Below are 57,671 nucleotides of genomic sequence, written 5' to 3' on the forward strand. Positions count from 1 at the left end.
CTCACCATCTCCGGTCTGCGCCGCTTCAAGGACGACGTCACCGAGATCCGCGAGGGCTTCGAGGGTGGTATCAACCTCGGTTCCTTCAACGACATCAAGATCGACGACGTCATCGCGACGTACGAGATGCGCGAGAAGCCGCGCGCGTAAGCGCGAGGCACATCGCACCGTGTCGTAGCTCGTAACACCGGGGCCGGTCGGCGGAATATCCGTCGATCGGCCCCGGCCGTTGCGTGTACGGTTTGGTGACCCTGCCGAGCGACGGCCGGCAGGCCACCGAACCCGCACCGGCGGGATATCCGGAACTGCATGTACGTGGGGACTCTGTCCTTCGATCTGCTCCTCGGCGACGTTCACTCGCTGAAGGAGAAACGCTCCGTGGTCCGGCCCATCGTGGCCGAGCTCCAACGCAAGTTCTCCGTGAGCGCGGCTGAAGTGGGCGACCAGGACCTGCACCGCAGGGCCCGTATAGGGGTCGCTCTGGTGAGTGGGGACGCGGGGTTCCTCTCGGACGTACTCGACCGCTGCGAGCGGCTGGTCGCGGCGCGTCCGGAAGTGGAGCTGCTGTCCGTACGACGGCGCCTCCACGGTGATGAAGACTGATAGCAAGACATAAGAAGGAGACGGACCAGTGGCCGACAATGCGCGGGCGAAGAAGCTGGCGGACCTCATCCGGGAGGTGGTGGCGGAGAAGCTGCAGCGCGGAGTCAAGGACCCCCGCCTCGGTACGCACGTGACCATCACGGACACCCGGGTCACCGGCGACCTGCGGGAGGCCACGGTCTTCTACACGGTCTACGGTGACGACGAGGACCGCGCCAGCGCGGCAGCGGGCCTGGAGAGCGCCAAGGGCGTACTGCGCTCCGCGGTCGGCCGGGCGGCGGGCACCAAGTTCACGCCCACCCTGACCTTCGTCGCGGACGCCCTCCCGGAGAACGCCAAGACCATCGAGGACCTCCTCGAAAAGGCGCGGACCTCCGACGCCCAGGTGCGCGAGGTGTCCTCCGGCGCCCAGTACGCCGGCGACGCCGACCCGTACAAGAAGCCGGGCGACGACGAGGACGCAGCCGCCGAATGAGCAATGCAGGGAAGACGCCGGACGGCCTTGTCATCGTCGACAAGCCGTCCGGCTTCACTTCGCACGACGTGGTCGCCAAGATGCGCGGGATGGCCAAGACCCGCCGCGTCGGCCACGCGGGAACACTGGACCCGATGGCGACGGGCGTCCTCGTCCTCGGCGTGGAGAAGGCCACCAAGCTCCTCGGCCACCTCGCGCTCACGGAGAAGGAGTACCTCGGCACGATCCGCCTGGGCCAGGACACCCTGACGGACGACGCCGAAGGCGAGATCACCTCGTCCGCGGACGCCTCCGGGGTCACCCGGGAAGCCGTGGACGCGGGTATCGCCAAGCTGTCCGGCGAGATCATGCAGGTCCCGTCCAAGGTCAGCGCCATCAAGATCAAGGGCGTGCGCTCCTACAAGCGCGCCCGCGACGGCGAGGACTTCGAGATCCCGGCCCGCCCGGTCACGATCTCCTCCTTCCAGGTGTACGACATGCGCGAGGCGGAGGCCGAGGACGGCACGAAGGTCGTCGACCTCGTCGTCTCCGTCGTCTGCTCCAGCGGTACGTACATCCGCGCCCTCGCCCGTGACCTGGGCGCCGACCTCGGCGTCGGCGGGCACCTGACCGCGCTGCGCCGCACGCGGGTGGGCCCGTACAAGCTCGACAAGGCACGGACCCTGGACCAGCTCCAGGAGGAGCTGACCGTCATGCCCATCGGCGAGGCGGCCGCCGCGGCCTTCCCGCGCTGGGACCTGGACGCCCGGCGGGCATCCCTGCTCGCCAACGGCGTGCGGATCGACATGCCGCAGGAGTACGAGGCGGGCCGCACGGTCGCGGTCTTCGGACCGCAGGGGCAGCTGCTCGGGCTCGTCGAGAACAAGAACGGAAAGGCGAAGTCCCTCGCGGTCTTCGTCTGACGATCGGGTGTCGACGTGGAGCGGTGAGCGCACATGGACTGCCGCTCACCGCTCCACGACCCCCCTCGGGTAGGTCTCTATCCACCCTGGCCCCTGTATTCACCCGTCCGAGCAGGCGCTCGGAGTGAATGGCGGGAGCGTAAGGGGCGCTTTCGCCTCGCGTGCTTTTCGCGCTGATCTTCACCTGCCTACCGTCGTGAGCACGGGGTGTTGCGGGGGAGCGGTGCGGGGAGTGGTGCGGCCATGGCGGAGCTCATCAAGATCTGCGATCCCGCCGGGCGGACGCGCGGCAGTGGATTCGTCGCCGACGACCGCGGGACGGTGGTCACCAGTCACGAGGCCGTCGACGGACTGACCCGGGTGGTGCTTCGCGCGCCGGGCCCCGCCTGGCGGACCTGGCTGGCCGAGGCGGCGGACGTGACCGCCCTGCCGGAGCTGGCGCTGGCGCTGGTACGGACCGACGGACTCGGGACGCGGCCGCTTCCGGTGGCGCTGCGCGAGGCGATCGATCCCGGGACCTACGTACGGCTGCCCGCGCGGGGATGGCGGCAGGCGCGGGTGCTGGGGGGCGCGGAGGTCAGCTATCCGGCGGCGGACCGGTCCCACGTGGTGCCCGCAGGCGTGGCCGTGGAGCTGGCGATCGGCACCGACGGCCGGGACGCGCTGCTGCTGGGCGGGGAGGCCTGCGGGGGCCCGGTGCTCGACGCCGGGACCGGAGCGGTGCTCGCGGTGGTGGGCACCGCACTGCGGGCGGAGCACCGCACCGGAGGCTTCGCGGTGGCCCTGCGGGCGGCGGCCGACGCGGATCCGGGCGGCCCGCTGGCCGCACTGCTGGAGCGCAATGCCGCCACCGTGCCCGGCCACGGCGCCGACCTCAACCTCGCCGGGGCGCTGGAACTGACCGCGACCACGCTCGGCGCCTCCTTCCCCCCGGACGAACCGGAACCCGTGGAGCGTCCCGGCATCGCCGCCGAACTGGCCGCCTTCACCACCGGGGACCGCCCGGTCCTGGGACTCGTCGGAGACCCGGGCACGGGCCGCACCACGGCGCTGGCCGCCCTGGCCGTACGCCGCGCACGGGGTGCCCGCCCGGCGCCGACCCTGTGGCTGCGCGGCGCCGACCTGCGCGCCACCGACACCTCCCTGGCCGACGCGGCAACCCGCGCCCTGACCGAGGCAGCCCGCATCGTCGCGGCCGCGCGCGGTGACGACGGAACCGTGGGTGTGCCGGGCCACTCCCCGCGCCCCGCTTCCGACGGGGCCGGGTGTGTGTCGGGGCGCTCCCCGCAGGGCGTCGAACGCACTGCCGCCGCGCTTTCCGACCCCTCACCACGTTCGGCGCCCGAGGAGACGTCCAGGCGCGCGCCCGGCCCCGGCGGAACCCCGCCGGCCAGGACCGGCGTCGGCGGAACCGCCCCCGCCGGGCGGCTCGGCCGACCGACCTCGGGCCCGGGCGAAGCCGCACCGGTGGACCGGTGCAGCCAACCGGCACCCGGCCCCGCCGGAACGGTCCCGGCCGAGGGGTGCAGTCAGCCGGCGTCCGGCCCCGGCGAGCGGCGCAGTCAGCCGGCGTCCGGCCCCGGCGGAGTCGCAGCGGCCGAGGGGTGCAGCCAGTCGGCGTCCGGCCCCGGCGGAGTCGCAGCGGCCGAGCGGCGCGGCCGACCGGCGGGAGCCGCAGCCCACCTCGCGCACGTCGTCGCCCGCGCCGGCCGCCGCCTGCTCGTCGTGCTCGACGCCCCGGAGGAGATGCCGCCGGAGCTCGCGCACCGCCTCGGCCCCTGGACCACCGCCACCGCCGGGTGGCTGGACGACACCGGGGCCCGGCTGGTCGTCGCCGCCCGGCCCGAGTACTGGGAAGGGGCCGGCGCCCTCTACCCGCCCGAGGCGCTGCACACCCCGGCCCGCGCCGCCCGGCGGCTGCCGCCCGCCCTCCCGATCGCGGACCTCGACGCCGCCGAGGCCGAGTCCGCCCGGGCCCGCCTCGGCATCCCCGCCGACGCCGTCCGGGAGGCCGACGCCCGGCACCCGCTCACCCTGCACCTGCTCGCCGGGATCCGGGCCGCCGAGGTCACCGCCGGCCGGCCCGGCCGCGACGAGGTCTTCGCCGCGCACCTGGACCTGCTGTGCCTGCGCACCGCCGTCCGCATCGCCGCGGCCTGCGCCGACGCCGGCGGCGCCAAGGTGCACGGGCCCGGGGTCAGGCGGCTCGCGGCGCGCGTGGCCGGCCGGGTCCACGAGGCCGCGCGGCGCGCTCTGGGACCGGGGCAGGGACAGCTGGACCGGGCCTCCTTCGAGGAACTGTTCCCCTGGCGCACCGGCTGGGCCTCCGCCGTGCTCACCGAGGGACTGCTGGTGCCCGCCGGGCCCGGCTACCGCTTCACCCACGAGGAGCTGTCGGACTGGATCCAGGCCGGCCACCTGGACGTTCCGACCGCCCTCGGCCTGCTCGTCCACGGCCCCGCCGAGCCCGGGCTGCCCGTGCCCCGGCACCGGATCGGGCCCGTCCTGGAGGCCCTGCGCAGGCTCGCCCCCGACCGGCTGCGCGGCGAGCTCACCGGGCTGGTCCACCGGCTCAACCGCTGCACCGAGGAACCGGAGCGGGCCACCCCGGACAGCGCCTGGTGGGCCGCCCGGCTGCTGCGCGAAACCCTGCTCCGGGCCCCCGACGCCCGGCCCCACCTCCCCGTCCTGCACGCCCTGGCCGAGCACGTGGCCCGCGCCGGCCCGGGGGAGTTCGGCGGCTGGTTCTGGAACCGGCTCCGGCTGCCCGAGCCCGACCGCCTCGACCTGCTGCGCCGGCTGCTGCCCGCCGACCCCGCCGAGGCGGTCCCCGGCGACCGCTACCTCGACGCCGCGGCCCGCCGCCTCGCCCGGGACCCGCAGCGCGCGCAGCCGCTGCTCTGCGCCTGGTTCACCGACGGGCGCCGGCTGCGCGGCCGCCCCGGGGCCACCGTCGCCACCGCCGCGCAGGCCCTGCTGCACACCCACCGAAGCCTCGCCGTGGACGATCTCACCGAGGCGCTCGTCGCCGCGGCGCACCCGCGCGCAGACGAGCTGCTCGCCGTACTCGCCGAGGAGGAGCCCTCCGCCCTGTGCCGGGCCGTCGACCGCTGGGCGCACGACGAACGGCCCGGTCGGCGGGTCGCGGCCGCCGCCTACGGACTCGCCACCGCCCCGCACGTGCGCACCCCCGCCGACCGCGAGCTGCTGCGCCACGCCGCCCAGGCGCTCCTCGCCCGCCCCGCCGACGCCACCCTGCACGGCAGCGCCCTCGCGATCCTGCTCCGCGACCCGCAGGCGCGCGGCCGCTACCTGTCCGACGCCCTCGCCTGCTTCCGCCGTCCCGAGTCCGGCTCCAGGCTGCCCGCGGCGGCGCTGGTCGCGGCCCTGCCCGTGCTGCCCGATCCGGACGAGGTGTTCGCCGCCCTGCGCGCCCGGGCCGACGGGGAGGTCGTGCGGGCCCTGGCCGCGCTGACCACGCCGGGCCTGGCCCGGCGCGCGGGTGACCTCGTACGGGAGCACCTCGCGCGCAACCCCGGGGACGCGCCGCACGCCGCCCTCTTCGTGGACCGGCGGCTCGACCAGGGCCCGGCCGCCGCTTCGGTGGTGCGGCCCCTGGTCCTGGACCTGCTCCTCGGCGCCCCGGCCGTGGTGCGGGCCGCCCTGGCCGTCGTACTGGCCGCGCCGGGCGGCGGGGCCTCGCACCCGCTGCGCGGGGAGCTGGCCGACACCCTGCTGCGCGAGGAGACCGATCCACAGGTGCTCGACGTGTTCCTCGGAGCCGTGGCGGCCGGGGCCTCCGGGCGCGCGGAGGACCGTACGCGGGAGCTGCTGAGGCGCACCGGACGGCAGTTGCTGCGGGCCCCGGGCGGGGCGGCGGTCTTCGAACGGCGGACGGTGGAGCTGGCCCGGGCCGAACCGGCCTTCGGGGCGCTGGTGGCCCGCTGGCAGGCGACGGCGGGAGCGGAGGCCGCGGCACTCCTCGGGCCGAGCGCCCGGCGGACGGTGGAGACCCTGAGCAGGGCGGCCGCGGATGTGACGTGACGACAGACACGGTGGCGCATCCAGTCAGATGCCGATGCGGGGCACCGGCCACCGGCATGGCAGTCTTAGACCTGCAATCGGCAATCAGTTCAAGGACTAAACGGGTTCGGGCGAGGAGCGGTCACAGTGCAGCGCTGGCGTGGCTTGGAGGACATCCCCCAGGACTGGGGACGCAGCGTCGTCACCATCGGCTCCTACGACGGCGTGCACCGGGGACATCAGCTGATCATCGGGCGGGCTGTGGCCACGGCGCGTGAGCTCGGCGTCCCCTCCGTGGTGGTCACCTTCGACCCGCACCCGAGCGAGGTGGTCCGCCCCGGCAGCCACCCGCCGATCCTGGCCCCGTACGACCGGCGCGCCGAGCTGATGGCCGGGCTGGGTGTGGACGCGCTGCTGATCCTGCCGTTCACGGCGGAGTTCTCCCAGCTGTCCCCGGCCGACTTCATCGTGAAGGTCCTCGTCGACAAGCTGCACGCGCGCGCCGTCATCGAGGGACCGAACTTCCGCTTCGGCCACCGGGCCGCGGGGAACGTCGACTTCCTGCGCGAGCTGGGCTCCACGTACGACTACGCGGTGGACGTCGTGGACCTGGTCGAGCGGGGCGAGGCGGGCGGCGGGGTGCCGTTCTCCTCGACGCTGGCACGCAGACTGGTCTCGGAGGGTGACATGGACGGTGCGGCCGAGATCCTGGGGCGTCCGCACCGGGTCGAGGGCGTGGTGGTGCGCGGCGCGCAGCGCGGGCGCGAACTCGGCTACCCGACGGCGAACGTCGAGACGCAGCCGCACACCGCGATCCCGGCGGACGGGGTCTACGCGGGCTGGCTGACGGCGGACGGCGAGCGGATGCCCGCGGCGATCTCGGTGGGGACGAACGTGCAGTTCGACGCGACCGAGCGGACCGTGGAGGCGTACGCGATCGACCGCGTGGGGCTGGACCTGTATGGCATGCACGTCGCCGTCGACTTCCTCGCGTACGTGCGGGGGATGGCGAAGTTCGAGTCGCTGGACGGGCTGCTGGAAGCGATCGCGGACGACGTGAAGCGGGCGCGGGTGCTGACGGACGCGTACGACCTGAAGCGCTGACGAACGAAGCGGAAGGGCCCGTACCACCCCCGGGGCGGTACGGGCCCTTCGCTGTGCCGCCGGTCAGCCGAGGCGCGGGTCGCGCGGGGGCTGCTGGGGCTGGGGCGGCTGCTGCTGCGGGGCCGGGGGCTGCTGCCAGGGCTGGCCGGGCTGGGGGTACGGCTGGCCGTAGGGCTGCGGCTGCGGCGGCTGCTGGTACGGGGGCTGGCCCTGGGGCTGGCCGTACGGCTGCGGCTGCTGAGCGGGCTGCTGCCCGTAGGGCTGCTGAGGAGCCTGGGGCTGCTGCGGCGCACCCCAGTGGCCCTGCGGGGCCTGCTGCTGGGCCCGCAGGAAGTCCTCGGCCACGAGTGCGGAGAGGTTGAAGTACGCCTCGCGCGTCTTGGGCCGCATCATGTCGAGATCGACCTCGGCGCCGGCCGCGAGGTGCTCGTCGAACGGCACCACGACGACACCGCGGCAGCGGGTCTCGAAGTGCTGCACGATGTCCTCGATCTTGATCATCTTGCTGGTCTCGCGGACCCCCGAGATGACGGTGAGGGAGCGGGAGACGAGGTCGGCGTATCCGTGCGCGGAGAGCCAGTCGAGGGTGGTGCTGGCGCTGCTCGCGCCGTCCACGGACGGGGTCGAGATGATGATCAGCTGATCGGCCAGGTCCAGGACGCCGCGCATGGCGGAGTAGAGGAGGCCGGTGCCCGAGTCGGTGAGGATGATCGGGTACTGGCGGCCCAGCGTCTCGATGACGCGGCGGTAGTCCTCGTCGTTGAAGGTCGTGGAGACGGCCGGGTCCACGTCGTTGGCGATGATCTCCAGACCGGAGGGCGCCTGCGAGGTGAACCGGCGGATGTCCATGTACGAGTGCAGGTACGGGATCGCCTGGACCAGGTCCCGGATGGTGGCACCGGTCTCGCGGCGGACCCGGCGGCCGAGCGTGCCGGCGTCGGGGTTCGCGTCGATGGCCAGGATCTTGTCCTGGCGCTCGGTGGCGAGGGTGGCGCCGAGGGCGGTGGTGGTCGTGGTCTTGCCGACGCCGCCCTTGAGGCTGATGACGGCGATCCGGTAGCAGGACATGACGGGGGTGCGGATCAGCTCCAGCTTGCGCTGGCGCTCCGCTTCGGCCGCCTTGCCGCCGAAGCGGAACAGGCCGCCGACGCCGTTGTTGTTCTTGGGCTTCTGCTTGTTGCGCAGCAGCCGGTCGGACGACAGCTCGACGGCGGCGGTGTAGCCGAGGGGCGCCCCGCTGCCGGTCTGGCCCGCCGAGTAGCGCGGGTCGTGCGGCTGCGGCTGGGGCTGCGGGTACGGGTGCGGCTGGTGCGGCGAGGGCTGCTGCTGCCCGGGCCCGGCCGACCACTGGCCGGCGGTGCGCGGGTCGTAGGCCTGGGGCTGCTGGGGCTGCGGCGGTGCGGGAGCCGGCGGCGGGAACGGGTAGGCGTCCGGGGTGCCGAACGAGGGCGCCGGCGACGGCAGTTCGCCGCCGGGTCCCCCGAACGGGGTCTCCACGGCGGCCGGTGGCGTCTCCGCGGGGCTGACCGGCGTCGGCGCCGGAGCCGCCGCGGGCTGCTCGGCGGGCGGCAGTACGGGCGTTCCCTCGGCGGGAGTGTCCTGCGGTCCGGCCCACGGCGCGGGCGGAACCTCCGCCACCGGCTCGGCGACCGGCTCCGCGACGGGGGCCGACGGCAGGGCCGGGTACGGCGTGACCACGTCGACGGGCGGCAGGGCGGGGAACGGCGTCACGGGCGGGGGCTCGACGGGAGCCGGCTCCGGAGCGACCTCCTCGGCCGCGACCGGGGCCGCGGCCTCGAGCGCCGACGGAGCCTCCGCGTCGGGAGCCTGGGCCTCGACCGGAGCCGGAGCCGGGTCCTGAGCCCCGACCGGAGTCGGAGCAGGGGCCGGAGCCTCGACCGGGGCGGGAACCGGAGCCGGGGTCGTGTACGGCGGGGCCGGCTCGAAGGGAGCCGGAGCCGGTGCCGGAACCTCGATCTGTGCCGGAGCCGGTGCCTGAGCCTCGACCGGGGCGGGAACCGGAGCCGGGGTCGTGTACGGCGGGGCCGGCTCGAAGGGAGCCGGAGCCGGTGCCGGAACCTCGATCCGTGCGAGAGCCGGTGCCTGAGCCTCGATCGGTGCCGGTGCCGGTGCCGGTGCCGGTGCCGGCACCTCGGCCGGTGCGGGCACCGGGGCCGGAGTCGAGTAGGGCAGGGCCGGAGCCTGGTACGCCGGGGCCGCTTCGACCGGGGCCGCGGGAGCGGGCGGGAACGGAACCGGCAGGCCCGCACCGTCGGACGGCGTCGGCGGAACCGGCGGAGCGATCCGCATCGTCGAGGGCGACTCCAGCTCCGACGGGCGGTGGGGCTCGAAGCCGCTGCCCTCGGGGAGTCCCGGTACCTGCGCGGCCGGAGCCCCGCCCTGCATGTACCAGGCAGGCGGGGTGTAGTCGATGGTGAACTCGCCCGTCACCTCGGGCTCCGCGTCGGACTGATCGTCCGTCGGGACGTCCCACGTCCCGCCGCGCCTCTCGTTCCGATCGCCGCTCACTGGTCCTCCTGGTCTGTCGCACACTGGTCCGGCGCCCACCTCGCCGCGCCCGGACCCAGCCTAATCGCGCCCCGACGCCACTGTCCGCCCCCCTCGGAGGGCCGGGTCAGTCGATGCGCCGCGCCCCGCCCAGCAGGCCCGTCTCCGCGTCCGTCCCCTGGGTCATCACGAACTGCCGGTCCCGCGGCGTGCACCACAGGGTCACCCCGTCGCCCAGCGTCGGCAGGGACTCCACCGCCTGCCTCGGCAGCCGCATCAGGCGGCCGACCTGCTCCGCCTCGTCCGGGGACACCCGCTGCACCCCCACCAGGGACGACTGCTGGAGCAGGCGCGGCGCCGTCGGGCTCAGGTACGGCAGCAGGGTCAGCACCGACTGCCACGGCCCGGCCACCACGCGCCCGCGCGGCGGCCGCATCCCGCAGTCGCGGATCACCAGCACCGGGCTGCCCGCCGAGGCACCCTGCGGCGGGACCCGGCCCACCTCGTGCAGGGTCACGCACTGCTGCCCGCCGCCCGCCGCCTGGGCCAGCCCCGACCACACCTGCCCGCGCCCGGTCTCCACCGCCACGCGCGCACCCGTGGCCGCCGCGCGCAGTGCCAGCACCTGTGCCGTCCACAGGCCGCCGATCAGCGTCACCTCGTACGGCGTCGGCCGGTTGATGCCGAGCACCGCCGACCGGCCCTCGGCGTCCACACCGATGACGACCCCGTCGTCCCCGACGGGCAGCGCCAGCAGGTCCAGGTCCGCGACGGGCACCACGTGCCGCTCCCGACGCGGACCGACCAGCCCGAATCCGCCCCTCATCGCGCCCCTCCCAGCGGCAGCGAAGCCAGCAGCCCCGGCACCTGTTCACGGTCGAGCCGGACCAGCCCGGTCTTCACGCCCCGCGCCGTCCTCTCCAACTCCCGTCGCGCGGCGACAAGTTCCTCGTCGCTGCGCCCCGTCACCCGTACGTGTCCGCTCAGGGTGACGCCCTGTCGCTCCGCCGGGGCCATCGTCAGGCTGAAGTTCGTCGCGAGCGCGGGCAGCGAGGTGAGGAGCGCCACGAACTGCGGCAGCGCCGCCGCCCCGGCGCCGCCCAGCTGCGGCCAGCGTCCTATCCAGTACGTCGTGTGCCGCCGGTCGTCGCAGCGCCAGGTCCGCGAGGTCTCCTCGGTCCGCCGCCCGGTGCTGTTCGACCGCCCGGCCTGGGTGATCGCCATCGGGTTCGCGCACGAGGAGGTGGCCAGCGCCGCCGTCAGCTCCTGCTCGGTCAGCACGGTGGCCGTGAACCCGGCCCCGGCCAGCCGGCTCGCCAACTGGTCCGCCGCACGCACCAGGCAGCGCTGCGCACCGGACAGTCCGCCGCCGCGCGCGGTGACCGCCTCCGGGCACAGCTCCGGGTCGAGCTTGAGGGCGATCCACGTCAGCCGGACCGCCGGAGTACCCGTCTGTGCCTGCAGCGGCGCGTAGTTGCGGGTCGCCATCGACTGCGCGGGCAGGTGCGGGGCCGGCGCCGGCTGGGTGTGCTGCACGAGCTGCGCGGACTCCAGCCGGATGCCGTCCACTTCGAGGATGTCCCGTACGACGGCCAGCGGCAGTGGCCGCGCCGCCCGGTCGGGCCGCAGCGCGGTGGCGTCCGTGTCCACCTGGACGACCGCGGTCAGGAAGGTCCCGTCGCCGATCATCCCGACCGGACGCCGGTCGCGGTCGCTGAAGGTGAGGGTGCGCAGTGCCGGATCGGCCTCGACCAGCGGGGCGAGTCCCGGCTCCGTGCCCGCGGGCACGGTGAAGGAGGCGGCCCGCCGACGGCGTGAACGCAGGGTGAGCGCGCTGCCGATCCATTCCGGCAGGGAGCGCTGGTGGCGGCGTACGACCGCGAGCAGCACCATGACGAGCGCCAGTACACCGGTGGGAACCAGCAGCAGTGGTTCGACCACCCAGGCCACCAGCAGGGCGGCTGCGGCGACTTGGAGGAGCACGAGCTGTTGCAGTCGGAACGGACCGAAGCGGCCGGGGCTCGACTTCGGATGCGGCGTCACCCCGACACGTGCCGGTGCGGGCGCGCCGGTCTGCTGCTCCGTCGCGGTGGCCATCACTCGCGCACTTCCCCTCTCCGGGGCCAGACCCCGTGAGTCCCGGCGCTGTGCGACACCTGCCGCACGACTCCGGAATCTCCCCAATCCACCCCAACAAGCCCTGATCGACCCGGTGCGGAAGGGGCTGGGCGGCAGCCTCACCCTACCCGGCCCCTTCATACCGTCCGTCAAGAGGCATAGTAGGTGCCCGGTCCGACAATCGAGGCCCGGGGACCGTACTCACCGGCCGGGCCGTGCGGGGAGATACAGGCGGTCATGGCATCACGACGTGATGAGCTCAACGCGTACACCTTTGCGAAGCGGCGCACGGTGGCCGCGTTCCTCCAGCCATCCGCCACGGGTACCGAGGAAGGCGCGCCGCGCCCGCTGCGCGCGGTCCTGCCCGGGTTGATCGTCGGCGCGCTCGTGCTCGCCGGATTCGGCGCCTGGGGCATGTTCAAGCCGACCGCCCCCAAGGGCTGGGCGGAACCGGGGACCAGGGTCATCGTCGGCAAGGACTCGACGACCCGCTACGTGGTCCTGACGACGAAGGTGGGCGGCAAGGACCAGACGCGGCTGCACCCGGTGCTGAACCTCGCCTCCGCCCGACTCCTCCTGGATCCGGCGAAGTTCAAGGTGATCCAGGTTCAGGACAAGGTCCTCGACGCGGGCGACCCGCCGCGCGGCCCCATCATCGGCATCCCGTACGCCCCCGACCGGCTCCCCTCCAAGGACGAGGCGGGCAAGGCCAAGCGCTGGGCCGTCTGCCAGCAGCCGGGGGGCAACGGCCGGGGCGTGCAGACCGCCACCTTCGTGCTCGCCGACCGCGAGGCGGCCAAGACGGACGACGCCCGCAGGCTCACCGACACCCAGTCGCTGTACGTGCAGAGCACGGCCGCCGGCCAGGAGCGCTACCTGGTCGACGCGGCCGGTACGAAGTACAAGTTCCCGGAGGGCACCCCGGCCGCCGGGACGATGACCAACGCGCTGGTCGGCACCGGCGCCACCCCCCAGCAGGTCAGCCCGGAATGGCTGGGGACCCTCAACTCCGGCGACGACCTGTCCTTCCCGCCGCTGCCCGGCAAAGCCGGTACCGACGCCGGGGTGAAGGGGCTGGGCACCGCCGACAACAAGGTCGGCATGGTGCTCAAGGCGCAGACCGGCTCCGGCGCACAGCACTACGTGGTGCTGCCCGGGAAGGTCGCACCGGTCTCCGACTTCGTCGCCTGGCTGCTGATCTCGGCTCCCGCGACCGACGGCCTCAACATGCACGGCAAGCCCCGCGAGGTCGACCTCCAGTCGATCAACCCGGACGCCGCCCCGTTCGCGGGCGACATCAAGTGGCCCCAGAAGAAGACCGAACGGATCAACCAGACTGCGCCGCCCGCCGGCACCCAGACGGGCGGGGCCAACAACCGCGACACGGTCTGCAGCGTCCTGCGCTCGGTCGACGGCCAGGGCAACCAGACCCTGAGCACCTGGGCCGGCACCGGCTTCCCGATCGACATCACCGCCAGCGGCACCAGCGCGTACGTCACCCCCGGCTCGGGTCTGCTGTACACCCAGGTCCAGGGCAAGCAGACCACGGCCGGCGGCTCCCTCTTCCTGGTCACCGACACCGGTCTGCGGTACGCCGTCCAGGCCAACGGCGACAGCGACGCCGAGCAGTCGAAGATCGGCGCGCCCGACCAGTCGAAGGCCGGTGCGGACGTCCGCCCCGAGGCAAGCCAGGCGCAGGTCCGGCTCGGCTACGGCAGCGTCAGCCCGGCCATGGTGCCCATCGCCTGGTCGGAGTTCCTCTCCAAGGGGCCGCGCCTGGACACCAACTCCGCCCGCCAGCCCCAGGGTTCGTGAGGAAGCCGCCGATGACCCAGACCCACGCGTCCCGGCGGATCCTCCTGGCCGCCGCCTTCGCCCTGACCCTGGCCTCGGGCGGTACGGGCACGGCCGCCGCGGCCGGAGCCGCCGCGCCGCAGCCCCCGTACGCGCAGCCCCCGTACGCGCGGCTCCCGCACGCGCTGGGCCTCGACGGCGCGGGGGAGTGCACCTTCCCGATGAAGAAGCAGATCGAGGACCGGCCCTGGTCCCTCCAGCGGCTGCTGCTCGACGAGCTGTGGGCGCAGACCAAGGGCAAGGACAAGAACGGCAACAGCGTCCGCGTCGCGGTCATCGACACCGGCGTGGACCGGGCGAACCCGCAGCTCAGCGCGGCCATAGACACCGGAGCCGGCAAGGACTTCGTCGACGCCAAGGGCGGTGACGGCACGGTCGACACCATCGGCCACGGCACCAAGGTCGCCGGGCTGATCGCGGCCCGCCCCCAGCAGGGCACCGGCTTCGTCGGCCTGGCCCCGGAATCCACGATCATCCCGATCCGGCAGAACGACGGGCAGGGCAAGGGCAACGCCGCGAACCTGAGCCAGGCCATCGACCACGCGGTGGCCAAGGGCGCCCAGGTGATCAACATCTCCCAGGACACCGACGCCCAGCTGTCCGCCGACTCCGATCTCGGCAAGTCGGTCCAGAAGGCCGTCGCCGCCAACGTCGTGGTGGTGGCCTCGGCGGGCAACGACGGCCTGAGCGGCCAGAAGCGCAAGACCTACCCGGCGGCCTTCCCCGGCGTGCTCGCCGTGGGGGCCTCGGACCGCAACAACGAGCGGGCCGGGTTCTCCCAGCCCGGTGACTTCATCGGGGTGGCGGCCCCCGGCGTCGACATGGTCTCCACGGTCCCCGGCTTCGGCCAGTGCATCGACAACGGCACCAGCTTCTCCGCACCGTACGTCGCCGGCGTAGCCGCCCTGCTGCGCGCCAAGCACGCGGACTGGTCCGCGCAGCAGATCGTCTGGCAGATCCAGAACACCGCCGAACGCACCGTCAAAGGCCGTGACGACTACGTCGGTTGGGGCGTCGTCGACCCGGTGCGCGCGCTCTCCCACGACCAGCAGGCACCCAAGGCCCCGGTCCCCGACCCCGGCCCGCCCCCGGCGGCCGCCCCGGAGGCGGCGCCGCTGCGACTCACCGAGACGGCCCAGGAGCGCGAGGAGCGGTTCGGCACGTACGCTCTCGGCATCGGCGCGGTCCTGATCGCCGTCATCGCCGGCACGGCGACGGTCGTCCGCGACGCCCGTCGCCGCAAGCGCCGTTTGCAGTGAACGGTCACAGTTCATCTACGGAAGCGCCCCACCGGTGTTGGGGCTGTCAGATGAACTGGCTAGAGTGACACCAGGCTTCACGAGTGTGATCGGGGGATCGCGTGGAGCGGAGGGGGGCGCCCGAGGGCGCGTGGCTCGAAGCCGCGCCGGGTCCGTGTCCGCTCCGCTGCGCAATCCGCCGGTTCTGCCGGCGAATTGAGAAATGAGGAGCTTCGATGAGCACGAACACCTTCGGACTTGCAGACGATCCGGTCATCAAGGCGAAGACCAAGATCGAACAGACGGGAACGGCCGTCTCCAAGCAGGCCCGCGAGCTGGCTGACATCCTCGAAACCGTGAGCGCCGGCTGGACCGGTGTCGGTGCCGAGGGGTTCAAGCGGGCCCAGGTGATGCTGAACCAGGACCACGACGAGATCCGTCGTCTGCTCCGCGTCCTGCACCACGCGGTGTCCGAGACCAAGAACCTGACCAACGCCCAGGACGACGAGGTGCAGGCGGCGTTCCGGCAGGGGATCCAGTCCATCTCGGGCCTCAACAGCATCTGACCCACGTCGTTTTCAGGTAACGCGCTCAGCGAGAAGGAGAAGCACATGGCTGCCGACGACGGCCACACAAAGGTCCGGTATGACAGCGTCCAGCTGATGGCCAACCGCATCCGCCAGGTCTCGAAGAACATCATCGACGACCTGGAAGCGATGGAGCGGGCGGTGAAGGTCGTCACGGACACCTGGGACGGCGATGCGCACGCCCAGTACGTCGACCTCCAGGGCAAGTACCGCACCAAGGCCGACCACATCAAGGACATGCTGGAGAAGGTCGCCCAGCTCGTCGAGCGCGGCAAGGACGACTACCGCGCCACCGACAAGAAGGCCTCGCAGCTGTTCACCGAGGCCTTCTGAGCCCGGTCGCCGACAGGTCCGCACACGCCGAAGGGGCGCGCCCGTACCGGGCGCGCCCCTTCGGCGTCGTCCTGCCGCTCCCCTCAGGGACGGTGCCGGTCGAGGTCGAACTCCCCGTCCCTGGCCCCCAGCACGAAGGCTTCCCACTCGGCGGCCGTGTAGCGCAGCACCGTGTCCCGGTCCAGCGAGGACCGCATGGCCACCGCCCCCTCGGGAAGCCGGGCGATCTCGACCCGCTCCTCGTCCGGGCTGGTCCCGGGCGGCCCCTCCCACTCCACGCCGCTGATGTCGAGCGCGTACAGCTCGTCCTTCTCCTGCTGAGTGCCCATGGGCGGCCTCTCCCTCGGTGGCGCGTGTTCACCGCCGATTATCGGTGCTGCGCCACCGATCGGGAGAGGTTTCCACCCGATCCTTCCCGGTCGCCGGCCCCTGACAGGTGTCCGGCCACCGGGAAGGCGATCACATGTGGCCCGGCATCCGCCCGAGCTGCACCAGCGACGTCCCCCGCCTGCGCGAGGCGAAGTACGCCCGGCCCGGCGGCATCGGACGCGGCCGCACGGTGCCGACGAGGTCGCCCTCGGACGGGTCGCCGGACAGCACGATGCCCTGCGCGCCCAGCTCCTTGATCCGCTGCATGAACGGCTCGTACATCGAACGCGAGGCACCTGCCGAGTTGCGGGCGATGATGAAGCGGACGCCCGTGTCCCGCGCGAACGGCAGGAACTCCACCAGCGGCGCCAGCGGATTGCCCTGACTGGTGGCCACCAGGTCGAAGTCGTCGATCACGATGTACACGTCCGGACCCGTCCACCAACTGCGGTCACGCAGCTGCTGGGGGGTGACGTCGGTCGGCGGCTGCCGGCGCGAGAACACCCCGCCCAGCGCCTCCATGTGCATCTGCAGGGAGCTCGCCATCGGCGCGTACTCCAGCAGGTGCTCCTCCGGCAGCGCCCCGAGCAGGCTCCGCCGGTAGTCGCCGACGACCAGGCGCGCCTGGTCCGGCGTGTAGCGCTCGGAGATCTGCTTGGCGATGAGCCGCAGCAGGTTCGTCTTGCCCGACTCGCTCTCGCCGAAGACGAGGAGGAAGGGGTCGGTCTCGAAGTCGACGAACACCGGCTCCAGGTTCGTCTCGTCGATGCCGATCGCGATCCCACGGTCGGGGTGCTCCCCGCCCTTGGGCAACTGGTCGGAGTGGAGCAGCCGCGGCAGCAGCCGCACGCCCGGAGCCGCCTGCCCCGACCAGTTCTGCTTCACCGCTTCCACGAAGGCGCCCGTGGCCTCCGACAGGTCCCCCGCGTCGTGCGAGCCGTCGATCCGCGGCAGGGCGCCCAGGAAGTGCAGCTTCTCCGCCACCTGACCGCGGCCCGGCATCCCGGGCGGGACGTTCGCCGCGACCTTCCGGTCGAACTCGGAGTCCATGGTGTCGCCGAGCCGCAGCTCCAGCCGGCTGAGCATCTGGTCCTTGAGCGCGGCCCGGACCTCCATGTAGCGCGCCGCCGTGATCACCACGTGGATGCCGTAGCCCAGACCACGGGAGGCGATGTCCGTGACGATCTGCTCCAGGCCGTCGTACTCGCCCTTGAAGTTGCCCCAGCCGTCGACGATCAGGAACACGTCGCCCCACGGCTCACCGGGCAGGTCGCCCGCCGCCCGACGCCGCCGGTAGGTGCCGATCGAGTCGATGTTGTTCGCGCGGAAGAACTCCTCGCGACGGTTGAGGATGCCCCCCACCTCCGCGACCGTACGCCGGACCCGCTCCGGGTCCAGGCGCGAGGCGATCCCGCCCACGTGCGGAAGCTCGGCGATCGACGACAGGCTGCCACCGCCGAAGTCCAGCCCGTAGAACTGCACCTCGCGCGGGGTGTGGGTGAGCGCGAACGAGGAGATCAGCGTCCGCATCAGCGTCGACTTGCCCGACTGCGGACCGCCGACCACCATCATGTGGCCCGCCGCACCCGAGAAGTCCCGGTACAGCACCTCGCGCCGCTGCTCGAACGGCTTGTCGATGAGGCCGAGCGGGACGACGAGTGCGCCGAGCCGCGTGTACCCGTCCGCGTGCAGCCCGCGCTCCGGGCTCGGCGCCAGCGCCGGCAGCAGCTGGTCCAGCGGCGGCGCCTGGTCGAGCGGCGGCAGCCACACCTGGTGCGCCGGCACCCCCTGACCCTCCAGCCGGCTCACGATCACGTCCAGCACCGTGTCCGCCAGCGCGTCGTCCTCGCGTACCGACTGCGCCGCCAGGTACGCCGGGTCCGGGGCCGCGTACACCACCGGCACCGGGGCCGCCGTGAACAGCGCGGGCCGCCGCTCCACCGGGAACTGCCCCACGGACAGGTCCGGCCCGCCCGAGCGGTAGGTGCCCGAGACGTACGCCGCCTTGAAGCGGGTCATCTCGTCCGTACCGAACTTCAGATAGCCCGAACCGGGCACCGACGGCAGGTGGTAGGCGTCCGGCACACCGATCGCCGTCCGCGACTCCGCAGCCGAGAAGGTCCGCAGACCGATCCGGTACGACAGGTACGTGTCCAGACCGCGCAGCTTGCCCTCCTCCAGGCGCTGCGAGGCCAGCAGCAGGTGCACACCCAGCGAGCGGCCGATGCGGCCGATCTGGATGAACATGTCGATGAAGTCGGGCTTCGCCGTCAGCAGCTCGCTGAACTCGTCGATGACCAGCACCAGCGAGGCCAGCGGCTCCAGCGGGGCGCCCGCCGCGCGGGCCTTCTCGTAGTCGTGGATGTTCGCGTAGTTGCCCGCCGAACGCAGCAGCTCCTGACGGCGCTGCAGCTCACCGCGGATCGAGTCGCCCATGCGGTCCACGAGCGTGAGGTCGTCGGCCAGGTTGGTGATCACCGCCGCGACGTGCGGCATCTGCCCCATCCCCGTGAAGGTCGCACCACCCTTGAAGTCGGCGAGTACGAAGTTCAGGGTCTCCGAGGTGTGCGTGACCGCCAGACCCAGCACCAGCGTGCGCAGCAGCTCCGACTTGCCGGAACCGGTCGCGCCCACGCACAGACCGTGCGGACCCATGCCCTCCTGCGCGGCCTCCTTCAGGTCCAGCATCACCGGGGCGCCGTCCTCACCGACACCGATCGGCACGCGCAGCCGCTCACCGGCCGACCTCGGCCGCCAGGTCCGTGCGACGTCGACCGCGGCCGCGTCGCCCAGGTTCAGCAGGTCGGTGAAGTCCAGATTGGCCAGCAGCGGCTCGTCGTCGTCCCCGCCGCCCGTGCGCATCGGCGCCAGCTGCCGGGCCAGCGCCTCCGCCGCGGGCAGCGACAGCATGTCCGGCACACCCTCGTACGCGACCCCCGCGCCCGAGTCCAGGCGCAGCCGACCCGGCCGCACCACGACCGACAGCCCGCCGCGCGGCTCGTCCAGCTCGCCCGCGACGACCTCGACGATGGTGACGCCCTGCAGGCCCTCGGCCGCGGCGAACACCGAGTCCGGCGGCACCATGCCACCGTCCAGCACGACCACCAGGTGCGGCTGGTCCAGCACCGGGGACACCTCGCGGCTGAACCGCGGCCGGCCCTCCAGCCGGGACGCCAGCAGACCCTCCAGCTCGGCGAGGTGATCGCCGAACAGCCGCTTCGTACCGGCCCCGTCGACCTGACCCGGGACCTGCGTGTGCGGCAGCCACTTCGTCCAGTCCCACGAGGGCACCGCACCCGGCGCCGCCACCACGGCCACCATCAGGTCCTCGGGGGAGTGCAGCGTCGCCAGCTGCGCCACCATCGCCCGCGCGGTACCGCGCGCGGACTCCGGCTCCCCGGACACCGTCACGTGGTAGAAGGCGCGGATCGACAGCGCCATCGGCAGCCCGTCCAGCGAGGAGTGCACCTTCAGGAACCGCTGCATCGCGCCCGCGGTCAGCGGCTCCAGCTCGTCCACCGGCGCCGTCTCCGGCGCCACCAGCGGGGTCGCCAGACGCTGCGCGCCCAGCCCGACCCGGGCCTGCCCGAAGTCCTGGTCGCCGACCCGCCGCTCCCACAGCCGGGAGCCCTCCGCCACCACCGACCACAACTGCTCGGGGGCCGGGTGCAGATACAGCTGCGCGTCGCGCTGCGCCCGCGCGGTCCGGCGTACCTGACGACGTGTCTGCGCGAGATATTTGAGGTAGTCCCGGCGCACATCGGCCATTTGCCCCTGCGCACCGCGCCGGTGGCGCGCCAACTGGGCGACGACCATGGCCACCGTCGACGCCAGCATCAGCACACCCATGATGCGCATGAAGGGGGCCGCGCCCGGCATGAAGAAGAAGACGACGGAGGAGCCCATGCCGAGCATCGGCAGGAGCTGCATCAGCATGCCCTCCTGCTGCCCGCGCGGAAGTTCGGGCGGAGCTTCCAGCCGCAGCTCCTCCGCCGGAACCTCGGGCGGCAGGGACCGCGGCGGGCGTTTGACGACGATCTGGCTCACCGGAGCATCAATCCCTCGAAAACGGACGGGACGTCGCAACCGGCGCCCCCAAGTCCCGGGCGCGAAGGGGGTCTCCCCCACGCGACGGTGATCCTACTTGCCGACAGTCGGTCATAAGCCCGGTAGGGTGTCGCGCGCAGCATGCGCATCCGCGAATCATCCGCCGGTGCGGGTACCAACCAGGGGGGTCACACAGGTGAGTACGGCCGGGACGACGGGTTTCTGCAGGGTCACCGTCGTGGCCCCCGACAGCCGCATCGACGTCGCCCTCCCCGAGGACATCGCCGTCGCCGACGTCTACCCCGAGCTGCTGCGCCTCACCGGCCAGACCCAGCCGGTGGGCGCCCCGACCGGCTTCCACCTCGTACGCCGCTCCGGCACCGTCCTCGACGGCGCCCGGACCCTCGCCGGCCAGCAGGTCCTCGACGGCGAGGTGCTGAGCCTGCGCCCCTTCGCCGAGTCCCTGCCGCCCGCCGTGTTCGACGACGTGTCCGACGCCGTCGCCTCCGCCGTCGTCCGCGACCGGCACCGCTGGAGCGACGACATGCTGCGCGGCGCGGGCCTGGCCGGCGCCGCCGTGCTGCTCGTCATGCTGGGCTTCGTCCTCTGGTACGCCGACCCGCTGCGCCACGACATGCACGGCCTGCCCGGGATCATCGCGGGCGCCGTCGGCATCCTGCTCACCGCCGTCGCCGGAGTGCGCGCCCGCGTCTACCGCGACCGCCTCTCCGCCGTCGCGCTCGGCCTCGGCGCCCTCCCGCACCTGGTGATCGCCGGCTCCGGGATCATCGCCCCGGCCGTCGGCCAGGGACCCGGGCGCCTGCAGTTCCTGCTCGGATGCGTCTGCGCCCTGATCGCCTCCGTCGCCCTGGTCGCGCTCACCCCCAGCGGCGACGCCCCCTTCGTCGCGGCCACCTTCGTCGCCACCACCGGCACCCTCGCCACCTTCGCGGCCATCGCCACCGAGGCCTCCGCCACCTACACCGCCGCCGTCTGTGCCCCCGTCGCCATCGGCCTCGTCGCCTTCCTCCCCGGCCTCTCCGCCCGCTTCGCCCGCCTGCCCATCGGCTACAGCGCCCCGCAGAGCGCCACGGACGATTACACCGACTACGCGGAGACCCCGGACCGCTACGAGACCGAGCCGTACGGTGAGCAGCCCGGCTCCGACCCGCACGAGCCGGGCGCCGCCCCGCTCGACGCCGAGGCCATCGCCGCCCAGGCCCGCCGCGGCCACGAGATGCTGCTCGGCCTGGTCGGGGGCTGCGCCGCGGTCGCCGTCGGAGCCGCCGCCGTCCTCGGCTTCTCCGAGAACACCTGGGGCCGCCTGCTCGCGCTCGCCACCGGCCTCGCCATGCTGCTGCGGGCCCGCCTCTTCCGTTACACCTCCCAGGTCGTCTGCGCCCTGACCGCAGGCCTCGTCGCCATCGCGCTGCTGATCCTGGGCATGGCCCTGCACCCGCCGACCGACCTGCTCGAAGCCCTCCTGCGGGAGCACGACAGCAGCGGCCTGGACCTCCGTACGATCTGGCTGACCGCCGCCGTCGCGGCCGGCGCGGCCCTCCTCGCCGGAATTGCGCTGGTCATTCCCCGCAAGGGTCTGTCACCCTTCTGGGGGCGGCTGCTCGACCTCACCGAGGCGGCGGTCCTGCTCAGCCTTGTGCCGCTCACCCTGGCCGTGCTGGACGTGTACTCCCGCGCCAGGTCTCTCACCAGCTGAGACGTGGCGGAGCGGCAGCCTGGTACGCTGTGTGACGGCCGTTTGTGTACGCGTCCCCCGGATTCCTCGGCAAGAGGGTCTGTGGACTGCGCTCAGCGGACCCCGCCTCCCGAGTAACGGAAGCTCCCCAGAGACTCAGACCTGGGGCACTCGGTGGCAACGAAGACCTAAAACGAGGAGTACGCGTGCCGCTCGACGCCGCTACGAAGAAGCAGATCATCACCGAGTTCGGTGCCAAGGAGGGCGACACCGGCTCCCCCGAGGTCCAGGTTGCGATGCTCTCCCGCCGCATCTCGGACCTGACCGAGCACCTCAAGACGCACAAGCACGACCACCACTCCCGTCGTGGTCTGCTGATCCTGGTCGGCCAGCGTCGCCGCCTGCTGCAGTACCTGGCCAAGAAGGACATCCAGCGCTTCCGTACGCTGGTCGAGCGCCTCGGCATCCGCCGCGGTGCGGCCGGCGCCAAGTAAGACGCCGTGAAGGGAGCGGTTCCCACATCAGGGGGCCGCTCCCTTTGCTGTACGTGCGCACAGGACCGGACCCTTTGTAGTCTGGAACGGACGCACGTGCGCGTCTGAGGAAGACGCGCACAACTGAAGAGGAGGAGCGCCCTCCCACGCCGCCGGTCCTCGGTAGTGGCACCCGGAATGCCCCCAGGGGGCAACGAACCGGATGCTTCGATCGAAGACCGGCCCGCACGCCAGGAGCGCTTCTCCGCAACCGTCCACCGCCACACGGGCGGCGGACGGAGACGACGAAAATGGAGAAAACGCTAGTGGAGAACGAGACCCACTACGCCGAGGCCGTCATTGACAACGGTTCCTTCGGCACCCGCACCATCCGCTTCGAGACGGGCCGTCTGGCCCGCCAGGCCGCCGGCTCCGCCGTTGCCTACCTGGACGACGACACGATGGTGCTGTCCGCCACCACCGCGTCGAAGAAGCCCAAGGACCAGCTCGACTTCTTCCCCCTGACGGTGGACGTCGAGGAGCGGCAGTACGCGGCCGGCAAGATCCCCGGCTCCTTCTTCCGCCGTGAGGGCCGCCCCTCCGAGGACGCGATCCTCACCTGCCGCCTGATCGACCGCCCGCTGCGCCCGTCCTTCAAGAAGGGCCTGCGCAACGAGATCCAGGTCGTCGCCACGATCATGGCGCTCAACCCCGACCACCTGTACGACGTCGTCGCGATCAACGCCGCGTCCGCGTCCACCCAGCTGGCCGGCCTGCCCTTCTCCGGCCCGATCGGCGGCGTCCGCGTCGCGCTGATCCGCGGCCAGTGGGTGGCCTTCCCGACGCACACCGAGCTCGAGGACGCCGTCTTCGACATGGTCGTCGCGGGCCGCGTCCTGGAGGACGGCGACGTCGCGATCATGATGGTCGAGGCCGAGGCCACCGAGAAGACCATCGCCCTCGTCAAGGGCGGCGCCGAGGCGCCGACCGAGGAGATCGTGGCCTCCGGCCTCGACGCCGCGAAGCCCTTCATCAAGGTCCTCTGCAAGGCCCAGGCCGACCTGGCCGCCAAGGCCGCGAAGCCCGAGGGCGAGTTCCCGGTCTTCCTGGACTACCAGGACGACGTGTACGAGGCCCTCGCGGCCGCCGTCAAGGGTGACCTCTCCCAGGCGCTGACCATCGCGGGCAAGCAGGACCGCGAGGCCGAGCTGGACCGCGTCAAGGAGATCGCCGCCGAGAAGCTCCTCCCGGCCTTCGAGGGCCGCGAGAAGGAGATCTCCGCCGCCTACCGCAGCCTGACCAAGGCCCTGGTCCGCGAGCGCGTCATCAAGGACAAGGTCCGCATCGACGGCCGCGGGCTCACGGACATCCGTACCCTCGCCGCCGAGGTCGAGGCCATCCCGCGCGTGCACGGCTCGGCGCTGTTCGAGCGTGGCGAGACCCAGATCCTGGGCGTCACCACCCTCAACATGCTCCGCATGGAGCAGCAGCTGGACACCCTCTCCCCGGTGACCCGCAAGCGCTACATGCACAACTACAACTTCCCGCCGTACTCCGTCGGCGAGACCGGCCGCGTCGGTTCGCCGAAGCGCCGCGAGATCGGCCACGGCGCGCTCGCCGAGCGCGCGATCGTGCCGGTCCTCCCGACCCGCGAGGAGTTCCCCTACGCGATCCGCCAGGTGTCCGAGGCCCTCGGCTCCAACGGTTCGACGTCCATGGGCTCGGTCTGCGCCTCCACCATGTCGCTGCTGAACGCCGGTGTGCCCCTCAAGGCCCCCGTCGCCGGTATCGCCATGGGCCTGATCTCCCAGGAGATCGACGGCAAGACCCACTACGTCGCCCTCACCGACATCCTCGGTGCGGAGGACGCCTTCGGCGACATGGACTTCAAGGTCGCCGGCACCAAGGAGTTCGTCACCGCGCTCCAGCTGGACACCAAGCTCGACGGCATCCCGGCCTCCGTCCTGGCCGCGGCCCTCAAGCAGGCCCGCGACGCCCGCCTCCACATCCTCGACGTGATGATGGAAGCGATCGACACGCCGGACGCGATGTCCCCGTTCGCCCCGCGGATCATCACCGTCAAGATCCCGGTGGACAAGATCGGTGAGGTCATCGGCCCCAAGGGCAAGATGATCAACCAGATCCAGGAGGACACCGGCGCCGAGATCACGATCGAGGACGACGGCACCATCTACATCGGTGCCGCCGACGGCCCGGCCGCCGAGGCCGCCCGCGCCACGATCAACTCGATCGCCAACCCGACCATGCCGGAGGTCGGCGAGCGCTACCTGGGTACGGTCGTCAAGACCACCACCTTCGGTGCCTTCGTCTCCCTGATGCCCGGCAAGGACGGCCTGCTGCACATCTCGCAGATCCGCAAGCTCGCCGGTGGCAAGCGCGTGGAGAACGTCGAGGACGTGCTCGCGGTCGGCACCAAGGTCCAGGTGGAGATCGCCGAGATCGACCAGCGCGGCAAGCTCTCCCTGATCCCCGTGATCGACGGCGAGGCCGCCGGTGACGACGCTGACAAGGACGACTCCGACAAGTGATGTCGCGTAGTTCCCGTGTGACGGCCCGCCCCTCTTCGGAGGGGCGGGCCGTCGCCCGTACCCAAACCCTCCTCAAGGGCAGCAACGGCATCGGCACCGTCCGGCGCACGGTCCTGCCCGGCGGACTGCGCATCGTCACCGAGACGCTGCCCTCCGTCCGCTCCGCCACCTTCGGCATCTGGGCGCACGTCGGCTCCCGTGACGAGACGCCCACGCTGAACGGCGCCACGCACTACCTGGAGCACCTCCTCTTCAAGGGCACGCACCAGCGCAGCGCCCTCGACATCTCCTCCGCGATCGACGCGGTCGGCGGCGAGATGAACGCCTTCACGGCGAAGGAGTACACCTGCTACTACGCCCGGGTGCTCGACACCGACCTGCCGCTGGCCATCGACGTGGTCTGCGACATGCTCACCGGCTCGCTGATCCGCGAGGAGGACGTCGACGCCGAGCGCGGCGTCATCCTCGAAGAGATCGCGATGACCGAGGACGACCCGGGCGACATGGTGCACGACCTGTTCGCGCAGACCATGTACGGGGACACCCCGCTGGGCCGCCCCGTCCTCGGCACCGTCGACACGATCAACGCGCTCGGCGCCGACCGGATCCGCCGCTTCTACAAGAAGCACTACGACCCGACGCACCTGGTCGTGGCCGCTGCCGGCAACGTCGACCACAACAAGGTCGTGCGTCAGGTCCGCGCGGCCTTCGAGAAGGCCGGTGCGCTGACCCGCACCGACGCCGAGCCGATCGGCCCCCGCAGCGGCGCCAAGCGCATCCGCACCGCCGGCCGCGTCGACCTCGTGAACCGCAAGACCGAGCAGGCGCACGTGGTCCTCGGCATGCCCGGCCTCGCCCGTACCGACGAGCGCCGCTGGGCGCTGGGCGTGCTGAACACCGCCCTCGGCGGCGGCATGTCCTCGCGCCTCTTCCAGGAGGTCCGGGAGAAGCGCGGCCTCGCCTACAGCGTGTACTCGTACACCTCGGGCTTCGCCGACACCGGCCTGTTCGGCGTGTACGCGGGCTGCCGCCCCAACCAGGTGCACGACGTGCTCCGGATCTGCCGCGACGAGCTCGACAAGGTCGCGGCCGAAGGACTGGCCGACGAGGAGATCAAGCGGGCCATCGGCCAGCTCTCCGGATCCACCGTCCTCGGGCTGGAGGACACCGGCGCGATCATGAACCGCATCGGCAAGAGCGAGCTGTGCTGGGGCGACCAGATGTCGGTCGACGACATGCTGGCCCGGATCGCCGCCGTGACCCCGGACGAGATCCGCTCGGTGGCACAAGATGTACTGGCCCAGCGGCCCTCGCTCGCGGTGATCGGCCCGCTGAAGGAGAAGCAGGCCGCCCGTCTCGACGAAGCGGTCGCCTAGTTCCGTACGTGAGTAAGGAAGCAACATGAGCAAGCTGCGCGTGGCAGTCCTCGGGGCCCAGGGCCGCATCGGGGCCGAGGCCGTCAAGGCGGTCGAGGCCGCCGAGGACATGGAACTGGTCGCGGCGCTCGGCCGCGGCGACAAGCTGGAGACGCTGGCCGAGGCCGGCGCCCAGGTCGCGGTCGAGCTGACCACCCCGGCATCGGTGATGGGGAACCTGGACTTCCTCATCCGTCACGGCATCCACGGCGTGGTCGGTACCACCGGCTGGACCGAGGACCGCCTCGCGCAGCTGGGCACCTGGCTCGACGGTTCGCCGGAGACCGGTGTGCTCATCGCCCCGAACTTCTCCATCGGCGCCGTCCTCACCATGAAGTTCGCCGCCCAGGCCGCCCGCTACTTCGAGTCCGTCGAGGTCGTCGAGCTGCACCACCCCAACAAGGTCGACGCCCCCTCCGGCACGGCGACCCGTACGGCGCAGCTCATCGCGGCCGCCCGTGCCGAGGCCGGCCTCGGCGCCCAGCCCGACGCCACCGCCACCGCCCTCGACGGCGCGCGCGGTGCGGACGTCGACGGCGTCCCGGTGCACGCAGTCCGCCTGCGCGGCCTGCTGGCCCACCAGGAGGTGCTCCTCGGCGGCGAGGGCGAGACCCTGACCATCCGTCACGATTCCCTGCACCACAGCAGCTTCATGCCGGGCATCCTGCTCGGCGTGCGCCGAGTGGCGCAGACCCCGGGCCTCACCTTCGGCCTGGAACACTTCCTCGACCTGGGCTGACGGACTGATTTCACGATGCGCGCGAAGATCACCTACTTCCTCACGGCCGCCGTCCTGGTGGTCTACTTCGTCCTGGTCGGCAGCCGGGGCCTGATGCTGATCGAGCACGGGACCCTGCTCACGGTCACCTTCGGGGTGGCCGTGCTGATCCTGCCGGTCATCGGTGTCTGGTTCCTCTGGCAGAACACCCGGTTCGTCACGCGGGCCAACCACCTCGCGACCGAGCTGGAGGCCGAGGGCGGGCTGCCCGTTGACGAACTGGAACGGGACACGTACGGGCGGATCCTGCGGGACTCCGCCGACGAGGTCTTCGCGCGCCGCAAGGCCGAGACCGAGGACGCGCCGGGGGACTGGCGCAGCTGGTTCCGGCTCGCCGTCGCCTACCACGACGCCCGGGACACCCCGCGAGCGCGCAAGGCGATGCAGCGGGCGATCGCCCTGCACGACAAGAAGCCCGTACAGGTCTGACCTGTACGGGCTTCCGGGGGCGGTGCGCGCCGGTCAGGCGGCCACCGGCCGGTACTCGTCGGCCCAGGCGCCCACCGTGTCGGCGGCCCGGTCGAAGGCCTCGGTCCGCGACAGGAAGTCGGCGTTGTGGTCCGTCAGCAGCACCGGCGCCTCCGCGCCGTCCGGCGCGCCCATCGTCAGCGCCTGACCCTGCACGGTCCTCGGCAGCCCGAGCCAGCGCACCGGCTGCTGCACGGTACGGAGCTCGCCGATCTCGCTCCACGAGGTGGTGCGGGTGACGAAGAACCCGACCCGGCGCAGTCCCGCAGGGCTCACCCAGACGCCGACGCGCAGGGTCTGCACCGCCGACCCGACGACCGCGAGGGCGGCGATCAGGCAGACGAGGGCTCCGCCCCAGCCGCCCGCGAAGGCGACGATCATCGTGGCCAGCAGCATGAAGGCCGACAGCAGGAGCAGCAGCGCGCCGATGCCCACGCGCCAGGGGCCGGGCCGGTAGGGCCGGCGCCAGCGGTCCTGGTCGGCATGGGCCAGGATCTCGTCGCCGTCGCCGTCGTCATCCACATCGGATACGCCGTCGGCCGTCAAGAAGGGCAGGGGCACGGCTGGACCTCACTCACATGCACGTTCGGTTGGGCTGTGCCCGTGAGGCTACCGCCCCTGGGACGCCTCCGACTGCTGCGACTTCTCCGGCGCCTTGCTCGGCTGTAGTGCGGGCATGCCGAGGAGCAGTGAGCCGGCGAGCCCCGCAACCACGGTCAGTCCGACCAGGGTACGGGCGATCAACTGCGTCCTGCCCAGGCGCTCGCGCGGCGGGGGAGTGACGTTGCTTCGGAAACGGTCGGCCTCGGAGACGAAGGCGAACGGGACGGGTTCGCGCCGGAGGAACATCGGAGTGAATCTCCTCGGGGTGGAAGGGCGTGCGTTCTGCTGGTTAGGACGTACGGGCCCGTCAAACGGTGCCGGATTTCGGGACATTAGGAAAAATTCATGGCTGTGCGTCAGCTGTACGGCGCCCCACACGGACCCCGGGCCGTGTGCGTCTGCGCAGGCCGTGCGAGGGGCGCCGTAGAGTGGGCGCGCCCCAGGACGCACGTTTGGAAGGACCCCCGGTGAGCGAAACCGCCGCTTCAGATCTGAAACCCAGCTTCCGCAGCGACGTGACGGTGGAGCTGGTGAAGCACTCCGCCGCCGACTCCGACGTACTGTGGGCCGCTCGCGTCTCCACGGCCGGCGAGCAGTCGCTGGAGGAGCTGCAGAAGGACCCGGAGCGCTCCAAGGGCCTCATCAACTACCTGATGCGCGACCGCCACGGCAGCCCGTTCGAGCACAACTCGATGACCTTCTTCATCAGCGCCCCGATCTTCGTCTTCCGCGAGTTCATGCGCCACCGCGTGGGCTGGTCGTACAACGAAGAGTCGGGCCGCTACAGGGAGCTCGAACCGGTCTTCTACGTCCCGGACGCCGAGCGCAAGCTGGTCCAGGAGGGCCGCCCGGGCAAGTACGTCTTCGTCGAGGGCACCCAGGCGCAGCAGGAACTGACCGGCCGCGTCATGGAGGACTCCTACGTCCAGGCCTACGAGGCCTACCGCGAGATGCTCGCCGCGGGCGTGGCCCGGGAGGTCGCCCGTTCGGTCCTGCCGGTCGGTCTTTTCTCCTCGATGTACGCCACCTGCAACGCGCGCTCGCTGATGCACTTCCTCGGTCTGCGTACGCAGCACGAGCTCGCGGCGGTCCCGTCCTTCCCGCAGCGGGAGATCGAGATGGTCGGCGAGAAGATGGAGCAGCACTGGGCGAAGCTCATGCCGCTGACGTACGCGGCCTACAACGGCAACGGGCGCGTTGCCCCGTAAGGGCCGGTACACCCGCGGCGTACAGATGTACGGCGTCAAGTCCTAAGTGTCCGTATTGCGACGTTTCGTAAAGTTCATCTAGGCTGATCAAACGGACCCGGCACTGCCTGAACCCCCGAGCAGGCAGTGCCGGCGTCCAACACCCCGTTGACGTCCCCCGAGGGGACACCGCGAGCATGGCAGCGAGTAGCGTGTTACCCATGGCTCCGATCTCGACTCCGCAGACCCCCTTCGGGCGGGTCCTCACCGCCATGATCACGCCGTTTACGGCGGATGGCGTACTCGACCTCGACGGCGCGCAGCGGCTCGCCGTCCACCTGGTGGACGCAGGCAACGACGGCCTGATCATCAACGGCACCACCGGTGAGTCGCCGACCACCACCGACGCGGAGAAAAACGACCTCGTACGAGCCGTACTCGAAGCCGTCGGAGACCGCGCCCACGTGGTCGCCGGCATCGGTACCAACGACACCCGCCACACCCTCGAGCTGGCCCGCCAGGCCGAGCGCACCGGCGCACACGGCCTGCTCGCCGTCACCCCGTACTACAGCAAGCCGCCGCAGGAAGGCCTCTTCCGGCACTTCACGGCGATCGCGGACGCCACCGAGCTGCCGGTCATGCTCTACGACATCCCCGGCCGCAGCGGTGTCCCGATCGACACCGAAACCCTGGTCCGGCTGGCCGAGCACCCCCGTATCGTTGCCAACAAGGACGCCAAGGGCGACCTCGGCCGGGCAAGCTGGGCCATCGCGCAGAGCGGCCTGGCCTGGTACTCGGGCGATGACATGCTGAACCTGCCGCTCCTGTCGGTCGGCGCGGTCGGATTCGTCTCCGTGGTCAGCCACGTGGTCACCCCCGAGCTGCGCGCCATGCTGGAGGCCCACCTGGGCGGAGACGTCCAGAAGGCGACCGAGATCCACCAGAAGCTGCTCCCGATCTTCACCGGTATGTTCCGTACCCAGGGTGTGATGACCACCAAGGGCGCGCTGAACCTGCAGGGCCTGCCCGCGGGCCCGCTGCGGCTCCCGTTGATCGAGCTGACCGCCGAAGAGACGGCCCAGCTCAAGATCGATCTTGCCGCCGGCGGGGTACAGCTCTGACATCTGACAACAGACTTCACAACTGAATACGAACGAACAACCACATACAGAACAGACAACAGCAAGTGCACGAATGACATGCGCGCCACGTGCCTTCCGGGGTACGTGGCGTGCGTGGTGAGGAGACACTTTTGAGCCATCCGCATCCGGAACTCGGTCCGCCGCCGAAGCTGCCCAAGGGCGGCCTCAGGGTCACCCCCCTGGGTGGTCTCGGCGAGATCGGCCGCAACATGACCGTCTTCGAGTACGACGGCCGTCTGCTGATCGTCGACTGCGGCGTCCTCTTCCCCGAAGAGGAGCAGCCGGGCATCGACCTGATCCTGCCGGACTTCTCGTCCATCAGGGACCGCCTCGACGACATCGACGGCATCGTCCTCACGCACGGACACGAGGACCACATCGGCGCCGTCCCCTACCTCCTCCGGGAGAAGGCGGACATCCCGCTGATCGGCTCCAAGCTGACGCTGGCCCTCATCGAGGCGAAGCTCCAGGAGCACCGCATCCGCCCCTACACCCTCGAGGTGAAGGAAGGCGAGCGCGAGAACCTCGGCCCCTTCGACTGCGAGTTCATCGCGGTCAACCACTCCATCCCGGACGCCCTGGCCGTGGCCATCCGCACCGGCGCCGGCATGGTCGTCGCCACCGGCGACTTCAAGATGGACCAGCTCCCGCTGGACAAGCGCCTCACCGACCTGCACGCCTTCGCGCGTCTGAGTGAAGAGGGCATCGACCTCCTCCTCTCCGACTCCACGAACGCCGAGGTCCCGGGCTTCGTCCCGCCGGAGCGCGACATCTCCAACGCGATCCGCGGGGTCTTCGCGGGCGCCCAGAAGCGGATCATCGTGGCGTCCTTCGCCAGCCACGTGCACCGCATCCAGCAGATCCTCGACGCCGCCCACGAGTACGGCCGCCGGGTCGCCTTCGTCGGCCGCTCGATGGTCCGCAACATGGGCATCGCCCGTGACCTGGGCTACCTGAAGGTACCGGCCGGTCTCGTCGTCGACGTCAAGACCCTCGACGACCTGCCGGACGACGAGGTCGTGCTGGTCTGCACGGGTTCGCAGGGCGAGCCGATGGCGGCCCTCTCCCGGATGGCCAACCGCGACCACCAGATCCGGATCGTCCCCGGTGACACCGTGATCCTGGCGTCGTCCCTGATCCCGGGCAACGAGAACGCGGTCTACCGCGTGATCAACGGCCTGACCCGCTGGGGCGCCAACGTCGTGCACAAGGGCAACGCCAAGGTGCACGTCTCGGGCCACGCCTCGGCCGGCGAGCTGCTGTACTTCTACAACATCTGCAAGCCGCGGAACCTGATGCCGGTCCACGGCGAATGGCGCCACCTGCGCGCCAACGCCGAGCTCGGTGCCATGACGGGCGTCCCGAAGGACCGCATCGTCATCGCCGAGGACGGCGTGGTCGTCGACCTGATCGACGGCAAGGCCCGGATCTCCGGAAAGGTCCAGGCCGGCTACGTGTACGTGGACGGCCTCTCGGTCGGCGACGTCACGGAAGTCCACCTCAAGGACCGCAAGATCCTCGGCGACGAGGGCATCATCTCGGTCTACGTCGTGGTGGACAGCAGCACGGGCAAGGTCGTCAGCGGCCCGAACATCCAGGCCCGCGGCTCCGGCATCGACGACTCGGCCTTCTCCTCGGTCATCCCGAAGATCGAGGAAGCCATCGCCCGCGCCGCAGCCGACGGTGTCGCCGAGCCGCACCAGATCCAGCAGCTCATCCGCCGCACGATGGGCAAGTGGGTCTCGGACGGCTACCGCCGCCGCCCGATGATCCTGCCGGTCGTCGTCGAGGTCTGACCCTCGCCGTAGCGACCGAACGGGAGCGGGGCAACCGGATTTGCATCCGGGGGCCCCGCTCCAGTACGTTTACGTCTCCACCTCGCACGGCACCCCGGCACACACGTGTGTCCGGACGAGCCATGCGGGCGGGTGGGAATCAAGACCCAGGGAGACCTGATAAAGTCTGATCCGCCCGAAAGGGAAAGGCCTCTCCAACGGCCACCAATTCAAATCCCACCCGGAAACGGCGCGGAAATGTTCTGGTAAGGTTGGAACCGCCGGAAAGGGAAAGCGCGAAAGCGAAAACCTGGAAAGCGCCGAGGAAGTCGGACACGAAAGAGTCTGATAGAGTCGGAAACGCAAGAACAGAACGAAAGCCCGGAGGAAAGCCCCAGCGGATGTCGCGGGGGTGAGTACAAAGGAAGCGTCCGTTCCTTGAGAACTCAACAGCGTGCCAAAAATCAACGCCAGAAGTTGATACCCCGTCCACTTCGGTGGATGAGGTTCCTTTGAAAAAGACCTGTCGGGCCTTCGGGCACTGGCAGGCAACCAAACACAGCGAGGACGTTGTGGTCAGTCGGTCTTATTCCGACCAAGACTGGCCCGCTCTTTCGTGCGTGTGCACCCGATTACGGGTAAACATTCATGGAGAGTTTGATCCTGGCTCAGGACGAACGCTGGCGGCGTGCTTAACACATGCAAGTCGAACGATGAAGCCCTTCGGGGTGGATTAGTGGCGAACGGGTGAGTAACACGTGGGCAATCTGCCCTTCACTCTGGGACAAGCCCTGGAAACGGGGTCTAATACCGGATACCACTCCTGCCTGCATGGGCGGGGGTTGAAAGCTCCGGCGGTGAAGGATGAGCCCGCGGCCTATCAGCTTGTTGGTGGGGTAATGGCCCACCAAGGCGACGACGGGTAGCCGGCCTGAGAGGGCGACCGGCCACACTGGGACTGAGACACGGCCCAGACTCCTACGGGAGGCAGCAGTGGGGAATATTGCACAATGGGCGAAAGCCTGATGCAGCGACGCCGCGTGAGGGATGACGGCCTTCGGGTTGTAAACCTCTTTCAGCAGGGAAGAAGCGAAAGTGACGGTACCTGCAGAAGAAGCGCCGGCTAACTACGTGCCAGCAGCCGCGGTAATACGTAGGGCGCAAGCGTTGTCCGGAATTATTGGGCGTAAAGAGCTCGTAGGCGGCTTGTCACGTCGGATGTGAAAGCCCGAGGCTTAACCTCGGGTCTGCATTCGATACGGGCTAGCTAGAGTGTGGTAGGGGAGATCGGAATTCCTGGTGTAGCGGTGAAATGCGCAGATATCAGGAGGAACACCGGTGGCGAAGGCGGATCTCTGGGCCATTACTGACGCTGAGGAGCGAAAGCGTGGGGAGCGAACAGGATTAGATACCCTGGTAGTCCACGCCGTAAACGTTGGGAACTAGGTGTTGGCGACATTCCACGTCGTCGGTGCCGCAGCTAACGCATTAAGTTCCCCGCCTGGGGAGTACGGCCGCAAGGCTAAAACTCAAAGGAATTGACGGGGGCCCGCACAAGCGGCGGAGCATGTGGCTTAATTCGACGCAACGCGAAGAACCTTACCAAGGCTTGACATATACCGGAAAGCATTAGAGATAGTGCCCCCCTTGTGGTCGGTATACAGGTGGTGCATGGCTGTCGTCAGCTCGTGTCGTGAGATGTTGGGTTAAGTCCCGCAACGAGCGCAACCCTTGTCCTGTGTTGCCAGCATGCCCTTCGGGGTGATGGGGACTCACAGGAGACCGCCGGGGTCAACTCGGAGGAAGGTGGGGACGACGTCAAGTCATCATGCCCCTTATGTCTTGGGCTGCACACGTGCTACAATGGCCGGTACAATGAGCTGCGATACCGTGAGGTGGAGCGAATCTCAAAAAGCCGGTCTCAGTTCGGATTGGGGTCTGCAACTCGACCCCATGAAGTCGGAGTCGCTAGTAATCGCAGATCAGCATTGCTGCGGTGAATACGTTCCCGGGCCTTGTACACACCGCCCGTCACGTCACGAAAGTCGGTAACACCCGAAGCCGGTGGCCCAACCCGTAAGGGAGGGAGCTGTCGAAGGTGGGACTGGCGATTGGGACGAAGTCGTAACAAGGTAGCCGTACCGGAAGGTGCGGCTGGATCACCTCCTTTCTAAGGAGCACAGTACCGATTGCAGACAAACGTTCTGCACGGTCAGCTCATGGGTGGAACGTTGATTAGTTGGCATCTTCGGTCTGATGGTTCTCGAGTACTGCTTCGGCGTGGAAAGAGGAGACGGACGAACGGAGATGCTTGGCACGTTGTTGGGTCCTGAAGGTACGGCCGTAAGGTTGAGATCTTCAGTGCCGGCCCCAGTGAACTCGCCAGCTTGTCTGGTGGGGTGATGGGTGGCTGGTCGTTGTTTGAGAACTACACAGTGGACGCGAGCATCTGTGGCCAAGTTTTTAAGGGCGCACGGTGGATGCCTTGGCACCAGGAACCGATGAAGGACGTGAGAGGCCGCGATAGGCCCCGGGGAGCTGCCAACTGAGCTTTGATCCGGGGGTGTCCGAATGGGGAAACCCGGCAGTCGTCATGGGCTGTCACCCACTGCTGAACACATAGGCAGTGTGGAGGGAACGAGGGGAAGTGAAACATCTCAGTACCCTCAGGAAGAGAAAACAACCGTGATTCCGGGAGTAGTGGCGAGCGAAACCGGATGAGGCCAAACCGTATGCGTGTGATACCCGGCAGGGGTTGCGCATGCGGGGTTGTGGGAATGAGCTTGATCGGTCTGCCGGCCGGTCGGCGAGTCAGAAACCGTTGATGTAGTCGAAGGACATGCGAAAGGTCCGGCGTAGAGGGTAAGACCCCCGTAGACGAAACATCAGCGGCTTGCTTGCTCATCTCCCAAGTAGCACGGGGCCCGAGAAATCCCGTGTGAATCTGGCGGGACCACCCGCTAAGCCTAAATATTCCCTGGTGACCGATAGCGGATAGTACCGTGAGGGAATGGTGAAAAGTACCGCGGGAGCGGAGTGAAATAGTACCTGAAACCGTGTGCCTACAAGCCGTGGGAGCGTCGCTGTATGTGCTTGCACATACAGTCGTGACTGCGTGCCTTTTGAAGAATGAGCCTGCGAGTTAGCGGTGTGTAGCGAGGTTAACCCGTGTGGGGAAGCCGTAGCGAAAGCGAGTCCGAATAGGGCGATTGAGTTGCACGCTCTAGACCCGAAGCGGAGTGATCTAGCCATGGGCAGGTTGAAGCGGAGGTAAGACTTCGTGGAGGACCGAACCCACCAGGGTTGAAAACCTGGGGGATGACCTGTGGTTAGGGGTGAAAGGCCAATCAAACTCCGTGATAGCTGGTTCTCCCCGAAATGCATTTAGGTGCAGCGTCGTGTGTTTCTTGCCGGAGGTAGAGCACTGGATAGGCGATGGGCCCTACCGGGTTACTGACCTTAGCCAAACTCCGAATGCCGGTAAGTGAGAGCACGGCAGTGAGACTGTGGGGGATAAGCTCCATGGTCGAGAGGGAAACAGCCCAGAGCATCGACTAAGGCCCCTAAGCGTACGCTAAGTGGGAAAGGATGTGGAGTCGCAGAGACAACCAGGAGGTTGGCTTAGAAGCAGCCACCCTTGAAAGAGTGCGTAATAGCTCACTGGTCAAGTGATTCCGCGCCGACAATGTAGCGGGGCTCAAGCGTACCGCCGAAGTCGTGTCATTGCAGCAATAGGGCCAACGCCTGCTGTGATGGGTAGGGGAGCGTCGTGTGCCGGGTGAAGCAGCAGCGGAAGCTAGTTGTGGACGGTTCACGAGTGAGAATGCAGGCATGAGTAGCGATACACACGTGAGAAACGTGTGCGCCGATTGACTAAGGGTTCCTGGGTCAAGCTGATCTGCCCAGGGTAAGTCGGGACCTAAGGCGAGGCCGACAGGCGTAGTCGATGGACAACCGGTTGATATTCCGGTACCCGCTTTGAAACGCCCAATATCGAATCAGGCGATGCTAAGTCCGTGAAGCCGTTCCGGACCCTTCGGGGAAAGGAAAGTGGTGGAGCCGACGAACCAGACTTGTAGTAGGTAAGCGATGGGGTGACGCAGGAAGGTAGTCCAGCCCGGGCGGTGGTAGTCCCGGGGTAAGGGTGTAGGCCGAGGGGTAGGCAAATCCGTCCCTCATTAAGGCTGAGACCTGATGCCGAGCCGATTGTGGTGAAGTGGATGATCCTATGCTGTCGAGAAAAGCCTCTAGCGAGTTTCATGGCGGCCCGTACCCTAAACCGACTCAGGTGGTCAGGTAGAGAATACCGAGGCGTTCGGGTGAACTATGGTTAAGGAACTCGGCAAAATGCCCCCGTAACTTCGGGAGAAGGGGGGCCATCACTGGTGATCGGACTTGCTCCGTGAGCTGGGGGTGGCCGCAGAGACCAGCGAGAAGCGACTGTTTACTAAAAACACAGGTCCGTGCGAAGCCGTAAGGCGATGTATACGGACTGACGCCTGCCCGGTGCTGGAACGTTAAGGGGACCGGTTAGTGACCTTTCGGGGTTGCGAAGCTGAGAACTTAAGCGCCAGTAAACGGCGGTGGTAACTATAACCATCCTAAGGTAGCGAAATTCCTTGTCGGGTAAGTTCCGACCTGCACGAATGGCGTAACGACTTCTCGACTGTCTCAACCATAGGCCCGGTGAAATTGCACTACGAGTAAAGATGCTCGTTTCGCGCAGCAGGACGGAAAGACCCCGGGACCTTTACTACAGTTTGATATTGGTGTTCGGTTCGGCTTGTGTAGGATAGGTGGGAGACTTTGAAGCAGCCACGCCAGTGGTTGTGGAGTCGCCGTTGAAATACCACTCTGGTCGTGCTGGATGTCTAACCTCGGTCCGTGATCCGGATCAGGGACAGTGTCTGATGGGTAGTTTAACTGGGGCGGTTGCCTCCCAAAGGGTAACGGAGGCGCCCAAAGGTTCCCTCAGCCTGGTTGGCAATCAGGTGTTGAGTGTAAGTGCACAAGGGAGCTTGACTGTGAGACCGACGGGTCGAGCAGGGACGAAAGTCGGGACTAGTGATCCGGCGGTGGCTTGTGGAAGCGCCGTCGCTCAACGGATAAAAGGTACCCCGGGGATAACAGGCTGATCTTCCCCAAGAGTCCATATCGACGGGATGGTTTGGCACCTCGATGTCGGCTCGTCGCATCCTGGGGCTGGAGTCGGTCCCAAGGGTTGGGCTGTTCGCCCATTAAAGCGGTACGCGAGCTGGGTTTAGAACGTCGTGAGACAGTTCGGTCCCTATCCGCTGTGCGCGTAGGAATATTGAGAAGGGCTGTCCCTAGTACGAGAGGACCGGGACGGACGAACCTCTGGTGTGCCAGTTGTCCTGCCAAGGGCATGGCTGGTTGGCTACGTTCGGGAGGGATAACCGCTGAAAGCATCTAAGCGGGAAGCCTGCTTCAAGATGAGTATTCCCACCTCCTTGAGAGGGTAAGGCTCCCAGTAGACGACTGGGTTGATAGGCCAGATGTGGAAGCCCGGTAACGGGTGAAGCTGACTGGTACTAATAGGCCGAGGGCTTGTCCTCAGTTGCTCGCGTCCACTGTGTTAGTTCTGAAATAACGAACGGCTGTGTCAACACCAGCATGTTCAAATTTCATAGTGTTTCGGTGGTCATAGCGTTAGGGAAACGCCCGGTTACATTCCGAACCCGGAAGCTAAGCCTTTCAGCGCCGATGGTACTGCAGGGGGGACCCTGTGGGAGAGTAGGACGCCGCCGAACAACCCGCCCTTTTAGCTCAGTCGGTAGAGCGTCTCCATGGTAAGGAGAAGGTCAACGGTTCGATTCCGTTAAAGGGCTCCACTGAAAAAGGCCCCCGCCAATTGGCGGGGGCCTTTTTTGTTTTCCGGCGCGGACCTGCTCCTGGCGCGCCGCTCCCGCCGGAGGGGCGGGGCGTAGCAGAGCTGCCTACCATGGATGTGAAGGGTAGATAAGGTACGTCCGGCGGCTTCGAGGTGCCCCCAAGGGCCGCTCGGCTGGCCCAGGAGGCGGTGATGACCGTACCCCCCGACGCAGCGGCGCCACAGCACACGCAGGGCGATCCCGAGGACGTCCTCAAGCACATCGGGAGCACGTGGCACTGGGCGCTGGGCTTCGCCCTCGCGACCCTGATCCCCGGCATCCTGGTGCTCGTCTGGCCCGACGAGACGCTTCACATCCTGGCCGTCATCATCGGCCTGCAGCTCCTGGTGGCGGGCGCTTTCCGGTTCGTCACCGCCTTTTCGCACAGCCGCGACGGCGGCAGCAGGCTGGCGGCCGTTCTGATCGCCATGCTCGCGTTCCTGGCGGGCGTCCTCGTGCTGCGTCATCCGATGCAGACGATCGGCGCTCTGAGCTTGATCATCGGCGTGTTCTGGTTGCTGTCCGGAGTGCTCGCGGCGTTCACCGCGATCGCCGACCGCACGCTCGTGCACCGGGGTCTGCAGTTCGGCCTGGGTGCCCTCGGTGCCGTCGCCGGAATCGTCGTGCTCTGCTTCCCGGTCGACTCCGCCGTGGCCCTGACCCGGCTGCTGGGACTCTGGCTCGTCCTGCTGGGCGTGTTCGAGCTGGTGATGGCCTTCGCACTGCGTTCCGCCACCCGCCAGGTCGCTTCCGTCGGTCCGGGGTGATGGCCGGCCACGTCGACGGATCCGTCCCCCCTTGAACCTGGGCTCGGCGCATGCCGGGCCCAGGTTCTTCGCGGAGCCGGGGGAGCCGGGGGAGCCGGCGGAGCCGGTCGCCGACTATTCGCCGGTGCGCTGTTCCGGGACGCGGAAGGCGAGGATCGCCATGTCGTCCGACGCGGGTTCTGCGGCGAAGCGTTCCACCGCGCGCAGGACGCGGGAGGCGACCGCGCCCGCGGTGAGGCCCGTACATGTGGTGAGGACCTCGGTGAGGCCGTCGTCGCCCAGCATGCGGGTGCCCTCGCGGCGTTCGGTCACGCCGTCGGTGACGCAGAGCAGCACGTCGCCGGGGTCGAGGGTCAGGGTCTGTTCGTAGAGGTCCAGGTCGTCGATCACGCCCAGCAGCGGCTGCGGGTCCGCGGCGGCGTCGACCTGGCCGTTCGGGCGCAGGCGCAGCGGGAGCGGGTGGCCCGCGCAGACGACCTTCATCAGGGCGCCGCCGTCGGGCTGGGGGTGGAGCTCGCCGTAGAGGAGGGTGAGGAAGCGGCTGCGGGCGCCCTCGTCGAGGATGGCCGCGTTGAGGCGTTCGAGGACCGCCGGGCCGCCGAGGCCCTCGCGGGCGAGCAGGCGCAGGGCGTGCCGGGCGAGGCCCGTGACGGCGGCGGCCTCCGGGCCGGTGCCGCAGACGTCGCCGATGGCGAAGCCGTACGCGCCGTCGCGGATCGGGAAGACGTCGTAGAAGTCGCCGCCGACCTCGTTGCCCTCGCCGGCCGCGCGGTAGATGACCTCGACCTCCATGCCGGGGATCGCGGGGGAGCCGGGCGGGAGCAGGCTGCGCTGGAGGGAGCGGCTGATCGCGGTGCGCTCCGAGTACAGCCGGGCGTTGTCGAGGGCCAGGGCGGCGCGGCGGGAGAGGTCCTCGGCGAGTTCGAGGATCTCTTGGCGGAAGTGTTCCTCGCGCGGCTTGCCGAGGGTGAGCATGCCGATCACACGGTTGCGGGCGAGGAGGGGCAGGACCACGGTCTCGCCGCCGACCGCGGAGGTCGCCTCGGACCACGGGCGGGCGCCGGCCTCGCGGACCGGTTCGGGCGGACTGAGCCGGGACAGGAGGTCCTTGAGGCCGTCGATGCGCTCCTCGTCCTCGTGCAGGACGTAGGAGAGGTACGGGTCGGAGGACTGGTCGGCGATCGTGTAGACGGCGCACCAGGTGGCCAGGGTCGGGACGGTCATCTGGGCCATGAGGGCCAGGGTCTGGTCCCGGTCGAGGGTGCCGGCCAGCAGGTCGGAGGCCTCGACGAGGAAGGAGAGGGAACCGCGGCGCAGGCGCTCCAGCTCGCCGAGGCGGGCGGATTCGACGGCGAGGGCGATGCGGTCGGCGGCGAACTGGAGGTGCAGGGCCTCTTCGTTGGAGTAGCGGCCGGGGGTTTCGGCGGCGACGCCGAGTGAGCCGGTGAGGCGGCCCTCCACCTTGAGGGGGACGGTGACGGCGGAGCGCATGCCGGTGGCCTCCAGGAGCGGGACGGCTCCGGGGGAGGCGAGGAGGTCGTCGTGGACGGCGGGCATGCGGGCGGAGCCGTAGCGGTTGGTGCCGGCCTCGACGGGGACGCGGGCGAAGCGCTGGCGGGTGGAGGGCAGGCCGGTGGTGGCGCGGACCTCCAGCTCGGTCTCGTCGTCGGTGGCCAGCAGCAGGAAGGCGGAATCGGCGTCGAGCAGGTCGCGGGCGCGCTCCACGGTGCGCTGGAGGAGCCCGTCGAGGTCGTCGGGGGCGGGGGAGCCGATGAAGACCTCGAAGGGGTCCGTGGGGCGGGGGTCGGTGAAGTGGCCGCTGTCGGAGGTGGGGACCCGTACCGGGGTCTGGAGGAGGGCGCGCTCGTCGTCGTGGACGAGGAGGCAGACGATCGACGGTTCGCCGTGGGCGTCGCGGACCCGCAGGTGGGAGGCGAAGACGGGGATGACGCGGCCGTCGGCGCCGCGGACGCCGTAGCTGCCCTCCCAGCGGGACAGGCGCAGGGCCTCGGCGATGCCGGTGCCGGTGCCGGGGGTCTGCGGCCAGGCGGCGAGTTCGGCGAGCGGGCGGCCGAGCGCCTTCTCGGCGGGGTGGCCGAAGATGTGCTCGGCGTCCTCGTTCCAGGCGGAGATCGCGTCGTCCGAGTCGATCTGGAGGACGGCGACGCGGACCCGGCTGTCGGCCAGGGGCAGCAGCTGGTCGGGGACGACGGGGCCCGCGGAGCGGGTACCGACCGGCCGGTCTGGCAGGTCGAGGCGGAACCAGACGTGCTTGTGGGTGGCCGTGTACTCGACGCCCCAGCGGGTGGCGAGGGCGGCGCACAGCATCAGGCCGCGGCCGTTCTCGCGGTCGGGGTCGGCGTAGGGGCGCTCGCCGGGGTGCTGGAGCGGGAGCTCGCGCTCCGGGTACCGGTCGGCGACCTCGACCCGTACGCCGCCGTCGGCGCGCAGGCACAGGACCTCGGCCCGGGTGCCGGCGTGGACCACGGCGTTGGTGACGAGCTCGCTGGTGAGGACCACCGCGTCGTCGACGATGTCCGCGAAGCCCCAGCCGTGCAGGGTGTCGCGGACGAACCCGCGGGCGGCGGCGACCGAGCGCCCGAGGGGATCGAAGCTGGCAGCCGCCCGTGCCGTGATCACGAATCTCCTTCGACGCGGTTGGACATCGGGTGCCAGGTTACTTACCTTCACGGGCGGCATGGTGCCGTCGTCGGGGATTCCACCCGCAGGGTACGGCGGGTGTGCGATGGTGCCGAAGTGTTATGGCCGGGTTCGGCCAGGGTGAAACACTGGGCGGGCTTGCAGAGCCGGCTCGTGACGAGTCAGGCGTCCGGTGGAGAAGTGGTCGACCCTTTCGGGAGGGACACGGTGGAGTCTGGCGCAGCGGTACGGCGTACGGGAACGAGGCCGAAGGGCGGACGTTCCCGGCGCAGTGGCACGACGGAGGTCGACACCGCCGCTCTGAACCGGCTGCTCACGGCCCTGGTGTCGATGCGGGACGGGAATTTCCGCAAGCGGCTGACGGTGTCGGGCGAGGGCGTGATGGCGGAGATCGCCGCCGTCTACAACGAGGTCGCCGACCGCAATCTCCACCTGACCGGGGAGCTGTCCCGGGTGCGGCGGATGGTGGGCCGCGAGGGCAAGCTGAGCGAACGGCTGGAAACGGGCGCCTGTGAGGGCTCGTGGGCGGCCGCGATCGACGCCTCGAACCAGTTGGTGGACGATCTGGCCCGGCCGGTGTCCGAGGTGGGCCGGGTGCTGTCGGCGGTGGCCGAGGGCGATCTGGACCAGCGGATGGATCTGCGGACGCAGGCGGCCGAGGGGGCCGGGCATCCGCTGCGCGGGGAGTTCCTGAAGGTCGGGCGCACGGTCAACAACCTGGTCGACCAGCTGTCGGCGTTCACCGACGAGGTGACGCGCGTGGCGCTGGAGGTCGGCACCGAGGGCAAGCTCGGTGGTCAGGCCCAGGTGCGCGGGATGTCGGGATCCTGGAAGGATCTGACCGACTCCGTCAACACGATGGCGTACCGGCTCACCGCCCAGGTGCGTGACATCGCTCTCGTCACGACGGCGGTCGCCAAGGGCGATCTGTCGCGCAAGGTCACCGTGCACGTGGCCGGCGAGATGCTCCAGCTGAAGAACACCGTGAACACGATGGTGGACCAGCTGTCGTCCTTCTCCTCCGAGGTGACCCGCGTCGCCCGCGAGGTGGGTACGGAGGGCGAGCTGGGCGGCCAGGCGAAGGTGCCCGGGGTCGCGGGCGTGTGGAAGGACCTGACCGACTCGGTCAACACCATGGCCGGGAACCTGACGGCCCAGGTGCGCGGGATCGCGCAGGTGACGACGGCGGTCGCGAACGGCGACCTGTCGCAGAAGGTACGGGTCAGCGCGCGCGGCGAGGTGGCGCAGCTGGCCGAAACGATCAATCAGATGACCGAGACGCTGCGCACCTTCGCGGACGAGGTCACGCGTGTGGCGAGCGAGGTCGGGGCCAAGGGCCTGCTCGGCGGCCAGGCGCAGGTGCCGGGGGCGGCGGGGACGTGGAAGGACCTCACCGACTCGGTGAACACGGTCTTCCGCAACCTCACCACCCAGGTGCGGGACATCGCGCAGGTGACGACGGCGGTGGCGAACGGCGACCTGTCGCAGAAGGTCACGGTCGACGTGGCCGGCGAGATGCTGGAGCTGAAGAACACCGTCAACACGATGGTGGACCAGCTGTCGTCCTTCGGCGCCGAAGTGACGCGTGTGGCCCGTGAGGTCGGCGTCGAGGGTGAGCTGGGCGGTCAGGCGCAGGTGCCGGGGGCGGCGGGGACGTGGAAGGACCTCACCGACTCGGTGAACACCGCCTTCCGCAACCTGACCGGGCAGGTGCGCAACATCGCCCAGGTGACGACGGCGGTGGCCAACGGCGACCTGTCGCAGAAGGTCACCGTGGACGTCTCCGGCGAGATGCTCCAGCTGAAGAACACCGTGAACACGATGGTGGACCAGCTGTCCTCCTTCGCCGACCAGGTCACGCGGATGGCGCGGGACGTGGGTACGGAGGGCCGCCTCGGCGGTCAGGCCCGGGTGGAGGGGGTGTCCGGCACCTGGAAGGAGCTCACCGACTCCGTCAACTTCATGGCCGGGAACCTGACCTCGCAGGTGCGCCAGATCGCCCAGGTGACGACGGCGGTGGCGCGGGGCGACCTGTCGCAGAAGATCGACGTGGACGCGCGGGGCGAGATCCTGGAGCTGAAGAACACCATCAACACGATGGTCGACCAGCTCTCGGCCTTCGCCGAGCAGGTGACCCGGGTGGCCCGCGACGTGGGTACCGAGGGTCGCCTGGGCGGTCAGGCGCAGGTGCCCGGGGTGGCCGGCGTATGGCGTGACCTGACGGACTCCGTGAACGGCATGGCCGGGAACCTGACCTCGCAGGTCCGCAACATCGCGCAGGTCGCGACGGCGGTGGCCCGCGGTGACCTGTCGCAGAAGATCGACGTGGACGCGCGGGGCGAGATCCTGGAGCTGAAGAACACCCTCAACACGATGGTCGACCAGCTGTCGAACTTCGCCGAGCAGGTGACGCGGGTGGCCCGCGAGGTGGGCACCGAGGGCATCCTCGGCGGTCAGGCGGAGGTGAAGGGGGTCTCCGGTACCTGGAAGGACCTCACCCAGTCCGTCAACTTCATGGCGAACAACCTGACGTCCCAGGTGCGCAACATCGCCGAGGTGACCACTGCGGTGGCCATGGGCGACCTCTCCAAGAAGATCACCGTCGACGCCAAGGGCGAGATCCTCGAGCTGGTCACCACCGTGAACACGATGGTGGACCAGCTGTCGTCGTTCGCTGAGCAGGTGACGCGGGTGGCCCGCGAGGTGGGCTCCGAGGGCATCCTCGGCGGTCAGGCCCGGGTGCGCGGGGTGACGGGCATCTGGAAGGACCTGACCGACAACGTCAACCTGATGGCCAACAACCTGACCTCGCAGGTGCGCAACATCTCGCAGGTCTCGGCGGCGGTCGCCAACGGCGACCTGACGAAGAAGGTCACGGTGGAGGCGCGCGGCGAGGTCGCGCAGCTCGCCGACACCGTCAACACGATGGTGAAGACCCTGTCCTCGTTCGCGGACGAGGTGACCCGGGTGGCCCGCGAGGTGGGTACGGAGGGCCGCCTGGGCGGTCAGGCGCACGTGCCGGGAGTCTCGGGGACGTGGAAGGACCTCACCGACTCGGTGAACTTCATGGCCTCCAACCTCACCGGTCAGGTGCGGCAGATCGCCATGGTCACGACCGCCATCGCCAAGGGCGACATGACCAAGAAGATCGACATCGATGCCCGCGGTGAGATCCTGGAGCTCAAGACCACCATCAACACGATGGTCGACCAGCTGTCCTCCTTCGCCGACCAGGTGACGCGGGTGGCCCGCGAAGTGGGTACCGAGGGCATCCTGGGCGGTCAGGCCCGGGTCCGGGACGTCGACGGCACCTGGCGGGACCTGACGGAGTCCGTGAACGAGATGGCCGGGAACCTCACCCGGCAGGTGCGCGCGATCGCGGCCGTGGCCACCGCGGTGACCCGCGGCGACCTCAACCTGAAGATCGACGTGGACGCGGCGGGCGAGATCCAGGTCCTCCAGGACAACATCAACACGATGATCGCGAACCTGCGCGACACCACCTTGGCCAACAAGGAGCAGGACTGGCTCAAGGGCAACCTCGCCCGTATCTCGGCCCTGATGCAGGGCCGCCGGGAGCTCGACGACGTCGCCTCGCTGATCATGAGCGAGCTGACCCCGGTGGTCTCCGCGCAGCACGGTGCCTTCTTCCTGGCGCTGCCGGCCGGCGGTACCACCGAGATCGGGACGGACGGGGGCGCGGACGGCTCGTACGAGCTGCGGATGCGGGGGAGTTACGCGTACGCGGGCGGTCAGATGCCCATCTCGTTCCGGCCGGGGGAGGGGCTGATCGGGGCGGTCGCCGAGGAGAAGCGGATGATCCTCGTCGAGAACACCCCGCCGGGCTACCTGAAGATCTCCTCGGGCCTGGGCGAGGCGCCGCCGGCGCACGTGATCGTGCTGCCGGTGCTCTTCGAGGGGAAGGTGCTCGGCGTCATCGAGCTGGCCTCCTTCACGCCCTTCACGCAGATCCAGAAGGACTTCCTCAGCCAGATCGCCGAGATGATCGGTACGAGCGTCAACACCATCAGCGTCAACTCCAAGACGGAGATGCTGCTGAAGCAGTCGCAGGAGATGACCGAGCAGCTGCGCGAGCGCTCCGACGAGCTGGAGAACCGGCAGAAGGCCCTGCAGGCCGCCAATGCGGAGCTGGAGGAGAAGGCCGAGCTGCTGGCCCAGCAGAACCGGGACATCGAGGTGAAGAACACCGAGATCGAGGAGGCCCGGCAGGTCCTGGAGGAGCGTGCCGAGCAGCTCGCGGTCTCGATGCGCTACAAGTCCGAGTTCCTGGCGAACATGTCGCACGAGCTGCGGACCCCGCTCAACTCGCTGCTGATCCTGGCCAAGCTGCTCGCCGACAACGCGGAGGGGAACCTCTCGCCGAAGCAGGTGGAGTTCGCCGAGACCATCCACGGCGCGGGTTCGGACCTGCTGCAGCTGATCAACGACATCCTCGACCTGTCGAAGGTCGAGGCCGGGAAGATGGACGTCTCGCCGACCCGGATCGCGCTGGTCCAGCTCGTGGACTACGTGGAGGCGACCTTCCGGCCGCTGACCGCGGAGAAGGGCCTGGACTTCTCGGTACGGGTCTCCCCGGAGCTGCCCGCCACGCTGCACACCGACGAGCAGCGGCTGCTCCAGGTGCTGCGCAACCTGCTGTCCAACGCGGTGAAGTTCACCGACACCGGGGCGGTGGAGCTGGTGATCCGGCCGGCCGGCGCCGATGTGCCCGCCGCGATCCGCGAGCAACTGCTGGAGGCCGGTTCGCTGCGGGAGGCGGACGCGGACCTGATCGCCTTCTCGGTCACCGACACCGGGATCGGGATCGCCGCGAGCAAGATGCTGGTGATCTTCGAGGCGTTCAAGCAGGCGGACGGGACGACGAGCCGCAAGTACGGCGGCACCGGGCTGGGGCTGTCCATCAGCCGGGAGATCGCCCGGCTGCTGGGCGGGGAGATCCACGCGGCCAGCGAGCCGGGCCGCGGGTCCACCTTCACGCTGTACCTGCCGCTGCACCCGAGCGAACTGCCTCCGCAGGGGTACGCGCCGCCGACGCCCGGCGGCGCCCGCGGCGAGTTGTACCGCAGGTCGCCGGACGGGGGCCGGCCGGTGCTGCCGGGCACCCAGGCCGGGCCGGGGGCCATGCCTTCGGTGCAGGCGCAGCCGGTGCGGCCGGCGCTGTCGGCGGCCGAGCCGGCCGGGCCGGGGCAGGGCGGCGGGGCCGCGCTGTTCCGGCGGCGGCGCAAGGCGGCGAGCGATCTGGAGCCGCGTACGGCGGTGCCGGGCCAGCCGAACGTGGTGGGGGCCGAGGACGGCTGGGGCAGCGCACAGGACGAACTCCCGGTGGTGCCGCGGACGTACGACTTCCACGGCGAGAAGGTGCTCATCGTCGACGACGACGTACGCAACGTCTTCGCGCTCACCAGCGTGCTGGAGCAGCACGGACTGGCCGTGCTGTACGCGGAGAACGGACGGGAGGGCATCGAAGTCCTGGAGCAGCACGACGATGTGACGGTCGTACTGATGGACATCATGATGCCCGAGATGGACGGGTACGCGACGACCTCGGCGATCCGGCGGATGCCGCAGTTCGCCGGACTGCCGATCATCGCGCTGACGGCGAAGGCGATGAAGGGGGACCGGGAGAAGGCGATCGATTCCGGTGCTTCCGACTACGTCACCAAGCCGGTCGATCCCGACTACCTGCTGTCGGTGATGGAGCAGTGGATGCGCGGCAAGTGATCGCCGGGAGAGCGGATGGACACCGATCGCCGACGCACCCCGCCCGGGACGGTGTGGGAGGGCGGTGAACGGGGAACCATCTGCTCTCCCACCGCGTTTCCGCTTCGTGCACAGTGACATCTTGGTGACAGGGTGTGGCGATCTCAGGACTGGGGCTACGATGACCGGCACAAGGACGGACGGCGCAAGGATGCCGTCCTCTGGGGCGGGGTCCGGCGCACGGACCGGGGCCCGGAGCCGGGGAGGCCCCATGCCGGGGCGAGGAGGACAGGGCATGGTGCAGAAGGCCAAGATCCTCCTGGTCGACGACCGGCCGGAGAATCTGCTGGCGCTGGAGGCCATCCTCTCCGCGCTCGATCAGACACTGGTCCGGGCGTCGTCGGGAGAGGAAGCGCTCAAAGCGCTGCTGACGGACGATTTCGCGGTCATCCTGCTGGATGTCCAGATGCCGGGCATGGACGGATTCGAAACGGCCGCGCACATCAAGCGGCGCGAACGGACCCGGGACATCCCGATCATCTTCCTCACCGCGATCAACCACGGTCCGCACCACACGTTCCGCGGCTACGCGGCGGGTGCGGTCGACTACATCTCCAAGCCCTTCGACCCGTGGGTGCTGCGGGCGAAGGTCTCGGTCTTCGTGGAGCTGTACACGAAAAACTGCCAACTGCGGGAACAGGCGGCCCTGCTCCGGCTGCAGCTGGAGGGCGGCAGCTCCAACGGCGTGGACGCGGGCAAGGAGACGGCCGGACTGCTGGCCGAGCTCTCCGCCCGGCTCGCGGCGGTCGAGGAGCAGGCCGAGGCGCTGACCAAGCAGCTCGGCGAGGACTCGGCCGACGCCGGCGTGGTGGCGACCGCGGCCCACCTGGAACGCAAACTCACCGGGCTGCGGAGGGCGCTCGACGCGCTGGAGCCCGGGACCGCCGGAGGGGCCTCGGTCCTGCCCGCGCAGAACTGACCGTGCGCGGGTCGGGACTGGCGGTGTGTCAAAGCGCCTACGGAGCTGACGACACGAACGGGTGAAGGGGTGGGCACGCGTGTCCACCGGCGCGCGCACCGGTAACCTCGGGCCCATGTCACGTACGTCCGGTAAGGGTTCCCAGAGCACCGCGGGCACCGCGAAGGGCCGCACCGGCCGTACGACGGCGCCGGCCAAGAAGGCCGCGCCCGCGCGCAAGCCTCCGGCGAAGAAGACCGCGGCCGCCAGGCGCGCCCCGGTCAAGAAGGCCGCGCCCAAGCCCGCGCCCTCCCCGACCGGGGGCGTGGTGCGCCTGGTACGCGCCGTCTGGCTGGGCTGCGCGCACGCGGTCGGCGCCGTCTTCCGCGGGATCGGCCAGGGGGCCAGGAACCTCGACCCCGCGCACCGCAAGGACGGGGTGGCGCTGCTGCTGCTCGCCCTCGCGCTGATCGTCGCCGCCGGTACCTGGTCGAACCTGAGCGGTCCCGTCGGGGACCTGGTCACGATGCTGATCACCGGCCTCTTCGGACGGCTTGACCTGCTCGTGCCGATCCTCCTCGGCGTCATGGCCGTGCGTTTCATCCGCCATCCCGAGCAGACCGATGCCAACGGCCGCATCGGCATCGGGCTGTCCGCCCTCGTCATCGGGGTCCTGGGCCTGGTCCACATCGCCTGCGGGGCGCCCGGCCGGGACGAGGGCACCACCGCGATGCAGAACGCGGGCGGGCTCATCGGCTGGGGCGCCTCCAAGCCGCTGATCTTCACCATGGGCGCGCCGCTGGCCGTGCCGATGCTGGTGCTGCTCACGATCTTCGGGCTGCTCGTGGTCACGGCGACCCCGGTCAACGCGATCCCGCAGCGGCTGCGCAGGCTCGGCATCCGGCTCGGGATCATCGCCCCGAACGAGTACGACGAGGGCTACGGCGAGGACGCGGCCGACGCCGGCGAGCGGCACGACCCGGAGCAGTGGCGGGCCCGTGGCGGAGCCGGCGAGGGCTCCGGCGACCCGGTGGACGAGGCCGAGGAGGAGGCGCTCGCCCGGCGGCGCAGGCCGCGCAGGACCCCGGCCCGGCCCGCCATGGAGCGGGAGATGGACGCCGTCGACGTGGCCGCGGCGGCCGCCGCCGCGCTGGACGGGGTGGTCTACGGCGGAATGCCGCCCTCCCCGCTCGTCGCCGACCTCACGCAGGGGATCACCGCCGAGCGGGAGGGCGTGGAGGTCACCGCTCCGGTGCCGACCGCCCGCGCGGAGCGCCCCGTACCGGACACCACCTCCGAGAGCGCCTCCGACCCTGCCGCCGGGCGGCCGCACGCCACCACCGCCGCGGCCTCCGGGACGCTGTCGGTGCCCGACCTCACCAAGGCCCCGCCGCAGACCCAGGCCCTGCCGCCGCGCGCCGAGCAGCTCCAGCTGCGCGGGGACATCACGTACGCGCTGCCCTCGCTCGACCTGCTGGAGAAGGGCGGGCCCGGCAAGACCCGCAGCGCCGCCAACGACGCGGTGGTCGCCTCGCTGCGCAACGTGTTCACCGAGTTCAAGGTCGACGCGGACGTCACCGGCTTCACCCGGGGCCCGACCGTCACGCGGTACGAGGTCACCCTGGGCGCCGCGGTCAAGGTCGAGCGGATCACCGCCCTGACCAAGAACATCGCCTACGCCGTGGCCTCGCCGGACGTCCGGATCATCAGCCCGATCCCGGGCAAGTCCGCGGTCGGCATCGAGATCCCGAACACCGACCGCGAGATGGTCAACCTCGGTGACGTGCTGCGCCTCGCGGACGCGGCCGAGGACGACCATCCGATGCTGGTCGCGCTCGGCAAGGACGTCGAGGGCGGCTACGTCATGGCCAACCTCGCCAAGATGCCGCACGTGCTGGTCGCCGGCGCCACCGGCTCCGGCAAGTCCTCCTGCATCAACTGCCTGATCACCTCCGTCATGGTCCGGGCCACCCCGGAGGACGTCCGGATGGTCCTCGTGGACCCCAAGCGGGTCGAGCTGACGGCGTACGAGGGCATCCCGCACCTGATCACGCCGATCATCACCAACCCCAAGCGGGCCGCCGAGGCGCTCCAGTGGGTCGTGCGCGAGATGGACCTGCGCTACGACGACCTGGCCGCCTTCGGCTACCGGCACATCGACGACTTCAACCGGGCCATCCGGGACGGCAAGATCAAACTGCCGCCGGGCAGCGAGCGGGAGCTCAGCCCGTACCCGTACCTGCTGGTGATCGTCGACGAGCTCGCCGACCTGATGATGGTGGCCCCGCGCGACGTCGAGGACTCGATCGTCCGCATCACCCAGCTGGCCCGCGCGGCCGGCATCCACCTGGTGCTCGCCACCCAGCGGCCCTCGGTGGACGTGGTCACCGGCCTGATCAAGGCGAACGTGCCCTCGCGGCTGGCCTTCGCCACCTCCTCGCTCGCCGACAGCCGGGTCATCCTCGACCAGCCGGGCGCCGAGAAGCTGATCGGCAAGGGCGACGGGCTGTTCCTGCCGATGGGCGCGAACAAGCCGGTCCGCCTCCAGGGCGCCTTCGTCACCGAGGACGAGATCGCCGGGATCGTCCAGCACTGCAAGGACCAGATGGCGCCCGTCTTCCGGGACGACGTCACCGTCGGGCAGAAGCAGAAGAAGGAGATCGACGAGGACATCGGCGACGACCTGGACCTGCTGTGCCAGGCGGCGGAGCTGGTGGTCTCCACGCAGTTCGGGTCCACCTCGATGCTCCAGCGCAAGCTGCGGGTGGGCTTCGCGAAGGCCGGGCGGCTCATGGACCTCATGGAGTCGCGGGGCATCGTCGGCCCGAGCGAGGGCTCGAAGGCGCGCGACGTCCTGCTGAAGGCCGATGACCTGGACGGAGTGCTCGCCGTGATCCGAGGCGAGGCCCATCCGTAATGAAATCGCGGGCAACCGTTTCCCTTGGGTCCGCGTCAAGTTGAAGAGAGGTGGCGGTAGGCGCACGAGCCCGCTCACAGCGCCGGGCCGCCGCACCCGAGCATGACCTCCCTTCGCCATTCGGATGGCGTAGGGAGTGCACCCTCCGGTTGCTCCACCCTTTCGTCACCCCCCTAGACTGGACTTCCAGCAGGTGGCTACACGCTCGAAAGGCGCCCACGTGTCCATCGGCAACGCCAACTCCCCCGAAGAAGAGCGGCCTTCGACCGACGACCGGTCCGAGGACCGCATCGTCGAACGTCCCGTCGAAGGCCCGTCCATCGGGACGGCCCTCAAGAAGGCCCGGATCGCCGCCGGGCTCACCGTCGACGAGGTCAGTTCCACCACCCGTGTGCGCATCCCGATCGTGCACGCGATCGAAGAGGACGACTTCACGCGGTGCGGCGGCGACGTCTACGCCCGCGGTCACATCCGTACGCTCGCCCGCGCCGTGGGCCTCGATCCGGCACCCCTGGTCGAGAGCTACGACGCGGCCCACGGCGGCCGGCCGGCACCCACGCCCGCCGCGCCGATGTTCGAGGCCGAGCGGATCCGCCCCGAGCGGCAGCGGCCCAACTGGACCGCGGCCATGGTCGCCGCCATCGTCGCCGTGATCGGCTTCGTGGGCTTCACCGCCTTCAGCGGTGGCGACGAGAAGGACAAGCGCCCGGTGGCGGAAGGTTCCGCCTCCCCCAAGCCCGCACCCAAGCAGACCGGCGCCAAGCCGGTCGCCCAGCCCCAGCAGACCCCGCAGGCGCCCAAGCCGGAGCCCTCGGACAGCGCGATCGCCGCCGCGCCCAAGGACCTCGTCACCGTGGTCCTGACGGCCGACAGGGGCGAGAGCTGGATCTCCGCGAAGGACTCCACCGGACGGCTGCTCTTCGACGGCACCCTCACGCAGGGTGAGTCCAAGACCTTCACGGACAAGGAGTCCGTCGACCTCGTGCTCGGCGACGCCGGGGCCGTGAAGCTCTTCGTGAACGGCAAGGAGATCAAGGACGACTTCCAGTCGGGTCAGGTGGAGCGTCTGAAATATACGAAGGCCGACCCCCTCCAGGACCAGCCCCAGGCGGGCTGACACGGGACCGCCCTAGGGCGGAAGGCTTGAATCCGGATCCCCGGGGTGCTGCGCCGCACCCCGGGGATCTTGCTGTACGGGGACTTGCGGCAGGGGCCGACGCCGGGACGAAGTAGTCTTGATTCCATGCCCGAACGCCGTACCGTCGCCCTTGTCACTCTTGGCTGCGCCCGTAACGAGGTGGACTCGGAGGAGCTCGCAGGCCGCTTGGCGGCGGATGGCTGGGAGCTCGTCGAGGACGCCGCCGATGCGGACGTAGCCGTCGTCAACACCTGCGGCTTCGTCGAAGCCGCCAAAAAGGACTCCGTAGACGCCCTCCTGGAAGCCAACGATCTCAAGGATCACGGCAAGACCCAGGCCGTCGTCGCCGTCGGCTGTATGGCCGAGCGCTACGGCAAGGAACTCGCCGAAGCGCTCCCCGAGGCCGACGGAGTCCTCGGTTTCGACGACTACGCCGACATCTCCGACCGCCTCCAGACCATCCTCAACGGTGGCATCCACGCCTCCCACACCCCGCGCGACCGGCGCAAGCTGCTGCCGATCAGCCCGGCCGCGCGCCAGGGCGCCGAGGTCTCCCTCCCGGGCCACGCCCAGACGCCCGCCGAGGCGCCGGCCGAGGCCCCCGCCGACCTGCCGGACGGGCTCGCGCCCGCCTCGGGCCCGCGCGCGCCCCTGCGCCGCCGCCTGGACAAGAGCCCGGTCGCCTCGGTCAAGCTGGCCTCCGGCTGCGACCGGCGCTGCTCCTTCTGCGCCATCCCGTCCTTCCGCGGCTCCTTCATCTCCCGCCGCCCCAGCGACGTGCTGGGCGAGACCCGCTGGCTGGCCGAGCAGGGCGTCAAGGAGATCATGCTGGTCTCCGAGAACAACACCTCGTACGGCAAGGACCTCGGCGACATCCGGCTGCTGGAGACCCTGCTGCCGGAGCTGGCCGAGGTGGACGGCATCGAGCGCGTCCGCGTCAGCTACCTCCAGCCCGCCGAGATGCGGCCCGGCCTGATCGACGTACTCACCTCGACCCCCAAGGTCGTGCCGTACTTCGACCTGTCCTTCCAGCACTCGGCCCCCGACGTGCTGCGCGCCATGCGCCGCTTCGGTGACACCGACCGCTTCCTGGAGCTGCTGGACACCATCCGCTCCAAGGCCCCGACGGCGGGCGTCCGCTCCAACTTCATCGTCGGCTTCCCCGGCGAGAAGGAATCGGACTTCGCCGAGCTGGAGCGTTTCCTCACCCACGCGCGCCTCGACGCCATCGGCGTCTTCGGCTACTCCGACGAGGACGGCACCGAGGCCGTCACCTACGAGAACAAGCTGGACGAGGACACCATCGCCGAGCGGCTCGCGCACATGCAGCGGCTCGCCGAGGAGCTCACCTCGCAGCGTGCCGAGGAGCGCATCGGGGAGACCCTCGAAGTGCTCGTCGAGACCGTGGAAGAGGTCGACGAGGACGGCGAGGGCGCCTACGGGCGCGCCGCCCACCAGGCGCCCGAAACGGACGGCCAGGTGGTCTTCACGGACAGCACGGGCCTGGTCCCCGGGCGTATCGTCACGGCAAAGGTGGTCGGCACCCTGGGCGTGGACCTGGTGGCCGAGCCCCTCGGCATGGATCTTGAGGAGGCGGCAGGATGACCGGAGTCCCGGCATCTGCGGCGGGCGGGACCGGCCGTCGGCCGGTACCCGGCGCGAAGCTGGGGGCCGCGGCGGTCAATCAGGCCAGCCTGTGGAACATCGCCAACATCCTGACGATGATCCGGCTCGTGCTCGTGCCGGGCTTCGTCGTCCTGCTCCTCGCCGACGGCGGCTACGACCCGGCCTGGCGGGCCTGGGCGTGGGCCGCGTTCGCCGTCGCCATGATCACGGACATCTTCGACGGGCACCTGGCCCGGACGTACAACCTGGTCACGGACTTCGGCAAGATCGCCGACCCCATCGCCGACAAGGCGATCATGGGGTCGGCGCTGATCTGTCTCTCCTGGCTCGGTGACCTCCCCTGGTGGGTGACCGGGGTGATCCTCGGACGGGAGCTCGGGATCACCCTGATGCGCTTCTGGGTCATCCGCTACGGCGTGATTCCGGCCAGCCGGGGCGGAAAACTGAAGACCCTGGCCCAGGGCACGGCCGTGGGCATGTACGTACTCGCGCTGACCGGGGCGCTGGCGACCATGCGCTTCTGGGTGATGGCGATCGCCGTCGTGCTGACCGTCGTCACCGGTTTGGACTACATCCGGCAGGCGGTCGTGCTGCGCCGCCAGGGTCTCGCCGAGGAGCGGGCTGCGGAGCGGGCCGCGCGGTGACCCACGCGGCGGGGGATTTTCCGGCGGCGGAAGCCGCTTCGGGAGAGGTCGCTGCGACCGCAGTGGCTGCGGATGTGCTGCGTCTGCTTGCGGAGAGTGACCAGACCCTTGCCGTGGCGGAATCGCTGACCGGCGGCATGGTGGCAGCCGAGCTCACGGCGGTCCCCGGAGCCTCCCGGTCCTTCCGCGGCTCGGTCACGGCGTACGCGACCGAAATCAAGCACCTGGTCCTCGGGGTGGACGCGGGATTGCTCGAAGCCGAAGGTGCGGTGAACGCGCAGGTCGCGGGGGAGATGGCGGCCGGCGTTCGGCGCGTGATGGGCGCTTCGTGGGGGATCTCGACCACCGGGGTGGCCGGTCCGGAGCCGCAGGACGGGCAGCCGGTGGGCACCGTTTTCGTCGCGGTGGACGGTCCAGGGGGCAGGAAAACGGTCCGTCTGAGGTTGAAAGGCTCCCGCGCGGAAATCCGTAGGGAGAGTGCACGCACAGTGCTCAGGCTTCTCTCGGACCAACTCCGCGAGAATGCGCGGAGGCAGGATACGGAACAGAACGGGGGGATTTGATGTTTGCAGCCCTGAGTGAACACGACATCGCTCCCCGCACGGCCGCGGCGCGAGGCGGTACGGTGGGGCGTGAAGGATGCGGCTACACGGTCAGAGGAGGGAGCCACCGATGATTCTGCTCCGTCGCCTGCTGGGTGACGTGCTGCGTCGGCAGCGCCAGCGCCAGGGCCGTACTCTGCGCGAAGTCTCCTCGTCGGCCCGAGTTTCGCTCGGCTATCTCTCCGAGGTGGAGCGGGGGCAGAAGGAGGCATCCTCCGAGCTGCTCTCCGCGATCTGCGACGCGTTGGACGTACGGATGTCCGAGCTGATGCGCGAAGTCAGTGACGAACTGTCGCTGGCCGAGCTGGCACAGTCGGCCGCGGCAAGCGAACCGGTCAGCGTGCCGGTCCGCCCGATGCTCAATTCGGTCTCCATGGCTTCGGTCACGGGTGGGCCGGAGCGGGTGACCATCAAGGCGCCTGCGGAAGCGGTGAATGTCGTAGCCGCGTGAGCGAGCACGTGCGTGTTTGAGCGTGGCCGGAGCCCCGGCCGGTGCCTGGTGCACCGGCCGGGGCTCCCGGCCGTTCTGGGTGCGGGGGCGCGGGGGGTGCGGGAGGATGGGGCCGTCCGGGTTCCGGCCCCTGGGAGGCGTTCGTGCGGCGGTTGCTGCGCATACCCGCGGTGTCGGTCCTGGCGCTGACGGTGGGGGTGTTGTGGTGGTGGGCCGTGCTGCGGCTGGTGCTGGCGCCCGCCGAGTCCGGGGCCGTGGAGGGCGCGGTGGCGGTGGGCGGCTGGGGACTGGGCCTGCTGCCGGTGCACTGTGTGCCGGGCCCGGTGCGGAAGGCGCGGCGGGCGGTGCGGCGGGCGGCCGACGGGGCTACCAGGGCATGGACACCCCACCGTTCGGGCGAAGGATCTGACCTGTCATGAAGGACGAGGCGTCCGAGGCCAGGTAGAGCACCGCCCGGGCGATGTCCTCGGGCTCGCCGACCCGGCGCAGCGGGGACATGCGGACCATCGCCGCCTCGGTCCGCTCCTGGACCTCGGAGCTGTGGCGGCCGGTCATGGGAGTGCGGATCCAGCCCGGGGCGACGGCGTTGACCCGTATGCCGTGCGGGCCGGCCTCGGTGGCGAGGGTCTTGGTCAGCTGGACGACGGCGGCCTTGGCGGCGCTGTAGCAGAGCAGGCCGGGCTGGGCGGCGTCCACGGCCCCCGAGGCCATGGTGACGACGGAGCCGGGGCGGCCCGCCGCGATCATGGAACGGGTGGCCTCCTGGCAGGTGCGCAGGACCCCCTTGAAATTGATGTCCAGGATCCGGTCGAGGTCCTCGTCGGTGGTCTCCAGGACGCTGCTCGTGTGCATGACCCCGGCGATGGCGGCCGCGATGTCGAGCGGACCCGCCGCGGTGACCGCCGCCCGGAGCGCGGCCCGGTCGGTGACGTCGAGGGGGTGGACGGTGGCGGCGCCGCCGGCCTTGGAGACGAGGGCGGCCGTCTCGGCGAGGCCCTGCTCGTCGCGGTCCGCACAGTGCACGTGCGCGCCCGCCTCGGCGAGCAGGACGGCGGTGGCGCGGCCGATACCGCTGGCGGCGCCGGTGATCAGGGCGGTGCGGCCGGTGAGGCCGTACGGGGCTGTGGGTGTGGGCATGTCGGGACCGTACGACCGGATCTGACGGACCGTCAATCGGTGTGGCCGGTCGGGTCCGGGACTTCGAGTTCGGTGTTCAGGGTGTCGGGCCCTGCTGGCAGCGGGGGCACCAGTAGGTGGGGCGGCCGTCCTGGGGGGCCTCGCGGACGGGGGTGCCGCAGCGCAGGCAGGGGCGGTGCGCGCGACCGTAGACGAAGAGCTCCTGGCCGGGGCGGCGGCTGCCGGTGGTGTTGCGCGGGCCCGGCCGCTCGCCGGTGTTGGCGGACAGCAGCCGGTGGGCGGCGGCGGCCAGCCGGGGGAGAGCGGACTCGGGGAGCGCGCCGACCGGGGTCCACGGGGTGACCTGGGCCAGGAAGCAGAGCTCGGCCTTGTAGATGTTGCCGATCCCGGCGAGGTTGCGCTGATCGAGCAGGGCCTCGCCGAGGGCGCGCTCGGGGGCGGCGAGGAGGTGGGCGGCGGCGAGGGCCGGATCCCAGTCCGGGCCGAGGAGGTCGGGGCCGAGGTGGCCCACGGCGCGGTCCTCCTCGGCGGTGCGGATCAGTTCCAGGATGGGGAGGCGGTATCCGACGGCGGTGTGGTCGGCCGTGCCGAGGACGGCCCGGATCTCGTGGGCGGGGCCGCCGCGCCACTTCTCGCCGGAGGCGAAGACGCGCCAGGCGCCGTCCATCCGGAGGTGGCTGTGCAGGGTGAGGCCGCCCTCGAAGCGGGCGAGGAGGTGTTTGCCGCGGGGGGTGACGTCGAGGGTGACGCGGCCGGTGAGGTCGGCGGTGGCGAAGCGGGGGACGCGCAGGTCGCTGTGGGTGAGTGCGCGGCCTGCGAGGGCGGTGTGGAGCCGGGTCGCCACGCGCCGGACGCTGTCGCCTTCGGGCATGACTTCATTGTGCCGCCGATGTCCGCCGGGGCGGCGCTCC

At 70.1% G+C, this 57,671-nt stretch carries 38 protein-coding genes, 1 tRNA gene and 3 rRNA genes (1 of these 42 only partly in view); 32 read left to right on the forward strand and 10 right to left on the reverse strand.

Going from position 1 to position 57,671, the window contains the following annotated elements:
• The 6 genes from infB to JYK04_RS30455 form a co-directional block, all read left to right on the forward strand.
• Nucleotides 1-150, forward strand: partial view of a translation initiation factor IF-2 gene (gene infB / locus JYK04_RS30430; protein WP_189745716.1) — the 3' end only. Its footprint begins 2,979 nt before the window's first position; the window shows 150 of its 3,129 coding nt (coding positions 2,980-3,129); its start codon lies off the left edge, out of view; it ends in the stop codon at nucleotides 148-150.
• A 159-nt stretch (nucleotides 151-309) separates the two neighbouring features.
• Nucleotides 310-603, forward strand: coding sequence for a DUF503 domain-containing protein (locus JYK04_RS30435; protein WP_030651158.1), 294 nt, complete (start codon nucleotides 310-312; stop codon nucleotides 601-603).
• A gap of 28 nt (nucleotides 604-631) precedes the next feature.
• On the forward strand, nucleotides 632-1,078 hold the full coding sequence (rbfA, locus tag JYK04_RS30440; RefSeq protein WP_189745718.1) for a 30S ribosome-binding factor RbfA: 447 nt from the start codon (nucleotides 632-634) through the stop codon (nucleotides 1,076-1,078).
• Complete coding sequence (gene truB / locus JYK04_RS30445; protein WP_189745720.1) at nucleotides 1,075-1,980, forward strand: tRNA pseudouridine(55) synthase TruB; 906 nt, start codon at nucleotides 1,075-1,077, stop codon at nucleotides 1,978-1,980. Before rbfA ends, truB begins: the two co-directional genes overlap by 4 nt.
• A gap of 243 nt (nucleotides 1,981-2,223) precedes the next feature.
• Nucleotides 2,224-6,024: a serine protease gene (locus tag JYK04_RS30450; RefSeq protein ID WP_189745722.1), complete on the forward strand. Its 3,801-nt coding sequence runs from the start codon at nucleotides 2,224-2,226 to the stop codon at nucleotides 6,022-6,024.
• 126 nt (nucleotides 6,025-6,150) lie between these two features.
• Nucleotides 6,151-7,107, forward strand: a complete 957-nt coding sequence (locus tag JYK04_RS30455; RefSeq protein ID WP_189745724.1) for a bifunctional riboflavin kinase/FAD synthetase — start codon at nucleotides 6,151-6,153, stop codon at nucleotides 7,105-7,107.
• A gap of 63 nt (nucleotides 7,108-7,170) precedes the next feature.
• On the opposite strand, the gene JYK04_RS30460 is transcribed toward JYK04_RS30455, so the two are convergent.
• The 3 genes from JYK04_RS30460 to eccE form a co-directional block, all read right to left on the reverse strand.
• Nucleotides 7,171-9,636: an SCO5717 family growth-regulating ATPase gene (locus tag JYK04_RS30460; RefSeq protein ID WP_189745726.1), complete on the reverse strand. Its 2,466-nt coding sequence runs from the start codon at nucleotides 9,634-9,636 to the stop codon at nucleotides 7,171-7,173.
• Between the two features lie 106 nt (nucleotides 9,637-9,742).
• Entirely contained in the window at nucleotides 9,743-10,441 is a 699-nt protein-coding gene (locus JYK04_RS30465) for a hypothetical protein (protein WP_189745728.1), read from the reverse strand.
• Nucleotides 10,438-11,712, reverse strand: a complete 1,275-nt coding sequence (gene eccE, locus JYK04_RS30470) for a type VII secretion protein EccE (protein ID WP_229876766.1) — start codon at nucleotides 11,710-11,712, stop codon at nucleotides 10,438-10,440. Before eccE ends, JYK04_RS30465 begins: the two co-directional genes overlap by 4 nt.
• Before the next feature lie 258 nt (nucleotides 11,713-11,970).
• On the opposite strand from eccE, the gene eccB reads away from it, so the two are divergent.
• The 4 genes from eccB to JYK04_RS30490 all read left to right on the forward strand — a co-directional run bounded on the left by eccB (nucleotide 11,971) and on the right by JYK04_RS30490 (nucleotide 15,745).
• A complete protein-coding gene (gene eccB, locus JYK04_RS30475) occupies nucleotides 11,971-13,548 on the forward strand; it encodes a type VII secretion protein EccB (RefSeq protein ID WP_189745732.1) in 1,578 nt (525 codons plus the stop codon).
• A gap of 11 nt (nucleotides 13,549-13,559) precedes the next feature.
• Nucleotides 13,560-14,846, forward strand: a complete 1,287-nt coding sequence (mycP, locus tag JYK04_RS30480) for a type VII secretion-associated serine protease mycosin (RefSeq protein ID WP_189745733.1) — start codon at nucleotides 13,560-13,562, stop codon at nucleotides 14,844-14,846.
• A 215-nt stretch (nucleotides 14,847-15,061) separates the two neighbouring features.
• Nucleotides 15,062-15,391: a hypothetical protein gene (locus JYK04_RS30485; protein ID WP_030718712.1), complete on the forward strand. Its 330-nt coding sequence runs from the start codon at nucleotides 15,062-15,064 to the stop codon at nucleotides 15,389-15,391.
• Between the two features lie 45 nt (nucleotides 15,392-15,436).
• Nucleotides 15,437-15,745 (forward strand): WXG100 family type VII secretion target, encoded by a 309-nt coding sequence (locus JYK04_RS30490; RefSeq protein ID WP_189745735.1) that lies wholly within the window; start codon nucleotides 15,437-15,439, stop codon nucleotides 15,743-15,745.
• An 83-nt stretch (nucleotides 15,746-15,828) separates the two neighbouring features.
• Here JYK04_RS30490 and JYK04_RS30495 read toward each other — a convergent pair whose 3' ends face one another.
• The gene (locus tag JYK04_RS30495) at nucleotides 15,829-16,074 is read right to left on the reverse strand and encodes a DUF397 domain-containing protein (protein WP_030708695.1); all 246 of its coding nucleotides are present in this window, start codon (nucleotides 16,072-16,074) and stop codon (nucleotides 15,829-15,831) included.
• A 130-nt stretch (nucleotides 16,075-16,204) separates the two neighbouring features.
• On the reverse strand, nucleotides 16,205-20,161 hold the full coding sequence (eccCa, locus tag JYK04_RS30500; RefSeq protein ID WP_189745737.1) for a type VII secretion protein EccCa: 3,957 nt from the start codon (nucleotides 20,159-20,161) through the stop codon (nucleotides 16,205-16,207).
• Between the two features lie 196 nt (nucleotides 20,162-20,357).
• On the opposite strand from eccCa, the gene eccD reads away from it, so the two are divergent.
• The 6 genes from eccD to JYK04_RS30530 all read left to right on the forward strand — a co-directional run bounded on the left by eccD (nucleotide 20,358) and on the right by JYK04_RS30530 (nucleotide 27,501).
• Nucleotides 20,358-21,878: a type VII secretion integral membrane protein EccD gene (gene eccD / locus JYK04_RS30505; protein ID WP_189745739.1), complete on the forward strand. Its 1,521-nt coding sequence runs from the start codon at nucleotides 20,358-20,360 to the stop codon at nucleotides 21,876-21,878.
• A 185-nt stretch (nucleotides 21,879-22,063) separates the two neighbouring features.
• Nucleotides 22,064-22,351 carry a 30S ribosomal protein S15 gene (gene rpsO, locus JYK04_RS30510; protein WP_030011220.1) on the forward strand — a complete coding sequence of 96 codons (288 nt, stop codon included), beginning with the start codon at nucleotides 22,064-22,066 and terminating at the stop codon, nucleotides 22,349-22,351.
• 305 nt (nucleotides 22,352-22,656) lie between these two features.
• Nucleotides 22,657-24,879: a polyribonucleotide nucleotidyltransferase gene (locus JYK04_RS30515; RefSeq protein ID WP_030011221.1), complete on the forward strand. Its 2,223-nt coding sequence runs from the start codon at nucleotides 22,657-22,659 to the stop codon at nucleotides 24,877-24,879.
• Entirely contained in the window at nucleotides 24,876-26,255 is a 1,380-nt protein-coding gene (locus JYK04_RS30520; protein ID WP_189745741.1) for a M16 family metallopeptidase, read from the forward strand. Before JYK04_RS30515 ends, JYK04_RS30520 begins: the two co-directional genes overlap by 4 nt.
• Before the next feature lie 25 nt (nucleotides 26,256-26,280).
• Nucleotides 26,281-27,033, forward strand: a complete 753-nt coding sequence (gene dapB / locus JYK04_RS30525; RefSeq protein WP_189745743.1) for a 4-hydroxy-tetrahydrodipicolinate reductase — start codon at nucleotides 26,281-26,283, stop codon at nucleotides 27,031-27,033.
• A gap of 15 nt (nucleotides 27,034-27,048) precedes the next feature.
• Nucleotides 27,049-27,501, forward strand: a complete 453-nt coding sequence (locus tag JYK04_RS30530; RefSeq protein WP_189745745.1) for a tetratricopeptide repeat protein — start codon at nucleotides 27,049-27,051, stop codon at nucleotides 27,499-27,501.
• A gap of 33 nt (nucleotides 27,502-27,534) precedes the next feature.
• On the opposite strand, the gene JYK04_RS30535 is transcribed toward JYK04_RS30530, so the two are convergent.
• Complete coding sequence (locus JYK04_RS30535; protein ID WP_189745747.1) at nucleotides 27,535-28,101, reverse strand: hypothetical protein; 567 nt, start codon at nucleotides 28,099-28,101, stop codon at nucleotides 27,535-27,537.
• Between the two features lie 48 nt (nucleotides 28,102-28,149).
• Entirely contained in the window at nucleotides 28,150-28,389 is a 240-nt protein-coding gene (locus JYK04_RS30540) for a hypothetical protein (protein ID WP_030011068.1), read from the reverse strand.
• A gap of 221 nt (nucleotides 28,390-28,610) precedes the next feature.
• On the opposite strand from JYK04_RS30540, the gene thyX reads away from it, so the two are divergent.
• From thyX to JYK04_RS30580, 8 genes are all read left to right on the forward strand, one after another.
• Complete coding sequence (thyX, locus tag JYK04_RS30545) at nucleotides 28,611-29,351, forward strand: FAD-dependent thymidylate synthase (protein ID WP_030011069.1); 741 nt, start codon at nucleotides 28,611-28,613, stop codon at nucleotides 29,349-29,351.
• A gap of 200 nt (nucleotides 29,352-29,551) precedes the next feature.
• Nucleotides 29,552-30,451 (forward strand): 4-hydroxy-tetrahydrodipicolinate synthase, encoded by a 900-nt coding sequence (gene dapA / locus JYK04_RS30550; protein WP_189745749.1) that lies wholly within the window; start codon nucleotides 29,552-29,554, stop codon nucleotides 30,449-30,451.
• A 131-nt stretch (nucleotides 30,452-30,582) separates the two neighbouring features.
• Nucleotides 30,583-32,268 (forward strand): ribonuclease J, encoded by a 1,686-nt coding sequence (locus tag JYK04_RS30555; protein WP_189745751.1) that lies wholly within the window; start codon nucleotides 30,583-30,585, stop codon nucleotides 32,266-32,268.
• 624 nt (nucleotides 32,269-32,892) lie between these two features.
• Nucleotides 32,893-34,417 (forward strand): 16S ribosomal RNA (locus JYK04_RS30560).
• A 283-nt stretch (nucleotides 34,418-34,700) separates the two neighbouring features.
• A 23S ribosomal RNA gene (locus tag JYK04_RS30565) occupies nucleotides 34,701-37,823 on the forward strand.
• Nucleotides 37,824-37,901: 78 nt separating this feature from the next.
• Nucleotides 37,902-38,018, forward strand: a 5S ribosomal RNA gene (rrf, locus tag JYK04_RS30570).
• Together the 16S, 23S and 5S rRNA genes with 1 tRNA gene alongside form the textbook arrangement of a ribosomal RNA operon.
• A 5-nt stretch (nucleotides 38,019-38,023) precedes the next feature.
• A tRNA-Thr gene (locus JYK04_RS30575) sits at nucleotides 38,024-38,099 on the forward strand.
• A 191-nt stretch (nucleotides 38,100-38,290) separates the two neighbouring features.
• Nucleotides 38,291-38,905, forward strand: a complete 615-nt coding sequence (locus JYK04_RS30580) for an HdeD family acid-resistance protein (protein ID WP_189738669.1) — start codon at nucleotides 38,291-38,293, stop codon at nucleotides 38,903-38,905.
• Nucleotides 38,906-39,019: 114 nt separating this feature from the next.
• Here the strand turns inward: JYK04_RS30580 and JYK04_RS30585 are convergent, their stop codons facing one another.
• Nucleotides 39,020-41,605, reverse strand: coding sequence for a SpoIIE family protein phosphatase (locus JYK04_RS30585; protein WP_229875440.1), 2,586 nt, complete (start codon nucleotides 41,603-41,605; stop codon nucleotides 39,020-39,022).
• Nucleotides 41,606-41,773: 168 nt separating this feature from the next.
• Between JYK04_RS30585 and JYK04_RS30590 the strand changes: the two genes are divergently transcribed.
• The 8 genes from JYK04_RS30590 (at nucleotide 41,774) to JYK04_RS30625 (ending at nucleotide 55,623) form a co-directional block, all read left to right on the forward strand.
• Complete coding sequence (locus tag JYK04_RS30590) at nucleotides 41,774-47,308, forward strand: HAMP domain-containing protein (protein ID WP_189738676.1); 5,535 nt, start codon at nucleotides 41,774-41,776, stop codon at nucleotides 47,306-47,308.
• 274 nt (nucleotides 47,309-47,582) lie between these two features.
• The gene (locus JYK04_RS30595; protein ID WP_189738679.1) at nucleotides 47,583-48,266 is read left to right on the forward strand and encodes a response regulator; all 684 of its coding nucleotides are present in this window, start codon (nucleotides 47,583-47,585) and stop codon (nucleotides 48,264-48,266) included.
• A 115-nt stretch (nucleotides 48,267-48,381) separates the two neighbouring features.
• On the forward strand, nucleotides 48,382-51,162 hold the full coding sequence (locus JYK04_RS30600) for an FtsK/SpoIIIE family DNA translocase (RefSeq protein ID WP_189738682.1): 2,781 nt from the start codon (nucleotides 48,382-48,384) through the stop codon (nucleotides 51,160-51,162).
• 220 nt (nucleotides 51,163-51,382) lie between these two features.
• Nucleotides 51,383-52,279, forward strand: coding sequence for a helix-turn-helix domain-containing protein (locus tag JYK04_RS30605; RefSeq protein ID WP_189738685.1), 897 nt, complete (start codon nucleotides 51,383-51,385; stop codon nucleotides 52,277-52,279).
• Between the two features lie 126 nt (nucleotides 52,280-52,405).
• Nucleotides 52,406-53,905: a 30S ribosomal protein S12 methylthiotransferase RimO gene (rimO, locus tag JYK04_RS30610; protein ID WP_189738688.1), complete on the forward strand. Its 1,500-nt coding sequence runs from the start codon at nucleotides 52,406-52,408 to the stop codon at nucleotides 53,903-53,905.
• Nucleotides 53,902-54,570, forward strand: coding sequence for a CDP-diacylglycerol--glycerol-3-phosphate 3-phosphatidyltransferase (gene pgsA / locus JYK04_RS30615; RefSeq protein WP_189738690.1), 669 nt, complete (start codon nucleotides 53,902-53,904; stop codon nucleotides 54,568-54,570). The genes rimO and pgsA overlap by 4 nt, the downstream gene beginning before the upstream one ends.
• A 62-nt stretch (nucleotides 54,571-54,632) precedes the next feature.
• A complete protein-coding gene (locus tag JYK04_RS30620; RefSeq protein ID WP_229875597.1) occupies nucleotides 54,633-55,133 on the forward strand; it encodes a CinA family protein in 501 nt (166 codons plus the stop codon).
• Nucleotides 55,134-55,242: 109 nt separating this feature from the next.
• On the forward strand, nucleotides 55,243-55,623 hold the full coding sequence (locus JYK04_RS30625; RefSeq protein WP_030012484.1) for a helix-turn-helix domain-containing protein: 381 nt from the start codon (nucleotides 55,243-55,245) through the stop codon (nucleotides 55,621-55,623).
• Nucleotides 55,624-55,989: 366 nt separating this feature from the next.
• Here the strand turns inward: JYK04_RS30625 and JYK04_RS30630 are convergent, their stop codons facing one another.
• Nucleotides 55,990-56,760: an SDR family NAD(P)-dependent oxidoreductase gene (locus JYK04_RS30630; RefSeq protein ID WP_189738695.1), complete on the reverse strand. Its 771-nt coding sequence runs from the start codon at nucleotides 56,758-56,760 to the stop codon at nucleotides 55,990-55,992.
• A 76-nt stretch (nucleotides 56,761-56,836) separates the two neighbouring features.
• Entirely contained in the window at nucleotides 56,837-57,631 is a 795-nt protein-coding gene (locus JYK04_RS30635; protein ID WP_189738698.1) for an Fpg/Nei family DNA glycosylase, read from the reverse strand.
• Nucleotides 57,632-57,671 lie beyond the last annotated feature (40 nt).

It is taken from the genome of Streptomyces nojiriensis, from assembly GCF_017639205.1.
GTDB lineage: Bacteria > Actinomycetota > Actinomycetes > Streptomycetales > Streptomycetaceae > Streptomyces > Streptomyces nojiriensis.

Bases quoted from the DNA above. Each gene is read 5' to 3' on its own strand.
- JYK04_RS30435 (WP_030651158.1), top strand. From the start codon at position 310: ATGTACGTGGGGACTCTGTCCTTCGATCTGCTCCTCGGCGACGTTCAC.
- truB (WP_189745720.1), top strand. From the start codon at position 1,075: ATGAGCAATGCAGGGAAGACGCCGGACGGCCTTGTCATCGTCGACAAG.
- JYK04_RS30450 (WP_189745722.1), top strand. From the start codon at position 2,224: ATGGCGGAGCTCATCAAGATCTGCGATCCCGCCGGGCGGACGCGCGGC.
- JYK04_RS30465 (WP_189745728.1), bottom strand. From the start codon at position 10,441: ATGAGGGGCGGATTCGGGCTGGTCGGTCCGCGTCGGGAGCGGCACGTG.
- eccE (WP_229876766.1), bottom strand. From the start codon at position 11,712: ATGGCCACCGCGACGGAGCAGCAGACCGGCGCGCCCGCACCGGCACGT.
- eccB (WP_189745732.1), top strand. From the start codon at position 11,971: ATGGCATCACGACGTGATGAGCTCAACGCGTACACCTTTGCGAAGCGG.
- mycP (WP_189745733.1), top strand. From the start codon at position 13,560: ATGACCCAGACCCACGCGTCCCGGCGGATCCTCCTGGCCGCCGCCTTC.
- JYK04_RS30485 (WP_030718712.1), top strand. From the start codon at position 15,062: ATGAGCACGAACACCTTCGGACTTGCAGACGATCCGGTCATCAAGGCG.
- JYK04_RS30490 (WP_189745735.1), top strand. From the start codon at position 15,437: ATGGCTGCCGACGACGGCCACACAAAGGTCCGGTATGACAGCGTCCAG.
- JYK04_RS30495 (WP_030708695.1), bottom strand. From the start codon at position 16,074: ATGGGCACTCAGCAGGAGAAGGACGAGCTGTACGCGCTCGACATCAGC.
- dapB (WP_189745743.1), top strand. From the start codon at position 26,281: ATGAGCAAGCTGCGCGTGGCAGTCCTCGGGGCCCAGGGCCGCATCGGG.
- JYK04_RS30530 (WP_189745745.1), top strand. From the start codon at position 27,049: ATGCGCGCGAAGATCACCTACTTCCTCACGGCCGCCGTCCTGGTGGTC.
- JYK04_RS30540 (WP_030011068.1), bottom strand. From the start codon at position 28,389: ATGTTCCTCCGGCGCGAACCCGTCCCGTTCGCCTTCGTCTCCGAGGCC.
- dapA (WP_189745749.1), top strand. From the start codon at position 29,552: ATGGCTCCGATCTCGACTCCGCAGACCCCCTTCGGGCGGGTCCTCACC.
- JYK04_RS30580 (WP_189738669.1), top strand. From the start codon at position 38,291: ATGACCGTACCCCCCGACGCAGCGGCGCCACAGCACACGCAGGGCGAT.
- JYK04_RS30585 (WP_229875440.1), bottom strand. From the start codon at position 41,605: ATGCCGCCCGTGAAGGTAAGTAACCTGGCACCCGATGTCCAACCGCGT.
- JYK04_RS30595 (WP_189738679.1), top strand. From the start codon at position 47,583: ATGGTGCAGAAGGCCAAGATCCTCCTGGTCGACGACCGGCCGGAGAAT.
- JYK04_RS30600 (WP_189738682.1), top strand. From the start codon at position 48,382: ATGTCACGTACGTCCGGTAAGGGTTCCCAGAGCACCGCGGGCACCGCG.
- rimO (WP_189738688.1), top strand. From the start codon at position 52,406: ATGCCCGAACGCCGTACCGTCGCCCTTGTCACTCTTGGCTGCGCCCGT.
- pgsA (WP_189738690.1), top strand. From the start codon at position 53,902: ATGACCGGAGTCCCGGCATCTGCGGCGGGCGGGACCGGCCGTCGGCCG.
- JYK04_RS30625 (WP_030012484.1), top strand. From the start codon at position 55,243: ATGATTCTGCTCCGTCGCCTGCTGGGTGACGTGCTGCGTCGGCAGCGC.
- JYK04_RS30630 (WP_189738695.1), bottom strand. From the start codon at position 56,760: ATGCCCACACCCACAGCCCCGTACGGCCTCACCGGCCGCACCGCCCTG.
- JYK04_RS30635 (WP_189738698.1), bottom strand. From the start codon at position 57,631: ATGCCCGAAGGCGACAGCGTCCGGCGCGTGGCGACCCGGCTCCACACC.